A 55026-nucleotide genomic window follows, 5' to 3' on the forward strand; every position below is an offset into this window, starting at 1 on the left:
TTCCGGCTGATGGAGCGGGTGCGCAAGCGCTCGGCCAATCTGCAGGTGAGTTTTGTGGACTTCACTGATCTGGCGGCGGTGGAAGCAGCGATCCGTCCGGAGACAAAACTGCTCTGGGTTGAAACCCCGACCAATCCGCTCCTGCGCATCGTCGACCTCGAAGGCGTTGCGGCACTCGCCAGGCGCAAGGGCGTATTGACGGTCGCCGACAACACGTTCTGCAGCCCCTACATCCAGCGGCCGCTGGAACTCGGCATCGACATCGTCGTGCACTCGACGACGAAATATCTCAACGGCCATTCCGACATGGTCGGCGGCGTCGCCATCGTCGGCGACAACAAGGACCTCGCCGCCCAGCTGAAATTCCTGCAGAACGCCATCGGAGCCATCTCCGGTCCCTTCGACAGTTTTCTCGCGCTGCGCGGCATCAAGACACTGGCGCTCAGGATGGAGCGGCATTCCACGAACGGCCTGAAGATTGCGCAGTGGCTGGAGGCGCGAAAAGATGTGCGCCGCGTCGTCTATCCCGGCCTGGCCAGCCATCCGCAGCACGCCATCGCCGTCCAACAGATGCATGCCTTCGGCGGCATGATCTCGGTCGACCTCGACCGCGAACTCGCCGGCACCAAACGCTTCCTCGAACGGACGCAACTGTTCACGCTGGCTGAAAGCCTCGGCGGCGTCGAAAGCCTGATCGAACACCCGGCGCTGATGACGCACGGCTCGATCCCGGCGGAAAAGCGCGCGGAAATCGGCATTTCGGATTCGCTGGTGCGGTTGTCGGCGGGGATAGAGGATGGCGATGATCTGATCGCCGATCTGGAGCAGGCGTTGCGGGGGTAGGCGTACCGGATGCGTACCGATGACAATGAGGGGCGGCGCTGACCATCAAGATTAAATCCCAATCCGCCGCGCGTTAACACATTCAGCAGCCTTTGCTTAACCCTTCGCCGCTATGTCCCGCCTGGGGTGGCATGGCGAGAGTGAGTGTGATGGACAACAGCCCGGAAAAGCGCAGCGAATGGCGAGCCATCTTTTATGTGCAGGCCCGCGTGGCCATCCTGTTCGTCCCGGTCGTCGCCAGTCTTCTGATCATTGCCGCACTTGCCGGCAACGACCACAGTCCCGACGCCCTCGACCGCACGGTTACTGGCTCCATAAAATAAACAGGGCTTCTTGTGCAGAAGGACCTAGCCTCCCACAAGGGCGGGGCAATCGCGTAGGACAGCGCCTGCCCCCACTCCGTCCGCTTCGCGGCCACCTCTCCCCCCATGTCCATGGGGGATGAGGAAACCCAAGCCTTTCAGGCTGCGAGCTCGGTGGTTGACATTTCCTCTCCCCCACGAATGTGGGGGTAGAGGTGGCTCGGCGAAGCCGAGACGGAGTGGGGGCGCGCCCTATCCGATTGCCCTGACCTTCGGGCGGACGCCATACACGATCGCCTTTGGTGCGATAAGGGCACAGCTGCCAGCCTGGCTCGCCTCAGAAAAACTTCGGGATCGGGCCGTTCTGCGGCGTCACGTCGCCTTCGAGGTCGATGAACGCCTCGTCGACAAAGCACCAGGCCCAGCCTTCCGGCGGGTCGTAGCCTTCGATGATAGGGTGCTTGGTGGCGTGGAAATGCTTGGTGGCGTGGCGGTTGGGCGAGTCGTCGCAGCAGCCGACATGGCCGCAGGTACGGCACAGCCTGAGATGCACCCACATGGAGCCGCTCTTCAGGCACTCCTCGCACCGAGCGCGCTCGGCGTCACCGTCTTGATGTCGCGCGTGTGTTTGCATTCATCCATTATGCTCTCCTGGCCAGTTCGGGCGCTGCTGCGTCGGGTCGCGCGAGATAGGCGTGCAAGGCAGCCACCACCTGGGCGCCTTCGCCGACGGCGGCGGCGACCCGCTTGACCGAGCCGGAGCGCACGTCGCCGATGGCGAACACGCCGCTGCGGCTGGTCTCCATCTGGCCCGCCCCTATGTCGGCGCCGGTGCGCACGAAGCCCCTGGCGTCGAGCGCGATATCGCACCCAGCCAGCCAATCGGTGTTGGGGTCGGCGCCGATGAACAGGAAGAGATGCTGGATCGGCCGCGTCTCGACGCCGCCGGGGTTGCGCCAACGCAACTGGGTGAGATTGCCGCCTTCGCCTTCCAGCGCCTCGATCTCGGTCTCGCCAAGCACCTCGATGTTGGGTTGCGCCTCGATACGCTCGACCAGATAGCGCGACATGGTTTCCCTGAGGCCGCCGCGGCGCGCCAGCATCGTCACCTTGCGAACCTGGCTGGCGAGATAGACCGCCGCCTGCCCCGCCGAATTGCCGGCGCCGACCAGCGCCACTTCTTGCCCTGTGCATAGCCGCGCCTCGATCGGCGAGGCCCAGTAATGCACCGACGTGCCCTCGAACTCGGCCAGCTTGGCGACGTCGAGGCGGCGGTAGCGCGCGCCGCTGGCGATCACCACGGTGCGCGCGCGCAGGCTTTCACCGTCGCCGACGGTGAGCGTGTAGCCCTCGCCTGCTGCACCGAGCAGCTTGGCCTCGTCCGGGATGACTATTTCGACGCCGAATTTCTGCGCCTGGTTATAGGCGCGCGCCATCAGCGCCATGCCGGAAATGCCGGTGGGGAAACCCAGATAGTTCTCGATGCGCGCGGAGGCGCCGGCCTGGCCGCCGAAGGCGCGGCAATCGAGCACGATGGTCGACAGCCCTTCGGATGCCGCATAGACCGCGGCCGCCAGCCCCGCCGGCCCGGCGCCGACAATGGCGACGTCATAGACCATCTCGGGATCGATCGGCCGCAGCAGGCCGATGCAGCGGGCAAGTTCGGTTTCGCCGGGATTGTGCATCAGCTTGCCGTTGGGGCAGAGCACGATCGGCAGATGGTGCGGGTCAACATGAAAATGCTCAATCAGCGTCTTGGCGCACGGGTCGCTGTCGGAATCGAGCGCGCGGTGCGGCTGGCCGCTGCGGCGCAGAAATCCCTGCAGCCGCAGCGTGTCGCCATTGCCGGCCGGGCCGACGACGACCGGCCCGCTCGAGCCGCTTTCCAGAAGCCCGACGCGGCGCAGGATCAGCGCCCGCATGATCCGCTCGCCAAGGCTTGCCTCCTGCACCATCAGGTCGCGCAGCCGCTGCGAGGGGATGACGAAGGCCTCGACCGGCTCGGCCGCCTCCGCATTGACCAGCGACGGCCGGCTGGAAAGCTGCGCCAGCTCGCCGATGAAATTGCCGGGACCATGAGTGACGATGGTCTCGCGCCGGCCAGGCCTGACATCCTGGGTGATATCGACCGTGCCCGACAGGATGACGATCAGCCCCGGCGCCACGGTGCCGGCGGTGACGATATGCTCGCCGGCGGCATAGGAACTCGCCTCGCCGAACCGGCGCATGCGCTCGATATCGGCGTCGCCCAGGATGGGAAACATCTGGTCGCGGCGGGTGACGGTGATCGGCTGGGTGGGTGGTGCCATAGGTGCGAGCGTAGCGCCGAGACGGCCGGGTTTGAAGTGGTTTGTTAAGCGCCTGGCCGGGAGGGCAGGTTGGTTCCCGCACCAACTCGTGCGGATGCCTCACATGGCCCCGCGCTGCAAGGCAAACAGTGCGCCGACAAGTGCGACCTTTATAAGGGCGAGCCCGAGCAGTACCGCCAGCAGTCCTCGCTCACCAGTATGCTGCAAGAGCAGCGCGCCGACGGTCGGCGCCGGGCTATCGCGTTACGCCAAGCGCCTGAGGTGCGGTAGTATCCTCGGGCTCCCCGAAGGCAGATCCCGGCGAAAGCCCATTCGTCACATCTTTGTAGAGCGCTATCGGATGCGGGCGCCCCACCAGATATCCTTGGATTTCGGGACATCCTTCCCTCATCAGGAAGGCACGCTCGTCCTCTGTTTCGACACCCTCCGCGATGACAGGCAAGGCCAGCGCATTCCCCAGGCTGAGTATCGTGCGCACGATGGCGGCCGATTGGACATTCGAACCGACACCCGAAACAAAACTGCGATCGATCTTGATCTTGTCGAATGGAAACGCCTGCAGCGAGGACAGCGAGGCATACCCGGTGCCAAAATCATCCATCGAGACCCTGACGCCCAACGCCTTCAACCTCCGCAAAACCGACAAGGCAGTTGCCCGGTCGCGGATGAGAACCCCTTCCGTGATTTCCAGTTCCAGCCGCCCCGGAGCAAGGCCGGTCTCGTAGAGGATAGAATGAACGAGGCCTACCAGGTCCCCGAAACGGAACTGCACGGGAGAGAGGTTGACGGCGATCTGCAGCGGTGAGGGCCAGGAGGCCGCGTCTCTGCACGCCTGCCTGAGCGTCCATTCACCTATCTCAACGATCGTGCCATCCTGTTCGGCAAGCGAGACAAACGCGTTTGGGGAGATGAGCCCATGCTTTGGATGGTGCCATCGGGCGAGTGCCTCGAAGCCGAAGATTTCGCCGTCCATCCTGGCTTGCGGCTGATAATGAAGCACAAGTTCGCCATGGGCGACCGCAGAGCGCAAATCTCGCTGCAAGGCGTAGCGCTCTCTTAGCCGCTTATCCATCTCAGGATCGAAGAATTGCACCATTCGACGACCGTCCGCCTTGGCCCGGTACAGCGCTGCGTCGGCATTTGCCATCAGCGCCGCGGCATTCTCTCCGTCTTTCGGATAGATCGCCGCGCCGATGCTCACCCCGATAGAAATGTGCTGGCCTCGGATTTCGAATTTGCCTGCCGCCGATTCGAACAGACGGTCCGCAACGTCCTTGGCACTCGCGGACCGGTCATCCATGGCCAGGACAACCGTGAATTCGTCGCCGCCCATGCGCGCGATAAAGGCCTCAGGCGCCGCGGTTTGGAGACGCCGGGAAATGGTGCAAAGCAGATCGTCGCCGGCGGCGTGCCCGAAAACGTCGTTCGCCTCTTTAAAATGGTCAAGGTCGATGCTGAAGACGGCAAAGCTGGCGTGCGTTGCTTTTGCGCGCTCGAGCGCCGTGGCCAGGTGTGCTGCAAGCGCGGCTCGGTTCGCCAGGCCGGTAAGCGGATCGTGGTGCGCGAGATGCGCGATTTCCTCGTGCCGTGCCATCAGTTCGGTGCGCGCTACGTTCATGTTCTCGCGCGCGTCGTCCAGGCCGTGGGCGGCTTCCCTCACCTTGTCCTGGAGCAGGTTGAAGCTTTCGGCCATCTCTCCAAGTTCGTCACGAGAGTTTACCGTAACCGGCATGATATTCACGGAGGCATGCGCCGCAGCGAGGTCTCCCCGCCCCAGGGCGACCATGGCAAGAGAGAAATCCTTCAGCGTTCCGGATGTCAGACGCTTTGCCGCGTTGCTCACCTCTGTCGCCGAATGGGTGATCATTCCCGGCAAGATCAGGCCAACGCTGATGGTCAGCAGCGCGACAACGACAAAAATGTCCTCCAGCGCGGCGACCAATGAAGTGTCGCCTTGGGGAACGCTGCCGATCGCCAGGAAATAGCCGGCACCGTCAAGCACGAGCACAAAAAGCATGGCTCCGGTAAGCTTCAGGTGAAGCGTATGTGGCAGCAAGGGTAGACCGAGTGCGTATCGATCCTCCATCGTGCGCCAGGCGTAGAGCGCAGCACCCGAATATGCCAAAGCCAGACCGAACAGGACGGTAGGAAGGCCAAATTGCTGAAATCCCAGTATGGCGGTCAACAGCCATATTGCAGCCGCGCCTACGCCAAGGATGATCGTTCCCCTGGGAGCCCGGAAGGGTCGCTCGGCTTCGGGACTATCACGGCGCAAGAGCCAGACTGCGATGTTTGGCATGCAGATGCTGATCAGGTACGTAAAATTGGCCGCGGCGATCATCCAGAGTGGATACCCGCACAGCATGAAGCCGATTGCCGCGGCAGCTGTGAGCAGCGTTGCCGCCCAAGGACAATCTGTTGAGGTGCGCCTGGCCAGGAAGCTCGGCAGCAGGCCGTCTTCGCTCAGCTGCGCAAGGGTCCGCGCGGCGCCTGCCAATGGCTGCAACGTTCCATGGAACATGTTCAGCATGATGAGCCAGATGGCGGCCGCCTTGCCGAAACTCCCCAACAAGGGCGCAAAGGTGGGCCCGAGAGCTATGGCGAGGTCGGTGCCGAGCGGCTCCGGCCCGAGCACACCCAGCCAGACAACCGGCAGGACCAGGAAATAGACGCCGGCCATTGCGGCGCTGGCCCACATCGCCAGAGGAATGTTGCGGTTGGGATCGATGGTTTCGCCAACATGGCAGGCTGCAGCCTCAAATGCCGGTGCGGCAAACCCGATCAGGTACAGTCCCGCCATCACCGACGTGATATCGCCGAACAGGCCGGTAAACGGGCTGGTCAGGGCAAAATCCGTCGCCTGCCGCCAGTCGACCGAGCCACTGATGACCGGGACGAGGGATGAGAGAAACGCAAGCGTCGCGGAGGCCGTGGCGATCGGGATCGCCAGTTGGACCACCCACTTGATTCCACACAGGTTCACCGTCGTAAAGAATGCGATAAGCCCGCAGGCGACCGCCTCCACGGGGAGGCCCGGCAGGTACCATTGCTGGATTGCAGACGCTGAAAGAACCGCTGTCAGTCCGCAGGTCGGCACCCAACCCCACCAATAGCAGGTGCCCGTCAGAGCCGAGAGAACGGGACTGTAAGGTCGGAAAGCTTCGGCGCACGCTGCAGAGATACCGCCGACGCGGTTTGGCCACATGAGAACCAATTCGGTCCAAGCCGGCGCGGCGGCCCAGCTTAGAAGCAGACCAACAACTAGCAAAGGAACCGCGGCGCTTCCTTGACCGGGAATATTCCCCTGGCCGACAAAAAGGGCGGCAATCAGAAACAGGCTTTGATTGCTGCCACCCATGGCGAGCGCTGTCGTGCCCATCCATCCCAAGGTTCTCGGGTGCGGTCGTGAAGGCGTGAGGCCCGGCATTCAGAGACATCCATTCGAGTGCGGAGCGCTGTCTGACTGGCGAATGTAACCTGCGGAGATATGTCTGTCGAACGTCGCGCTCCCGAAGTCAAAGTTGGACCTTAGGTGAGACGTATTAAGACTTCGTACCAAACCAGATCCGCCCGATGATCGCTGTCAACTTGCGGTAGCTGCGGTTCAATCATGCTGATGCCGGCCCGAATGGATCGATCTCCTCCGATCTGGGATATCATATCAATTTTATCTAATCGCCCACTATCAGGGATAGTCGCGAATACAGCCTAATATCAATTATTATCGACAAATCTCGTGATTGCGGGGCGCCATCATTCGAAACGGAGGCTGAAGTCGACTGTAGATCGCTAAGCACATTGACCGCTTTTGACTTCGTACCTCGCCATCGTGGGGGCAAGCACCGAGACTTCACGCCGTGCCTCAAGTTGGAGCTAACTTGTGCGAGCACGCCGCATAGCCGCGCGTTGCAGGGTAAACAGCGCGCCGACCACGCTGGGCGCGGCGGTCGGCCTCGGCGCGCTGGTGGTCCTTCCCAGGCCGGCGCCCGTACGGTCGAGATGGCGATCGCCCGCTACCATCATCCGATCTGGACCAAACTGGCCTCGGTGACATTTGTGACCATAGGCGTGGCGACGCTCTGGACCGGCCTGCCGGTTCTGCCGGCCGCGCTGATACGGCGCCGGCATCGGCTCGCATGGCCGGGTATCTTCACATGCGGCGACATGGTGTTCTGGACGATGCTTGAGCGCGACGCGACCTCGCCAGCGGGCACGCCTTCGACGCCGGCCCGCAGCAGGAATGTGTTCAGCACCAGAACACTTGGGATCAGCGTTGCGGGAGCCTGCACACGTGAGTACTTCGCCCTTACAAGCCTTCCGGCTGGTCCTCGAGGACGAACGAAGCTGCAATCAGGTCATCGCCGCTGATGCGGCCACTGCCGCCAACCATGATGGATGCGACTTTCTGAAAGGTCTTCATGTCGGCCTCTGTTATGCGCGCATCGCGCATTCTCGCCCTGAGAGAACCCAGGCGGGCATCGAGGGCTGGCGATGTCTCGACGTCATCGATCATCTTCGATCATCCTGGAGCGCAATGTTAAATCCGCAGCCCGCCGCCATGGTCGGCGGCGGGCTGCAGCTATTCGATCAGTCGTAGACCTTCACAATTTTCCGGGTGCCGGGGTCGACCAGGACGGTGCGGTTGTCGACCACGACATAGCGGTATTTGACGTTNTTCAGACGTGTGCTCTTCCGATCTTCACAATTTTCCGGGTGCCGGGGTCGACCAGGACGGTGCGGTTGTCGACCACGACATAGCGGTATTTGACGTTGGGAACTTCGTGCAGCTCGACCGTATCAGGCAAGGCACTGCCGACGTTCAGCTCCACGCCCGGGATCTTCACCGAAGCCAGCGGCTGCTTTTTCACATACTCGCGGACGACCGTATCCTGCTCCGGTGTGATGACGACATCCTGAGCTGCGGCGGCGCCGACGACAGCCAAAAGCAACAAGCCTGCGGCGGCACTTGCAAAGTGGATTTTCATGGTTTTCTCCTCGCGTAATCCGGCGACGGCACCACGCCTGTTCGCCGAGGGACCGAACTTGAGATCAGCCAGATTGTTCCTGTGACTTCAGTCCGCGGCGAACCAGACCAAAGTCGGATATCAGCTAAGACCCAAGTCCCGAGGCGGAACGTTCAAGCGGGGCAGGCGTTTCCCAAATGCAACTAAATAAAACAGGAGAGGAACACATGGCAGACGGCCCAACTGTTGTTAATTCTGGGGGTAGCGGCGGCACTGCGATTGCTGTTGTTCTTGCACTTATTGCGGTCGTAGTGTTGCTTATTTTTACCGGCGTCATCAATATCCGCGGCGACGGCGGCAAGGATATCAACGTCAAGGTTGAAGCGCCAAAGGTGGAAGCTCCGGCTGCACCCGCAAAGCCTGCGGCACCTGCCCCAGCCCCTGCGAGTGGCGGCTGATCTGCTCGCATCCACACTTCCGAACTGACCTATGAAAAGGAAATTCCCATGACCAGATATTTCGTCAGCGCCGCCGGCGCCCTCGTCCTTATGGCGGGCATCGGCACCTCGTTTGCCGAGGACGTTATTGTTCTCAAGCCCGAACAACAGACGGTCGTTCGCGAATATATCCATAAGCAAAAGCTGGCATCAGTCAGTTTGCTCGGCGTCGAACTCAATGTCGGCACGGCACTTCCAGACACTGTCGAGCTCCACGCAATCGACGTTCCGGATGTCCGCTACAAGTATACGGTTGTCGGAGATCATGCGGTTCTCGTCGATCCCGACACGCGCAAGGTCGTGCAGATCATCGAATAACGCGCGAGCCCGCCGCTCCGGTCTGGAGCGGCGGGCTGTGGCTGCCCTGTGAAAGTCTACGGGCAGCCTTTTCTCAACGGGAGGATGTCTGATGTTTAGCGACAAGGAAACTTGGGTCCTGGAAGCTGCCTTACTCGCGGCAATTCCAATTTGCGTAGCCGTCACCGCACTCGTGGCATTTTTGACCGCGGCCTTGATATGAATCGCTTCCTGTTTGTGATGGGCGACTTTCTATCCCGGCCACCGGGCTTCTATGTCCTTCTTGTAGCCATGCTGCTCTGTACTGCGTTGGTGCCATTCGGCCTGACGAATGTGGTCACCTACGCATTGTCGGTAGCGGCCATCGTGATCACCGGCGTTGTACTGATCCAGGGTTACCGCGACACGGCCGCCATTCACGCCAAGCTTGATGAGATTATCGTTTCGCTGAATGAGACCAGAAACGATGTCGTCGGCTTGGAGCATGCCGAGCCGGAGGAGATTCGGGAGAAGCTCCAGACACTCGAAGAAGAAGCAATGAAAGCGGTTCGCCCGCCGCATTGACCCTCCGCCGGACTATCTGTCATCCATCAGCAAAAAAGCCCGGGAAACCGGGCTTTTTTGCTTCGCGTCTAAATCATTTCGGATTTATCCGAAACGGGAATTTGGTGCCCAGAAGAGGACTCGAACCTCCACTCCTTGCGGAACACGGACCTGAACCGTGCGCGTCTACCAATTCCGCCATCTGGGCTGGTGCGGGCTCATGTAAGCGGGCAAACGATATGTGTCAACGCGCTTTTTCGAGGGCCGCTGCCTGCCGGCTTAGTTTCCCGGGGGTCAGCGCCGCCCCTCACCTGCCTGCCGGCATCCTCTCCCCGTACGGTGACGGGGAGAGGGGCGCTCTCATCGATGAATTTTCGCCAGTCACCTGCGTCACAAGAAGAGCGCCGAGGCTGCGGCCAGCCCTTTCTCCCCGTCACTATACGGGGAGAAATGCCCGGCAGGGCAATGAGGGGCAGCGCCGACTTGGCGAATGCGCTGGCCGAAAACCTCACCCCTCCAGCACGTCCTTCGACGCCACAGTGGAATCGGCGTTGAGCTTGTAGATCACCGGCACGCCGGTGCCGAGCTCGAGCTTGACGATCTCCTCGCCGCTCTTGCCGTCCAGCGCCATGATCAGCGCGCGCAGCGAATTGCCATGCGCGGCGACCAGCACGGTGCCGCCTTTCAGAACATGCGACTGCATGTCGTGCAGGTAATAGGGCCAGACGCGGGCGCCGGTGTCCTTCAGGCTTTCGCCGCCGGGCGGCGGCACGTCGTAGGAGCGGCGCCAGATGTGCACCTGCTCCTCGCCCCACTTCTGGCGCGCGTCGTCCTTGTTGAGGCCGGAGAGATCGCCATAGTCGCGCTCGTTCAGCGCCTGGTCGCGGATCGTCTTCAAATCGCTCTGGCCGACCGCGTCGAGAATGTGCTGGCAGGTCTTCTGCGCCCGCATCAGCGCCGAGGTGAAGGCAATGTCGAATTTCAAGCCGCGTGCCTTGAGCTTCTGGCCGGCTTCCTTGGCCTCCTTGTGGCCCTGCTCGGTAAGGTCGACATCGCGCCAGCCGGTGAACAGGTTCTTCAGGTTCCATTCGCTCTGGCCGTGGCGCACGAGCACGAGAGTTCCCGACATGTTTGCTCCTTCAAAATTATGGATAGTTTAGCTCAAGCCGAGCACGTCCCGCATGGAATAAAGTCCAGGCTTTTTACCGCGCGCCCAGAGCGCGGCCTTGACCGCGCCGCGGGCAAAGATGGCGCGGTCCTCGGCATGGTGCGACAGCGTGATGCGCTCGCCGGTCCCGGCCAGGATGACGCTGTGGTCGCCGACCACCGAGCCACCGCGCAAGCTGGCAAAGCCGATCGTTCCTGGCTTGCGCACGCCGGTATGGCCATCGCGTGACCGCACATCGTTGCCGGCAAGGGAAATGCCGCGTCCCGCCGCCGCCGCTTCGCCGAGCAGCAAGGCGGTGCCCGAGGGCGCGTCGACCTTGTGCTTGTGATGCATTTCGAGGATCTCGATGTCGAAATCCTCTGGACCGAGCGCGCGCGCGGCCTGCTCGACCAGCACCGCCAGAAGATTGACGCCGAGGCTCATATTACCGGATTTGACGATCGTCGCGTGGCGCGCCGCCGCTTCGATCCTAGCGTCGTCTTCCGCCGAGCAGCCGGTGGTGCCGATGACATGGGCAATGCGTGCCTGCGCGGCATAGCCTGCGAATTCGACGGTGGCTGCCGGCATGGTGAAATCAAGCACGCCGTCGGCCTTGGCGAACACCGGCAGCGGATCGTCCCCGATCGTCACATTGATGATGCCGATGCCGGCAAGCTCGCCCGCATCCCTGCCGAGATAGGGCGATCCGGCTCGTTCGACCGCGCCGACGACGCGGGCGCCGGGGATCGAATGGATGGCGCGGATCAGCGTCTGGCCCATGCGGCCGGCCGCCCCCACCACCACCAGGCCCATTTCGCCGGATTCGCTCATGCTGTTCTCCCCACCGCCTTCTTGGCGCGGCTGCGCCGGACCGGAGTTTGGACGGGCTTGGAGTCGTCGACAAGCCCCAGTCCGTTCTTGCCTTGAATGCGGTGGAAGCGGGCGTAGACACTGTTTGGATCGGCCATCAGTGCGGCATGGGTGCCTTCCTCGACCAGGCGGCCCTCTTCAAGCACGATAATGTGGTCGGCGTTGACGACCGTCGACAGGCGGTGCGCTATCACGATGGTGGTGCGCCCTTCCATCACATGGGTCAGCGCCTCCTGGACGCGCGCCTCGGCCTCGTTGTCGAGCGCCGAGGTCGCTTCGTCGAGCAAAAGGATCGGCGCGTTGCGCACGATCGCCCGCGCAATCGAGACGCGCTGGCGCTGGCCGCCGGAAAGTGTCGAGCCGCCCTCGCCGACGGGCGTGTCGTAGCCCTGCGGCTGCTGACGGATGAACTCGTCGGCCGCCGCCAGCACCGCCGCCCGCTCGATCTCGGCGTCGGTCGCCGAAAGCCGGCCGAAACGGATGTTGTCGCGTATGCTGCCTTCGAACAGATAGGGCGCCTGCGAGACATAGGCGATCGAGCCGCGCAGCGAGTGCTTGGTGACTTTGGAAATGTCCTGGCCATCGATCTCGATCGAACCCTTGTCGACATCGTAGAAGCGCTGCAGCAGCGCCACGAGCGTCGTCTTGCCGGCGCCCGAGGCCCCGACCACCGCCGTAACCTTGCCGGCCGCGGCGGTGAAACTCAGGTTCCTGATCACCGGCATGTCGGCGCTGTAGCCGAACGTCACATTGTCGAAGCGAACCTCGCCGGTGGTGATCCTGGCTTCGACCGCGTCGGGCGCATCGCCCTGTTTAGGCTCCAGGTCGAGCAGCTCGTAAATCATCCGGGCGTTGACCAGGGCACGTTCCATACCGACCTGCGTACGAGCCAGGCGCCGTGCCGGATCGTAGGCCATGATCAGCGCGGTGATGAAGGAAAACACAGCGCCTGGTGGTTGTCCGAGCACCAGCGCCCGGTAGCCGGAATAGGCAAGGACAGAGGTAATGGCGAGACCGCCCAAAATCTCGGAAATCGGCGACAGCCGCTCCGCGACCCGGGCGATCTTGTTGTTACGTTGCTCGGCCTTATCGGCCATGATGCCGATCCGGCGCGCCAGCTCGGCTTCCAGGGTGAAGGCCTTGACGATGGCGATGCCTTGCGTGGCCTCCTGTACGGACCCGTTCAGCCGCGAGTTGATCAGCACCGATTCCCGGTTGATGCGCCGCAATCGGCGGGTGATGTAGACGACGGCCCAGATCAGCGGCGGCCCGATCAGCAGCGAGCTGAGCGACAACACCGGATCCTGGTAGATCATGACGCCAACGAGGGCGATCAGCGAGACCGCGTCGCGGCTGATGGAGGTCAGCGTCAGCGACAGCAGATCGCGAACGCCGCCGACATTCTCGTTGACCTGTGCCGCCAGCCGACCGGAACGCGTATCGTTGAAGAAGTCGACGCCGAGCTTCATCAGGTGGTCGAAGCTGCGCTTCTGGTAGCGGGCGACCAGATTGTTGCCGATCTTGGCCAACGCGACCGCCTGGCCGTAACCGGCGAAGCCGCGCAGCACGGAGGCGGCCATGAACCCGGCGCAGATCCAGACGATCATGTCGCCGCGTCGTTCGTAGAAGATCTCGTTGATCATCGGGGCCATGATCCACGCCGTGAAGGCGGTGGTGGCGGAAACAATCAGCAGGCAGCCGACGGCAACGACATAGGTCCAGCGATATTCACTACCGTTTTCGGCCAGGATGCGGCGCAGCACCGCAGTGACCTCAGCTGGCTGGACTTTCAGTTTGAGTGGACTTTGAGCGGTCAAATCGCGGGCGCTTCGTGGTTTGCTAGAGCATGATGCCGAGAAGTGTGAAGCGGTTTTCGGACGACATCATGCTCTATCTCTTTGATTTAGAGCCGGATGATTTCAGGTCGATTCGATCTGAAATCAACCGGCATCTAGGGATGCCAGGCTGGAATTCGGCCCCCTCTTAGCGCCCCGGCTACGGCTTGCCTATGGCGAAACTTCGTCGCGGCTCGAGGTCAGGGTCACGAAAGCGGCAGCCATTTCCAGGAACAGACCCATGTTCGGGACGAAATGGATTACGTGCGCCAGCGCCGCCCCGCGGTCTGGACGCCGAACAGCGACGGGTTGCGGGCATAGGCGGCAAGGCCCAGAAGCGCTGCCAGCGGGTGGGTGATGACATAGACCGGCATCGAGGCCATCAGCGCGCTGTGCGGCGCCTTGTCCTCGAAGGCGGCACGGAAATTGCCTTCCTTCAGTGCCGGAACGATCTTCTGCGCGATGCCGCCGGTCAAAAACACGCCGCCGCGGCTCATGAACACCAGCGCGAGGTCGCCGGCGGTGCGGCCGAGGCAGGTGACGAACAGCGCCAGCGCTTCCTCGGCAACCGGGTCGGTCTTGGCCAGCGCCGCCCCGGTGATTTCGGCCGGCGTGGTGAACGGCGCCGGCTTGCCGTCGGCCTTGGCGACCGCCCGGTAGACATTGACCAGACCGCGCCCGCACAGGATCTGCTCGCCCGAAATGCGGCCGTCCAGCTTTTCGATATGCGGGAACACCTCGAAATCGCGCGGCGTCCGCGGACCGATATCCATATGGCCGCCTTCGCCAGGCACCGGGATCCAGTGGTGGAGGGCATGAACCAACCCGGCGACGCCGAGGCCGGTGCCGGGGCCGAGCACGACGCGTCCGGCATTCTCCTCCGGCGTGCCGCCGCCGATCTTTTCCATATGCTCTTCGCCGAGCGCCACGACGGCCAGCGCCTGCGCCTCGAAATCGTTGAGCACGACGATGTCGCCCAGGCCCAGATTGGCAAACATCTGCTTCGGCTTCACCACCCAGGGACAGTTGGTAAGCGGGATCTCGTCGCCATCGACTGGTCCGGCGATCGCCAGCACTGCCGAATTCGGCCGGATGGACGACCGGTCGAGCACCGCCGCCTGGATCGCCTCGTCTATGGTGGCGAAATTGGCGGTTTGCACGATATGCGGCTCACCGGCTTCCGAATTTGCGTCGAGCACGATCGAAAAGCGCGCATTGGTGCCGCCGATGTCGCCGATCAGCACTGGAAACCGCAACGCGGTGTCGTCGTCGCCTGACATGCTCTTGCTCGTCCCCTTTGCGGCGCCGTTGCGACCGTTTCAATCGCCCGGTTTTTCAATCGCCCGGTGTTCAATCGCCCGGTGTTCAATCGCCCGGTGTTCAATCGCCCGGTGTTCAATCGCCCGGTGTTCAATCGATTGACTAGCGCATGGCCCCGGAAAGGGAAAGCGTCAGTTCGCCATCACTGTCCGACGTTTGCCGGCGGCCGTCGCCTCGGCAGGGGAATGCCGATCTCCGGCGTGGCGGTGAAGGCGTTGGCTGCGCCAGGCAAGCCGCCCGCATTGCCCGCAATAGGCGGAGGCGCGTCGGGTTCCGGCGCCCTGGCGGCGATCGGCACGCCGCCGCCGCGATAGGTGACGGCTTCGGCCGAGTCCGCGTCGGGCTGGTCGAGCACGAACTGGCATTGTTTCGGCAGGTTCGCCATCGTCATCAGGTCGCGCGCCTTGGGCGCATCCGGGTTCTTGTTGGGGCGCCACGGCTCCTCGGTAAACCACCAGGCCAGCGGCTTGCCGCAGCCGTCATCGTCGGGCGTCGCTTCCTGTCCCTTGCAGTTGGGCGAACCCGGCTGGCAGCCGATGCGGATGTGGAAATGATAGTCATGGCCCCAGAACGGCCGGATTTTTCTCAGCCAGGTACGGTCGCCGGTGACGGTGTCGCACAGCTTCTTCTTGATGCCTGGATTGACCAGGATGCGCTCGACTTCCGGATAGCTCGCGGCGCGCTTCAACAGCTTGGTATGTATCGGCTTCCACAGCCTGTCCTTCACCAGATGCGTCTTGTCGTCGACCATCAGCGTGGCGCTGATGTTTTCGCGCTCCTGGGTCGTAAGCTTGCGGTCGGGCATCGGCGTCAGCCAGATGTCGGCGTCGAGGCCGATCTGGTGCGAGGCGTGCCCGGTCAGCATCGGGCCGCCGCGCGGCTGCGAAATGTCGCCGATCAACAGCCCCGGCCAGCCGTCGGCGGCGGCATCGCGCGACAGCTTCTCGATCAGCGCGATCATCGTTGGATGACCCCAGCGCCGGTTGCGCGAGGGACGCATCACCTCCCAGTTCTGGCCGTCCATCGGAATGGCGACGCCGCCGGTGAAGCAGCCCTTTGAATAGAAGCCGAAGGATTGCGCCGCAGCCACCGCCGGCAGCTTCTTGGCGCCGAACAGGTCTTTTGCCCGTGGCTCGGCCGTGATTGCGCCCGCCACCAGCCCGGCCATCGCCACGATCGCCAGCGCCGCCGTCAGGAACGGCCGTCTGCCGGTCAAGGATCGCATCGAAATCGTCATGAACCCCACTGCAAAAGTCCGCAACACAATCGAATCATATCACCCTCGGGCTCGCGTTTCGATTATCTACCTTCATCGGGCTGCGCGGCTCGCCGTCGCGCCAGCTGCCGTCGGCCCACATCCGATCGAACGCCTGGCGGTAGTCCGGATAGCGGAACCGGTAGCCCGCTGCCTTGATCGCGGCGTTGGCGACGCGCTTGTTCTCGCCATAGAAGGACCGCGCCATGGGCGAAAGTTGGGCGGTCTCGAAAGGAATCTCCGGCGGCGGCTCGACGCCCATCAGCGAAGCGGCATAGGTGACGACATCCTGCGGCGGCGCCGGCTCGTCATCGGTGATGTTGAAAATGCCGCCTCTATTGCCACCGATGAGGTGCCAGAGCGCGCCGGCGATGTCGTCGCAATGGATGCGGTTGAACACCTGGTCGGGCTTGACCAGCCGCCTGGCCGTGCCGTTTTCCAGATTGACCAGCGCGTTGCGACCCGGCCCATAAATGCCGGAAAGCCGCAGGATGGCCACCGGCTTGCCGGTCTCGAGTCCAAGCTGCAGCCAGCCCCGCTCGGCCGCCACTCGCATCGACGAGCGTTTCGACACCGGCCGGCATTCGGCCGTTTCATCGACCCAGGCACCGTCATAATTGCCATAGACGCCGACGGTCGAGAGATAGCCGATCCAACGAAGCGCCGGCATCGCCTCGATCGCCTTGCGCGCGGCGAGAAGCACAGGGTCGCCGGCCTCCTCCGGGGCTACGGAGATGACAAGATGGGTGGTGGTCTCCAGCGTTTCGCCGATTTCAGGTGTCAGGGCGCCGTGAAACAGCAGCGGCGCGATGCCGGCCTGACGCAATGCCTCGAATTTCTCGGCCGAGCGCGTGGTGCCGAAGATCGTAATCGCCTCCGCATTGGCCCGTGCAAAGGCTTTGCCCGAATAGCCGGCGCCGAAGATAAAAACCTGTTTTTCGCTCATGCGTGCGCCTCAATTGGCAATGCGGACAGCCATTCGCCCCGCACTGTCGTGTCGGTTTCAGTGTTCGAGTAGATCGCCGCCTGCCTGTTGAATTCGGCGGCCGGCACCAGCCGCGCCAGCGCCCAGATCGCCGCGCCGCGCACCAGCGGCGAGGCGTCGCCGAGGAGGGCGCGAACAGGGTCAGCCAGCAAAGTATCGCCGGAATTGCCGGCGGCAACCAGCACATTGCGGACAAAGCGGTCGCGGCCGATGCGCTTGATCGGCGAGCCGGAGAAAAAGGTCCGGAACGCCGTGTCGTCCAGCTGCAACAGCTCGCCCAGCGGCGGCTCGCGCAGTTCGTCGCGGGCAGCAAGCTTGGCTTCCGAAGCGGCGCGGGCAAACTTGTTCCACGGGCAGGCGGCAAGGCAATCGTCGCAGCCATAGATGCGGTTGCCGATCTTTTCGCGGAATTCTTGCGGGATCGGCCCCTTGTTCTCGATGGTCAGGTAGGAGATGCAGCGCCTGGCATCGAGCCGGTAGGGCGCCGGAAAGGCATCGGTCGGGCAGGCGTCGAGGCAGGCGCGGCAGGAGCCGCAATGGTCTACCTCGGTCGCATCGGGCGTGAGCTCCGCCGTGGTGAAGATAGTTCCGAGAAACAGCCAGGAGCCGTGCTCGCGGCTGACCAGATTGGTGTGCTTGCCTTGCCAGCCGAGCCCGGCGGCCTCAGCCAGCGGCTTTTCCATAACCGGCGCCGTATCGACGAAAACCTTCACGTCGCCGCCGGCCCGCGCGACGATCTTGCCGGCGATCTCCTTCAGCCGGCCCTTCATCACCTCGTGATAGTCGCGGTTTTGCGCATAGACCGAGATCGCGCCGCGGTCGCGTCTTGCCTGCAGCGCACGCGGATCGTGGTCGGGGCCGTAATTCATTGCCAGCACGATGATCGAGCGCACCTCGGGCCACAGCGTCGAAGGCTCGCTGCGGCGTTGGAGCGTCTCCGCAATCCACGCCATCGAACCGTGAAAACCATCGGCGACGAATTCTGCCAATCTGGCCGGCGCCAGCGGGATCGCGTCAGGCGTGGTGACGGCAACTGCATCGAAGCCGGCGCGCCGCGCCTCGGCGTCGATCAGCGCGCGCAGGGTTTGGCTTCTAGAAGTCGAGGTCCGCATAATGCGAAACCGGCGACAGGCCGCGAACCCGGTCGGAGAGCAGCGGCCGGAACGACGGCCGCGATTTCACCCGCGTGTACCATTCGCGCGCCGCGGCATGCTCGCGCCAATCGATCTCGCCGAGATAATCCAGCACCGACAGCGTCGCCGCTGCCGCCAGGTCGGCATAGGTGACCTTGCTGCCGGCCAGCCAATGACGGGTGCCGGCCAGCCAGTTGGTGTACTTCATGTGCTGGCGAATGTTGGCGCGCGCCGCGCGGATCGCCGCCGAATCGGGGGAACCGCCGCCCGCCGTTTCCGGCATCACCGGCTTCAGCACGCGCTCGCGCACCAGATGCCGGGTCACTTCGCTCTCGGCCTTGTTGAGATACCAGTCGGTCAGGCGGCGGATTTCGGCGCGCTGCATCGGGTCTTCGGCAAACAGGCGCTTGTCGCGCTTCAGGACACCACGTGTTTCGTCGAGATATTCAGCGATCACCATGGCGCCGACGATCGGCACGTCGCCTTCGGCCAGCAGGATAGGCAAGGTGCCGGCGGGGTTCAGCGCCAGAAACTCCTTGCGCCGCGTCCACGGTTTTTCCTCGATCAGCGCCAGCTCCTCGCCATATTCGCCGAAGGCGAGGCGCACGAAGCGGCAGGTGGCGAACATCGGGTGATGGAAAAGCGTCAGCATGATTCCGCGATATTAAGGCGCACTGGCGAATCGCCGTCCGCACCGGTAAGTCTTGGCGGCCCGTCATGCGGCCGTCACGGTGCTGCGACCTATAGGGGGACTTCCGCGCCGTGACAAGCAAGCCCTTTTGCCAGCCGTTTCCTTCCGTCCCTTGAATGCCGAGGTTGCCATATGGATAGCCATACCATTGTCGAAGCCCTGCTGCTCGGCCTGCTGGAGGGGCTGACCGAGTTCATCCCGGTCTCCTCGACCGGCCATATCCTGCTCGCCGGCCATTTCCTCGGCTTCCATTCCACCGGCAAGGCCTTTGAGATCCTGATCCAGCTGGGCGCCATCCTGGCGATCCTCAGCGTCTATTTCCGCCGCCTGTGGCAGATGCTGCTCGACCTGCCGCATGATCGGCTGACGCGGCATTTCGTCATCGGCATCCTGATTGCCTTCCTGCCGGCCGCCATCATCGGCGCGCTGGCGCATGATTTCATCAAGACGGTGCTGTTCGAATCGCCAAGACTGATCTGCATCATGCTGATCGTCGGCGGCGTCGTGCTGTTGGTCGTCGACCGCATGAAGCTGCAGCCGGTCTATCGCGATGTCGAGCGCTTCCCGACAAGGCTTTATTTGCAGATCGGCCTGTTCCAGTGCCTGTCGCTGATCCCCGGCACGTCGCGCTCCGGTTCGACCATCGTCGGCGCGCTGCTGCTGGGCGTCGACAAGCGCGCGGCGGCGGAATTCTCCTTCTTCCTCGCCATCCCGACCATGGTCGGCGCCTTCGCCTTCGATCTGTTCAAGAACCGCAACGTGCTGAGCAGCGCCGACCTGCCGATCATCGCTATCGGCTTCATCGCCGCCTTCCTTACCGCGCTGATCGTCGTCCGCTTCCTGCTCGATTACGTCTCGCGCAACGGCTATTCGCTGTTCGGCTGGTGGCGCCTGGTGGTGGGAGCGGTTGGGTTGGTGGCGCTTTTCATTTGGGGGTGAGCTTTACCCTCCCCCTTGTGGGGGTCCGAAGGACGGGCGAGACAGGCGGCTCGCCCCGGTCAGTCGATCTGCAAAGCGGATCGGGGTGGGGGCGCCACGCCCCCGCCCCGTTTCGCCAACGACGCTTCGGGTCGCTTGCTCACCGACCCTCCCCACAAGGGGGAGGGTAAAGGCCGCTAACTCCTCCCAAAAAACGCGTTCTCGACATGCACCGGCCAGCGCCAGGGCAGCACCGCGATCATGTCGAAGCGCATCGACAATCTGCCGTAGTCCGGCTGCCGCGACAGCCAGATGTCGGCGGCGCCCTCGATGCGGCGCTCCGATTCGTGGCCGATCGCCTCCATCGCTTCCATCAGCGTGCGCCGCGCCTTGACCTCGACGAACAGCACCAGGTCGCCGCGCCTGGCGATCAGGTCGATCTCGCCGAAGCGGGTGCGATGCCGGCGGGCGAGGATGCGATAACCTTTCAGCATCAGCGCCGCTGCCGCCAGCCACTCGCCGCGATGGCCGCGCCGATAGGCTTTTTGGCGGCTGGCGGCCGGGCGCTCAGCCACCTTCGCCTTCTCCAACCGCATCCCTGAGTTCCAGCAGCCGCCGGTAAAGCGCCTGCTTCTGCCCGCCGGTCATCTTCGCCGCCTCCGCCGCCGCCTTGGACGCCGGCATTTCGGCGGCCAGCGACAGCAGCAGCCTGTCGATGTCGGCGGGTTGGTCGGCCTTGATCTCGGCGGGCCCGACGCAGATGACGATTTCGCCCTTCGGCGTATCGGCCGCCGCATAATGATCGGCCAGCGCCTGCAGCGTTCCCGTCCGCATCTCTTCGAAAGTCTTGGTCAGCTCGCGGCCGATGGCGGCCTTGCGCGCGCCGCCCAACGCCTCGACCATGGCGACCAGCGTTTCGGCCAGCCGGCGTGGCGACTCGAAGAAGATCAGCGTTGCCGGCACCGCCCTGAACGTTTCCAGCTTTGTCATCCGCTGCCCTGATTTCACCGGCAGAAACCCGGCAAACAGGAAGGCGTCGGACGGCAGGCCCGACGCCGTCAGCGCCGCCAGCGGCGCCGATGGGCCGGGGATCGGCACCACGCGCAGGCCGCGCTCCAGCGCTTCGCCGACCAGCCGGTAGCCTGGGTCGGAGATCAGCGGCGTGCCGGCATCCGAAATCAGCGCCACGCTCTGCCCGGCCTCGAGTGCCGCGATCAGCTTCGGCCCGGCCTCGCCGGCGTTGTGCTCGTGATAAGCGGTGGTGCGCCGCCGGATGCCGTAGCGATCGAGCAACACGCGCGAGACGCGAGTGTCCTCGCAGGCGACGATGTCGGCGGCGGCGAGCGTCTCCAGCGCGCGCAGCGTGATGTCGGAGAGGTTGCCGATCGGCGTCGCCACCAGATACAGCGCCGGCGCCAGCGACCGGACCGCGATCTCGGTCTGCCCGATCACATAGCTGCGCTTCTCGCCGGTCACCGGGGTCTCTCCATTTCGCCCTGTTTGGCACGGCGCGCGCCGGGTTGCAAAACTCCCGAACATCGAGCCAAACCTGACGCCGATGTAACCCGGCGGCCATGTCTTTGCCACAGTGGGGAACGAAAGCGTGGCTGGCGGATTGAATACCTGAGTCTCTTGAGGAGGAGGACAGGATGGACAGCCTGGAATTGCAGGACGTTTTCGAGCCCTATTATGCCGAGCGCAAGCGCTTCACTGCGCGAAAGGGCAAGCGTGCGCTCGCCGAAAGCGACACCGGCCTGGCCAGTCGGGCGGCCACCGCCTTGCCGACGAATGTCAGGCTTTCGGACAACAAACCGGACAGCACGACGGAGCACTGACCGTACGATGCCCAATCGTTTCGATATCTTCATCACCCGTCTTGAAACGAAGAGCGCCCGCGAAGGCGCGCCGCCGCATCCGATGAACGACCAGAACAGCGTCCGCCGGGACAAGAGCGACGCCAAGCCGGCCCGGACCGGAGAGGCGCATGCCGAGAAACACCGCAGCAAGCGCCGCTTCAAGCACGACGCTTAGTTTGTCGATCGGTGCAACATCGTCATCCTAGGGCGAAGCAAGGAGCGAAGTGACGCGGCGCAGACCCTATGATCCATTCCGTGACCTCTGCCGAAGGATGCAGCGGCGCAGAATTCTGAACCGCTGCAGCGCCTTAACCTCGCGGCAAATCCCGGGTGAAGCCCGAGGATGGCGAACGCGGGCGTGGAACGCCCCAACCACATCAGTCAGCCCAGGTATCGCGTCACCCTCACCTCCAGCAATCGCACCAACTCCGGATCCATGAATCCGTAATCATCCGGGATGTCGAGGCAGATGACGCGGGCCTTCTTCAGGCTCTCCTTGAATTTCTTCTGCAGCTTGGTGCGGTGCGCCTTTTCCATCACGAAGACGATGTCGGCCCAGGCGACCAGCTCATGCGTCAGCGGCGTATGGGCGTCGTGGTTGGTGCCGGCCGACGCGACCTCGATATCCCTACGTTTGGAGAACACCTGCTCGGCGGTCGGGCTGCGCAAGCGGTTCTGGCTGCAGACGAACAGCACGTTCTTCATCGCGATCTACCGCGCCAAATCCGCCACCACGGCATCGAGCACGATCATGCCGGCTGGCGTGGCGCGTAGCCTGGCATTGCCGATCGGCGCCACCAGCCCCTCATCCTGCAGCACGGTCAGCCGGGCGCTCGACAGGCCGCGCCCGGAAAACGCCTCGTAGCGGGAAAGGTCGATGCCTTCGGCCAACCTCAGCCCCATCAGCAGGAACTCGTCGGCCTCTTCGGAGCGCGTCAGGATCTCGCCGCCGGTGACGCCATGGCTCCTGGCCTCCACCAGATTGGCCCAGGTCTCCGGCATCCGCTCGGCGATCGTCACGATGCGCTGGCCGTTTTCGATGAAGCGGCCATGCGCGCCCGGTCCGACGCCGACATATTCGCCATACCGCCAATAGGTCAGATTGTGCCGGCTCTCGGCGCCCGGCCTGGCGTGGTTGGAAATCTCATAGGCCGGCAGGCCATGCGCTGCGGTGATCTCCTGAGTCAGCGCATAGAGATCGGCGGCCCGGTCATTGTCGGGAATGGTAAACTTGTGCGCCGCATGCAGCGCATGGAACGGCGTGCCTTCCTCGATGGTCAGCTGGTAGAGCGACAGATGGTCGGCGGCATGGCCGATCGCCTGTTCGAGCTCCGCCTGCCAGTCGTCCAGCGTCTGGCCGGGGCGGGCGTAGATCAGGTCGAAGGAGAGGCGCGGAAAGATTTCGCGTGCCAGCCCGATGGCATGCAGCGCCTCGTCGACATTGTGCAGTCGGCCGAGAAAGCGCAGATCCTTGTCGTTCAGCGCCTGCACGCCGAGCGAGACGCGGTTGACGCCGGCGGCGCGGTAGCCGCGAAATCGCTCGGCCTCGACCGAGGACGGATTGGCTTCCAGCGTCACCTCGATGCCGTCGGGCACCGTCCAGTTCTTCGCCACGGCGTCCAGCACCGCCGCCACCGTCTGCGGCTGCATCAGCGACGGTGTGCCGCCGCCGAGAAAGATACTGGTCACTTCGCGCGGCCCGGTCCGCTCGCTCATGGTCTTCAGCTCGTTCTCGAAGGCGCGGGCAAAGCGCTCCTGGTCGACCGGCTGGTGACGGACATGGCTGTTGAAGTCGCAATACGGGCATTTGGCGGCGCAGAACGGCCAATGGATGTAGACCCCGAAGCCCGGGCTGCGGTCCAGCGACATTAAGCTGAGCCTAACCTGGCGCGGGCGAATTTCTGGAAGGCGCGGGCGCGGTGCGACAGCGCCGTCGGCTGACCGGGCTTCCAGCCGTGTTTTTCCTCAGCGCTCATCTCGCCGAACGTCTTGTCGAAACCGTCGGGCAAAAACACCGGGTCGTAGCCGAAGCCCAGTTCGCCGCGCGGCGGCCACACCAGCGTTCCCTCAGCTTCGCCGCGATAATATTCAGCCTCGCCATTGGGGAAGGCCAGGCAGATGACGGCGACGAACCGCCCCTTGCGCTGCGCTGGCTTGGCGGCGCCGACCTCCTGCAAGGCCACTTCGGTGCGCTGCATGGCCATCCCGAAGTCGCGGCTGCCATCGGGAGCTTCGGCCCAATTGGCGGTGTAGACGCCGGGGGCGCCGTCGAGCGCGTCGACGCACAGGCCCGAATCGTCCGACAGCGCCGGCAGGCCGGTCGCCTTAGCCGCGGCGAAGGCCTTGATGTAGGCGTTTTCCTCGAAGGTGGTGCCGGTCTCCTCCGGTTCCGGCAGGCCGTAGTCCTTGGCCGACTTCGCCTCGAAGCCGAACGGACCCATCAAATCGGCGAATTCGCGCAGCTTGCCTTCATTGTGGCTGGCAACGACGATCTTCTTTCCATCGAGAGAATGCATCAAAGGCCCCAGATCCTTGGCTCGGCGAATTCGATCGAATTGCCCGAGGGGTCGCGTATGTAGATCGAGCGCCCGCCCTGCGGCCATTCGAATTCGCTTTCGATGGCGATGTTTTTCGCCTCAAGTTGCGCCTTCCACTGTGCGAGTTCATCCTCACTTGCGGCAAAGCAGAGATGGCCCTCGCCGACCGTGCCATGCGGCGGCACTTTCAGCCGCGCATCGGGCGCCGGCGGGATTTTGGTGGCTTCGGCGTTGAAGATGAGCAGCACGCCCGGGCCGCAGCGGAAGAAGAGATGGCGGCCGTCGACCTTGCCGAGGAGAGGGAGGCCGAGGACGTTGGAGTAGAAGGCTTCGGCAGCGGCGAGATCCGTGACGTAAAGCGCTGACTCAAGAATAGCGGAGGGTTGCATCAGGCACCCCCCTCTGCCCTGCCGGGCATCCCCCCCGCAAGGGGGGAGATTGGCAGTTCCGCTGGCGGCGTCTCAACGTTGATGGTTGGCGAAAACGGTAGCGACCTCTGATCTCCCCCCTTGCGGGGGAGATGGCCGGCAGGCCAGAGGGGGGTGTGAAGGATCGCCGACGTCATCACGTTAAATTCAATCAAGCCACAGCCATCTGCTGCAAGCTCACCAGCCGCTGAATGCCCTTCTTGGCAAGGCCCATCAGCTCCGCGAACTGCCCTTCCGAGAAAGGCTCGCCCTCGGCGGTGCCCTGGATCTCGACGATGCCGCCCTTGCCGGTCATGACGAAGTTGGCGTCGGTGCCGGCAGATGAATCCTCGATGTAGTCGAGGTCGATGACCGGCTGGCCGTCATGGATGCCGCAGGAAATTGCCGCGACATGGTCCTTCAGCACCTTGGCAACACTGGCCATCTGCCGCGCTTCCATCCAGCGCAGGCAATCGTAGAGCGCCACCCAGCCGCCGGTGATCGAGGCCGTGCGGGTGCCGCCATCGGCCTGGATGACGTCGCAGTCGACGGTGATCTGCTGTTCGCCCAGTGCCTGCAGGTCGACAACGGCGCGCAAGGAGCGGCCGATCAGCCGCTGGATTTCCAGCGTGCGGCCGCCTTGCTTGCCGGCCGAGGCTTCACGGCGCATGCGCTCGCCGGTCGAACGCGGCAGCATGCCGTATTCCGCCGTCACCCAGCCCTTGCCGGAATTGCGCATCCAGCCCGGCACCTTTTCCTCCAGGCTCGCCGTGCACAACACATGCGTGTCGCCGAATTTCACCAGGCACGAGCCCTCGGCGTGTTTGGAGACGCCGCGCTCGAAGGAGATGGCGCGCATTTCGTCGGCTTGGCGTTTGGAAGGGCGCATCGAGGCCTCTTTCTGTTCTTTTTACGGTTGCGTCGGCGGCTTGTAGACGCATGCAGCCCATGGCGCAAAGGAAAAGGCCCCATATAGACGCCGGGTTGCGCGGGAGCGATGGAAGTCTATATCCTTGGGCCGGAGGTTTTTGGCTCGAATGACCAAGGCAGTCACCGAACCCAGTCTGCTGGCGCCCGCGCTGCAATCGCTCGACATGCGTTCGCGCGACATTTTTAGGCGCATCGTCGAATCCTATTTGAAGGACGGTGAGCCTGTGGGATCGCGCAGCCTGTCGCGCATCCTGCCGTCGTCGCTGTCGCCGGCCACCATCCGCAACGTGATGAGCGACCTCGAGCATCTCGGCCTGATCTATGCCCCGCACATCTCGGCCGGGCGCCTGCCGACTCAGACCGGCCTGCGATTCTTCGTCGATGCCTTCATGGAGCTTGGCGATCTCTCCGACGAGGAACGCCGGGTCATCGAGGCGCAGGTGCGCGCCTCCGGCTCGGGCGCGACGCTGGAACACATGCTGACCGAGGCCAGCCAGATGCTGTCGGGCATGTCGCGCGGCGCCGGCCTGGTGCTCGCCACCAAGAACGAGGTGGCGCTGAAGCACATCGAGTTCATCCAGCTCGAGCCGACCAAGGCGCTGGCGGTGATGGTGTCGCAGAATGGCGATGTCGAGAACCGCGTCGTCGACCTGCCGGCCGGCATCACCGTGTCGCAGCTGCACGAGGCCTCCAACTTCCTCAACGCCAATATCAGGGGCCGCACGCTCGCCGAGGCGCGCATCGAGATCGCCCGTATCAAGGACGAGACCCGGGCAGCGCTGGACACGTTGTCGCAGGACCTGGTCGAGAAAGGCCTGGCGGTGTGGGCCGGCGCCGACAGCGGCCTGCCGGCGCGCCTTATCGTGCGCGGCCGCGCCAATTTGCTCGAAAACGTCACCGCCCAGGCCGATATCGAATTGCTGCGCCACCTGTTCGAGGATCTGGAGACGCAGGACGGGCTGATCCAGCTGCTCGACCTCGCCGAGGACGGCCCCGGCGTGCGGATCTTCATCGGCTCGGAAAACAAGCTGTTCTCGCTCTCCGGCTCGTCGCTGGTCGTGGCACCTTACCGCGACAAGGACGCCCGCGTCGTCGGCGCGCTCGGCGTCATCGGCCCGACCAGGCTGAATTATGCCCGCATCGTGCCGATGGTCGACTACACGGCCCAATTGATTACCCGGATGTTAAGATAATTCCGAAGCCGGGATCACCGTAAAGGAGGGCGCAGAATGGCGCTTGAATCGTTCAAGGCCCAGATCAGCATGCTGCTCGAAGAAATGGTCAACCAGCCGGAGGACGAGCACGAAATCCAGGAGCAGCTGCGCGAAAAACTGCGCGAAATGCGCGCCATGGGCTTGCCGCTGCCGGAAGATCTCGTCGCATTGGAAAAGCGTCTCGACGACGATCTGGACGTCGAAGAGGAAAGTTGAGCGGTTCTCTCGTCGAATCTGCGCGCGCACGCTTCTCTTTTGCGGCGGCCGCACAATATCTCCCTTGTCGTGACGCGCCGACCGGCGCGAGTTCGAGGAGAACAGCATGATCCGGATTGCCGGCTTGGCAGGCCTTGCCCTGCTTCTGGCCACCAGCGCCTTCGCCCAGCAGGCTGATCAACTGCTGCTGACCGGCAAGGACGCTTTCGGCGACTGGAAGGCCGACAAGCCAGGTGTGCGCCGGCTGATTAGGCCGGATGATCTGAAAAGACCCAACATCACCGGATCCGCCTCCAACAGCGCCGGCCTCGGCGATCGGCCCGAGGGCGCGAAGCCCGTCCTGCCGCCTGGGTTTTCGGCCGAACTGGTTGCTTCCGGCATTTCCAATCCGCGGGTCGTGCGCGTGGCGCCGAACGGCGACCTGTTCGTCGCCGACAGTGACGCCAACCAGATCCGCGTCTATCGGCTGGCCAAGGGTAGCGCGAAGCCGGCCGAAGAGGGCATTTTTGCCGACAATCTAAACCAGCCCTATGGCATCGCCTTCTACCCGCCTGGCGACAAGCCGCAATGGGTCTACGTCGCCAACAACGACAGCGTGGTCCGCTACGCCTATCGCGACGGCGACCTTAAAGCCTCCGGCGAACCGGAGACGATTGTCTCCGACATCCCTACCGGCGGCCACTGGACCCGCGATATCGCCTTCTCGCCGGACGGGAAGACGCTGTATCTCTCGGTCGGCTCCGGATCGAACGTCGCGGAGGGCATGCAGAAGGCACCGAAGGGCGGCCTTGACGCCTGGGCAAAATCACAGCCACTCGGCGCCACCTGGGGTTCCGAGGATGGCCGTGCCGACGTGCTGGCCTTCGGCCCCGACGGCAAGAATGGCCGCATCCTCGCTACCGGCCTGCGCAATTGTTCGGGCATGACCGTGCAACCGGCCACCGGCGCGCTGTGGTGTGTCGTCAACGAGCGCGACGGTCTCGGCGACGATGTGCCGTTCGAATATGCCACCTCAGTCAAGGACGGCGCCTTCTATGGCTGGCCCTGGTATTATATCGGCGCCAACGAGGACCCGCGTCACGAGGGCGCGCGCCCAGACCTCGCCGGCTCGGTCACCGTGCCCGACGTGCTGATGCAGGCGCATTCGGCGCCGCTCAACATCGCCTTCTATGACGGCGGCAATTTCCCGGCAGAGTACAAGGATGACGCCTTCGTCGCCCTGCACGGCTCCTGGAACCGTGGTATGAGGACCGGCTACAAGGTGGTGCGGCTGAGATTCAGCGACGGCAAGCCGACCGGCGAGTACCAGGATTTCATCACCGGCTTCGTCCTCTCCGACGACGCCGTCTGGGGCCGGCCGGTCGGCGTCGCGGTGGCCAAGGACGGCGCGCTTATCGTCACCGAGGATGGCAACGGCACCATCTGGCGCATCACCCATGTCGACGGCCCGTCCTGAGCCGGCGAACTGCGCAACCGGCCCTAATGTACGTCCCGATGGATCACCTTGGGATAGGTATGGATCACCTCGGCCGATGAGACACGGTCATCGAAACCGGTATCCCTGAGATTGAAGAGGCCGACCGAGCCGAAGGACTTCTTCGCCCCTTGCGCGAAGCGGCCGTCGCTGAAATCGTGTTCGTAAAGCGTCACCGTGACGTGGCCGGCATTGAGCTTCGGCACGTAAACACTGCTGATCGTGTCGTTGGCGACGCCAAGCTGGTTGACGTTGAAGCGATAGAGGTCCTGCACCATGCGCCGGGCCGCATTGCCATTGATCATCCAGTATTCGCGGCGCGATGCGCGGTTCGGGTCGATGAGTTTGAGCGGCGCCTTGCGGCCAAGCCCGAGCCAGTGCTCGAACACCATCACATTGGCGCCCCAGGGATAGGGATAGTTGGACTTGTCGATGATGCGTGGCGGGCCATCCTCGGCAATCTCGGCGGTATCTACATAGTCCAGCCATTGCAGCTGGAACGACGCTTCCACGTTGAGGTCGGTGTTGCGCGGATCGGCAGCGATGATGCGCCAGTCGGAGACCGGCGGATATTTGGTGTCGAGGTCGATGTAGAATTCGCCTTTGGCGGTGTCGTCGGGGTCTATCTTTTGCGGTCCGTCACGCTCGATCGCCACCAGTCGCACCTTGAACCGGTTGTTGACGACCAGCGGATAGATCATCGGACGAATGGGGTGAGCGCCAGGGTCCCGGCTGTCGGTAAAATATCCAGTCTGCGGAACGACATCGCTATCGCCCTTGTCGAACAGGCTGAAAGCCTGACGCCCCTCGAACCACAGATACCATTCCAGCTCGTGGACGTGACCGCGTGCTTCGGAATAGTTGTTGGGCATCCACTTCATGAGCTGGATGTGAAGTCTTTTGGCTAACATGGGTGCTCCTGCCGTTCGGAGCCATGCGAGATAGCCGACCGCCTTCGGGGCGTAAGTGAACCATCTCTCGCTTTCAGGTGATGACGACCGGCTTTCATGTCCTGCTTGGCGCAATCGAATCCTTTTTGCCGTTGCAGGCTTTCATGGCATCAGAGTCGTTTCACGAGGTGCGACCGTCATGACCCTCACCGGCTTCCTTGCCTACAGTGCTGCGCTGGGCATCGCCGCCGCCATTCCCGGTCCCGGCGTCACCGCGCTTGTGGCGCGGGCGCTCGGATCCGGCTTCCGCTCGTCGCTGGCGATGTCGTTCGGCCTGATGCTCGGCGACCTTATTTATCTCACCGCGGTGGTGCTCGGCCTTGCCTTTGTCGCGCAAAGCTTCGGCATGGTGTTTCTCGCCATCAAATGGCTGGGCGTCGCCTATCTCGCCTTCCTCGGCTGGCGTTTCTGGACGGCCGGGATCACGCCAGAGACTGTCGAGGCCAGGAAAGGCAAGGGCGGCCTGGTATCGAGCTTCCTTGCCGGCCTCACCGTCACGCTGGGCAACCCGAAGACGATGATCTTCTATCTCGCCATCACGCCGACCATCGTCGACCTGAAGACCATCACGCTCGCCGACTACGGCATCCTGGTCGCGCTCACCGTTATCGTGCTCTTTGTGGTGCTGGTGCCCTATCTTGCGCTGGCCGCCAAGGCGCGCTGGTTCCTGAAATCGCCACGAGCGCTGAAGGCGCTGAACCGCACCGCCGCCGGCTTCATGGTGGGCGCGGCCGCAGCTATTGCCGCACGTCAGTAGATCGGTTCAGGCCCATCCATTCCGCCGATCGGTCCATCCGGAAAATGCGGCTTGAGGGGACAAGCGTTTTCAGCAAGCGGCCCACTCGATATTTTCGGCCGGCAGCCTATCTTGCGCGGGCGAAAGCCTTATTCTGTCCGCCGACGCCAATTGCCTGATCTGATTTGGGAGCGAAACCAATGAACAAGCCTTCCGCGCGCGTGCCCGGCCGCGGCCGTGTCTACAACTCGATCACCGAGACGATCGGCGACACGCCGCTGGTGCGGCTCGACAAGTTCGCCAAGGAGAAGGGCGTCGTTGCCAACCTTCTTGCCAAGCTCGAATTCTTCAATCCGATCGCCTCGGTCAAGGACCGCATCGGCGTTTCGATGATCGAGGCGCTGGAAGCGTCGGGCCGGATCAAACCCGGCAAGACGACGCTGATCGAGCCGACCTCCGGGAATACCGGTATCGCGCTCGCCTTCGCCGCTGCCGCCAAGGGCTACAAGCTGATCCTGACCATGCCCGAAACCATGTCGGTGGAGCGCCGCAAGATGCTGGCGCTGCTCGGCGCCGAACTGGTGCTGACGGAAGGGCCGAAAGGCATGAAGGGCGCCATCGCCAAGGCCGACGAATTGGCCGCCACCCTGCCTGACGCCGTCATCCCGCAGCAGTTCGAAAACCCGGCCAACCCGGAGATCCACCGCCGCACCACCGCCGAGGAGATCTGGAACGACACTGATGGCGGGGTCGACATCTTCGTCGCCGGCATCGGTACCGGCGGCACGATCACCGGCGTCGGCCAGGTGCTGAAGCAACGCAAGCCCTCGGTGCATGTCGTCGCCGTCGAGCCGGAGGCCTCGCCGGTGCTGTCGGGCGGCCAGCCCGGCCCGCACAAGATCCAGGGCATCGGCGCCGGCTTTGCGCCCAAGATCCTCGACACCTCGATCTATGACGAGATCGTCAAGGTCTCCAACGAGGATTCGGTCGCCAACGCCCGCCTCGTCGCCCGCCTTGAAGGCGTGCCGGTCGGCATCTCGTCGGGCGCTGCCCTGCAGGCCGCCATCGTCGTCGGGTCGCGGCCGGAGAACAAGGGCAAGAACCTGGTGGTGATCATCCCGTCCTTCGCCGAGCGCTATCTGTCGACGATCCTGTTCGACGGGCTGGGGGCTTAACGTCTTAACTGGATAGGCGGCGATCCTTCGCACCCCCCTCTGCCCTGCCGGGCATCGGGGGGTGCTGTCCCTCCGACATCGGAAGTCTCATGGCTGGACCGCAGAAAACCCGGCCGTGGCGTCCGCCACCGGCTTGAGCGGGAGGCGGCTTCAGGGTCAAATCGCCCCGGCCTGCTTCGCGCGGGCAGGGGGAGAATCACATGTACAAGCTTTACACGCGCCCAGGCAGCGGCGGTTTTGTCGTCGAGGCCGCATTGGCGCTGGCAAACGCGCAATTCGACCAGATCGATGTGCCCAAGAAGGATCCGCCGGACCCGGCTTTCCTCGACATCAGCCCGTTGAACCAGGTTCCGGTGCTGACCTTGCCCAACGGTCAATCGATAACCGAATCGGCGGCGATCTGCATCCTGCTTGCCGAGCGCCATCCGGAGGCGGGTCTGGCGCCGGCCGCCGGATCGCCGGATCGCGCCGGTTTCCTGCGCTGGATGGCGTTCATGTCATCGGTGCTCTACCCCGCCATCCTGCGCCTCTACTATGCCCATCGCTACACCACCGATGCCGACGGCAAGAAAGCCGTCAAGCAGGCAGCCATTGCCGAGATGGACCGCGGCTTCGCCATTGTCGATGCAGCCCTCGAGGGGCGCGGCTGGCTGGTCGGCGACGCGATGTCGCTGGCCGACATCTACCTCGTCATGCTGGTGGCCTGGCACCCCGATATGGACAAGGCGCGAGCCGACTGGCCGAACATCGAACGCTTATGGTCGGCGCTGCGCGCGCATCCGCTGATGAAACGGCTCAACACCACGCATGAGATGTGGCCGGCCTGAACGGACGCTTCAATTTCGCAGGATCGCCCGTTTCGCCTGCAGGAAGCGGCGCACGGCGGGGTCGCGTTCAAGGCCAATCGCCCGGTCATAGGCTTCGACCGCTTGCGCCGCATTGCCGAGCCTGGCCAGCAGGCCGGCGCGAGCGGCCCAATAGGGCTGATAGTCGTTGAGCCGCTTGTCGTCGCCCAGCACGTAGAGCGCCGCCAGTCCTGCCGCCGCCCCATCGGCCTCGGCAATCGCCACGGCGCGGTTGATCGAAATCACCGGCGAGCCTGATATCGCCGACAGCGCATCGTAGAAGTTACGGATCGCCGCCCAATCGGTTTGGCCGGTCCGTCGCCGCGTCGCATGCACCGATTGTACCGCCGCTTCGAGCTGATAGCGGCCGATGACGCCCATGTCGGCGGCGCGGCCCAGCAGCGCCTCGGCTTCGTCGATCAGCGCGTGATCCCAAAGACGGCAATCCTGGTCGGCGAGCGGCACATAATCTCCAGCCGCATCGCGCCGCGCCGGGCGCCGCGCCTCGGCAAACAGCATCAGCGCCAGCAGGCCGAGCGCTTCCGGTTCGTCCGGCATCAGTGACGCCACCAGCCGCCCGAGCCAGATGCCTTCGGTCGCCAGATTGCGCGCTCTCGTCTCGGTCCCTGCCGGGTCGGTCCAGCCTTCGGCGAAAGCCGCGTAGATCGCTTCCAGCACCGTTTCCAGCCGCTCGCCGAGTTCGGCCCGATCCGGCACGCGGAACGGAATGCCGATCTCGCGGATGCGGCTCTTGGCACGCACCAGACGCTGGCCCATCGTCGCCGGCGAAACCAGGAAGGCCGAGGCGATCGTCGCCGCGTCGAAACCCAGAACCGTCTGCAGGATCAGCGGCGCCCGCACGCTGGCTTCGATCGCCGGATGCGCACAGGCAAACATCAGCCTGAGACGTTCGTCGGGCAGGTCTTCGTCTTCCATGCTCGCCTCCATCTCCTCGGCCATCAGCTTGAGATGGTCGCGGCTCGCCTCGCTGGTCAGCCGACGGCGCACCGCATCGACGCCACGGCGGCGCGCGACGGCCAGCAGCCATGCCTCAGGCTTCTGAGGCACGCCGGTCTGTGGCCAGCGCTCAAGCGCCGCGGCAAAGGCCTCGGCCAGCGCGTCCTCGGCGCCGGCCACGTCGCGGGTGCGCGCCGCTAGCCAGGCGACCAGCTTGCCGTAACTCTGCCGGGCGGCCGCTTCGGCCGCCGCCCGCGCGATCTCCGGGCGATTGTCCATCACGGTTTCATTTCTTGGGCATGTAGTCGGCCATTTCCCAGATCGGCCGCAACTCGACCGTGCCGGCGCTCGCCGCCGGACAGCGCGCCGCCCAGTCGATGGCGGTATCGATATCGGCCGCCTCGATCATGTAGAAGCCGGCAAGCTGCTCCTTGGTGTCGGCATAGGGGCCGTCGATCACGTTGGTCTTGCCGTCTGTGATCCGCACCGAAGTGGTCGCCTGGGTCGGGCGCAACCGTTCGCCGGCGAGCCATGCGCCGGATTTCTTCAACGCTTCGGTATAGGCGGCATATGCTGCGCTCATCTGCTGAGCCTTCTCGATTGGCGTGTTCGCCTGCGCGGCTTCGTCGCTGTTGATCAAAAGCATGTATCGCATGGGTCTTCTCCCGTGGTTTCGAAGGCCGCGTTCTAGCGTGGCCAGACGTATGTCGCGCGGCGGCGGCCGATTTCGACGGGCTTCAGAAAAAACTTTCGCCTCCGCCAGGAGATTTCGCAAGGACCAGATGTTCCTCCGTCTGCTGGCGGATGACCGGCAGCGGACTGGCCGTGGCTCCGCACAGCACTATCCTCTGTCGTTGGCGGGCACGTCACACGAGGCATGGGAGAAGAGAATGGAACTCGTGACCCACAAGAAATTCAAGAACGGCCGGTTGATGCCATGGGGCAAAGGCACGGTCGTCAGCGGTGCGAAAGGCACCGTCTATCTCTGCGGCAACACCGCGACATCGGCTGACTACGATCCGGCCGGCAAGAAGGGTGGCGGCTTCGCCGGCGATGCCGCGGCGCAGTGGCGGGAAGTTCTCGGCAACATCAAATCGGATCTGGAAGAACTTGGCAGCGGGCTCGACCATCTCATCAGGCTGACCTTTTTCGTCAAAGGGCCATTTCCCGACGGCGGCGTCCTCAGCTCGCCTAATTTTCGTCTCGACGTGCTGGACGCGTTTTTCGCCGAGCATTGTCCGAAGCATTGCAGCGACAACAATCCGCCGCCTTCGGAGGTAATCGGCGTCGCAGCGCTTGCCCAGGCAGACATCGTCATCGAGATCGTCGCCGTCGCGGCGCTGCCGGACTGAGGCGCGAACGAACAGGCCGGCCTTGCGCGAGGTCGCCGTTGCGATCGAAGCGCGCCGGCACGAGCTGCGCCGCCGCGCCGGTGCCGGCGTTGCACAAGGCCTCGGCTTTGGCCAGTGAGCGCCCGGCGACGAGCAGGATCAGGCGTGGCTCGCTCTCCAGCAATTGCACGATGCGGCCGCCGAAAATGCCATAGCCGCCAACGACCAGAAGCCTTATCGCGCCGCTCTTTTTGCGTATGTCGTTTTCCCAGAACGGAGGTCATTTTTGGGTGACATGCGATTAGCCGATCACGCGCGCACGTATCGCGGCGGACAGGATCTCGCAACTATCCTTGCGGCCGAACATGGCGTAGCGGTTTTTGGCGATGCGTTCGTAGAGCCAGTCACGCAAGGGGCGCGGGATGAGCAGCAGGGCCTTCGCCACCCGCCACGGCCAGCCGAGTTCGGCCATCACCGCGATGAAACTGTCCAGCCGGATGAAGGGAGCGCCGCCGACAAGGACCAGATTGGTCTCGTAGCTGTCGGTGCGCAGCCCGTATCTCTGGAACAGCGCCTCGCCGAAGGGCGACTGCGCCGTGGCGAAGCGGAAGCGGTTTTTGCGGTCGAGCCTGACCACCGTGCGCACGAAGCCCGAGCACAGCACGCAGACGCCGTCGAAAACGATCAATGGCTGGCTGGCATCGAAGGGTTCAGGAGAAGAAGTCACGGGAGTCCGGCAGCTTGTGCCTTCAGACACTAAGCCCGCCGGCAGCGGGATCAAAGTCGCGGCGTTGTCGCACGGCTTCTCGCGGCCAGCGCGGGGCGCTCGGCGCGATAGGTGGTTGCGCGGGGATCGGCCTCCGGTCTGCAGATCCGGCTGTCGTGACGCGTTTCGAATGTCATGATCAATGCGCGCCGAGCGAGCTGCCGCGACGGGCGCAGGCCGGACCCGGGCCGCGCATGTAGTAGCGCTCCGGCCGATAGGTCGGCGCGATGAACTCACGGATGGCGGCGGCATAGCCGGCGATGTGGCCCCAGAATTTCATTTTACTCAAGTCCCTGTCCCGATTTTCGGATGTCCCGTCCGATTGCGGGGATCATAGCGTCCAGGCGTGAATAGTCGGTGAACACGATGTTAATCTTTGGTCGAAAACCCCATGCTTCGTGGCCGGAATGCGGCTGTTTGGGGGTCTTTCGGTGTGGTTCGTCGCCATTTCCGGCATTGTGACTTTTGCATCACATATGTTTCGTCTGGATGTCGCTTGAGCGCGGTTCTGTTTCAGATTTGGCGAGCCTCTCGAAATTTCCATGCTCGCTGCCGAAATGCCCCTGGTTGCGCGCCCGGAACCGGAACGGGCCTTGCCCGTTCTCGCTTGAACCGCATCGCGCAGGAGTTCGCCATGGCACCTCGCCCCGCCTGGAAGGGCTATCTGAAACTGTCGCTGGTCACCTGCGCCGTCGAACTGACCAACGTCGTCACCCACGCCGAAAAAGTTTCGTTCCGGGTGCTCAACCGCAAGACCGGCAACACGGTCAAGCGCATCTATGTCGATTCTGAAACCGGCAAGCCGCTGGGCGATGGCGACGAGATCAGGGGCTATGAGGTGAGCCCCGGTGAGTTCGTCCATATCGAGGACGAAGAGATCGAAGCGGTGCAGATCGAGTCCTCGCACACGATGGCGCTGGACGGCTTCGTCGACAAAGCCTCGATAGAGCAGATCTATCTCGACACGCCCTATTATGTCACGCCCGCCGACAAGGTGTCGGAGGAGGCCTTTGCCGTCATCCGCGATGCCATGGCGGACAAGAAGATGGCCGGGCTGGCGCGCGTCGTGCTTTATAGCCGCGAGCGGCCCGTGGTCATCGAGCCGCGCGGCAAAGGCATGGTGCTGACCACCTTGCGCTACGGCAACACGGTGCGGGAGCCGGAGAGCATCTTCGGCGACATCAAGGCGGTGAAGACCGACCAGGAGATGACCGATATGGCCGAACGCATCATCGACAAGAAAAAGGGGAAGTTCGATCCGTCGACATTCGAGGACAAGTATGAGGACGCGCTGCTCGAACTGATCCGCGCCAAGAAGGCCGGCACGAAGGCGCCGAAAGCGCAGGCCGCGCCCAAGCCGTCCAATGTCGTCAATCTGTTCGACGCGCTGAAGAAGAGCCTGTCCGATGGCGGCCAGGCGGAAGGCCCGGCGAAGAAGGCCAAGCCGGCGGCAAAAAGCGGCAAGGCGAAAGCTTCTGCGCCCAAGCGCAAGTCGGCTTGAGGGTCGGCGCCGTGGCCAGCCTCGAACAATATCAGTCCAAACGCGATTTCAAGAAGACGGCCGAGCCGGCGGGCAAGGTCGCGCGCGGCAAGCAGCCCGGCGGCATCTTCGTCGTCCAGAAGCACGACGCGACCAGGCTGCACTATGATTTCCGCCTCGAGCATGAGGGCGTGTTGTGGAGCTGGGCGGTGACGCGGGGCCCGAGCCTCGACCCGCACGAGAAGCGGCTGGCCGTGCATGTCGAGGACCACCCGATCGACTATGCCGGCTTCGAGGGCACCATTCCCAAGGGCGAGTATGGCGGCGGCACCGTCATCGTCTGGGACGAAGGCACATGGACGCCAGAGATCGACCCGGCCAAGGCGATGAAGAAGGGCCATATCGACTTCGAACTCAACGGCCAGAAGCTGAATGGGCGGTGGCATCTGGTCAGGTTAAGACCCCGCCCGGGCGAAAAGCGCGACAACTGGCTGCTGATCAAATCCGACGATGCCGCCGCCCGCCCCGGCGAGGATATCCTGAAGGACGCACCGAAATCGGTGAAGTCCGGCCTGACCATCGAAGAGGTCGCGGAAGGCAAGACCGCCGACGGCAAGAAGCCGAAGGTCTGGCACTCCAACAAGCCCGCGGCATCCAGCAAGGCGAAAGCCGGCAAGCGCCTCGACTTCGTCGAGCCGCAGCTGGCGACGCTGGAGCGCGAGGCGCCGCCCGGCGAGGACTGGCTGCATGAGGTGAAGTTCGACGGGTACCGCATGCAGGCGCAGATCGCCGGCACGGAGGTGCGGCTGCTGACCCGCACCGGCCTCGACTGGACGGGGAAATTCGGCCCCGAGATCGTCGCGGAACTCGCCCAGCTGAAATGCAGCGACGCCATCATCGATGGCGAGATCGTCGTGCTCGCCGACAGCGGCGTTTCGTCCTTCTCGCTGCTGCAGCAGGATCTCTCCGCCAATCGAACCGACCGCTTCACCTACTATGTGTTCGACCTGATGCGGCTTGACGGCAAGGATTTGCGCCGCGAGCCGCTGGTCGAGCGCAAGCAGGCGCTGCAGGAGTTGCTCGGCGAGACGGCCGAAAATGCCGCCGTCCGCTTCAGCGACCATTTCGCTGAGCCCGGCAAGATCATGCTGCAGCACGCCTGCCGCATGGGCCTCGAAGGCATCGTCTCCAAGCGCGCCGATGCGCCCTACCGCAGCGGCCGTGGCCCAAGCTGGGTGAAATCGAAATGCACGGCCCGCCAGGAATTCGTCATCGGCGGGTATCTGCCCTCGGACAAGACCGGCCGCGGCCTGCGTTCGCTGCTGCTCGGCTACCACGAGGGCGGCAAGCTCCACTATGCCGGCCGCGTCGGCACGGGCTTCACAGCCAGGAGCGCCACCGATCTGAAGAAAAAACTCGATGCGCTGAAGGCAGACGCCTCGCCCTTTGCCGCCGCCGTGCCGAAGGGCAAGGGTTTGGTCTGGGTCAGGCCCGAACTTGTCGGCGAAGTGGAGTTCCGCAGCTGGACGTCGGACCGTATAATACGCCACGCGTCGTTCCAGGGACTGCGCGAGGACAAGCCGGCGGAGGAAGTCGTGCAGGAAAAGCCATCGAAGGCGGCGAACAAGGCAAAGCCTGCGGCAAGCGGCGCCGGCAAGGCCGCCGGGGCTAAGGCGCCCGCGACGATCACGACCAGGGTAAAACTATCCCATCCCGACAAGCTGCTGTGGCCCGAGGAAAAAATATCCAAACAGGCTTTGCTCGAACACTACGCGCTGGTCTGGCCGCGCATGGAGCAGTTCATCATCAACCGGCCGCTCAGCCTGGTCAGGGCGCCGGATGGCATCGGCGGTCCGCGCTTCTTCCAGAAACATGCTTCGGCCGGCATGAGCGACAAGATTGCCCGCATGAAGGACCCGACCGATGGCGAGGAAATCCTGTTCATCCGCGATTTCGACGGCCTTGCCGCTCTGGTCCAGTACGGCGTGGTCGAGGTCCACATCTGGGGCTGCAAGATCGATGAGCTGGAAAAGCCGGATCAGATCATCTTCGATCTCGATCCCGATGAAGGCGTCGACGTCAAGGCGGTGCGCGAGGCCGCGCTCGACATCAGGGGCAAGCTTGACGATCTGTCGCTGCCGAATTTCGTCAAGCCGTCAGGCGGCAAGGGCTATCACGTGCTCGTGCCGCTGAAGCCGTCGGCGGATTGGGAGGCGGTCAAAACCTTCTCGCATGATTTCGCCAAGGCGCTAGAGCAGGCCGCGCCCGACCGCTACACGGCGACGCTGTCGAAAAAGGCGCGCACTGGAAAAATCTTCGTCGACTATCTGCGCAACGGCAGGGGCTCGACCACGGTCGCGCCCTACTCTTCCCGCGCCAAGAAGGGCGCGACGGTGTCGGTGCCGGTAACGTGGGCGGAGGTTGAAAAGGGGCTGGCGCCGAATTCCTTCCCGATCGGCGACAAGACGACGCTGAAGGAGTTGGAGAAGGCCGATCCGTGGGCGGATTTCTTCGAGCAGGCGAAGGTGCTGAAGCGGGGGTGAGCGTCGCGCGCCTCACCTGCTACGCAAGCGTTCCGTCACACCCCCCTCTGTCCTCAAGGGGGGAGATTAGCAGTTTCGCCGTTCCTGCCTTACAGCGTTGATGGTTGGCGAAAGCGACCAGGCGTACAATCTCCCCCCTTGAGGGGGAGATGGCCGGAAGGCCAGAGGGGGGTGCTGTCCCACCAGCGTCGCCCAATTAGCGCCTGCAAACTAACCCAAAAACACCCGCTCGAACGCCTGCTTCCCCGGCGGTGAAAACACCACCGCGCGGCTGTCCTTCTCCCGCCTTGCCCATTTCTCCGACAGGATCTTGTCCAGAATAGCCGCGCCGAGCGTTCCCGCGAGGTGCGAGCGGCGCACGCTCCAGTCGAGACAGGCTCGGCAGACCGGCCGGCGCGGCTTGGCGCCGACATCGATGCCGATGGCGGAAAAATGCGATGCTGCCGACGGCCCGAGCCTGATCTCCCCCGGCCGGATCTGCCCCGGCCGGATCTCCCCGAGCCTGATCTCATTGTCGTCGCGCAACAGGATGCCGCGCGCGACGAGGCGGTCGAGCATCGCCACCGCATGTTCGCCGGCGAGGTGGTCGTAGCAGACACGGGCGACGCGCATGGCGCCGTCGCGCGGGCCGGGCCGCACCCGCTTGGGGCCGACCGCTTCGGCCACCCCGGTGATCGCCTCGATCATGCCTGCCACCTGCGGCCCTGCGAGGCCGTAATAGCGATGCCGGCCCTGGCTGGCCAAAGTTAAAAGCCCGCCCTCCATCAGTTTCGACAGATGCGAGGACGCCGTCGGCAGCGACACGCCGGCCTCCAGCGCCAGTTCGCTAGCCGTCAAAGCCGTGCCGCCCATCAGCGCGTTCAGCATGTTTGCCCGCGCCGGATCGCCGACCAGGCTGGCGATGCGGGCAATGTCGGGTCCTTCACGCATAGTTAGGTCTCCATCGAAGCATTCTCGTCAGATAAGCATTATTGTCGGGCGGGATCAAGGAGAACGCCGATGCCAACCGCTTCCGCCCCACTCGCCAGCCGCCGGCGGTTTCCATTCGTCACCTGGCTGCAACGGCGGCTGCTCGCCCGCTGGTACGACCGCCATCTGCAGCGGCTCGACCTCGCGGAGGTCGACGACCATCTGCTGCGCGATCTCGGCCTGACCCGTGAGGATGTGCGCCGCGAATGCGCGAAATCCTTCTGGCAGGCCTGACCGCCAGTGCTTTCGCTTAGCAGACCCTGCGGCACAACGTTTCGACGCCGCTCGAACTATCCACGCGAACCCAAGGAGATCACGATGACCATCACCTGCTTCATCCGCTATGAGATCGACCCGTTCGGCAAGCCGGCCTTCGAGCAATATGCCAAGGCCTGGGGCCAGGCGATCCCGCGCTGCGGCGCCGATCTGATCGGCTACTACGCCCCGCATGAGGGCTCGGCCACCACCGCCTACGCCGCCTATAACATCGACAGCCTCGCCGCCTACGAAGCATATCGCGCCCGCCTCGCCGCGGATCCGGCGGGCAAGGCCAATTACGAATTCGCCCGCCGCGAAAAGTTCATCTTGAAAGAGGACCGCATCTTCCTGAAGCTGGTGTCGGGGCCGCATGGACCGCGGCAGCTGTTCCAGACCGCGGTCAAGGAGGAGATATGATCGCTGTCATCTTCGAGGTGCAACCGGCGCAGGGAAAGCGCGATGCCTATCTCGGCATCGCCGCGGAACTCAGGCCGCTGCTCGACGGCATAGACGGTTTCATCTCGATCGAGCGCTTCCAAAGCTTGGTCCACCCGAACCGCGTCCTGTCGCTGTCCTTCTGGCGCGACGAGGAAGCGGTCGAGGCATGGCGCAACACGGAAGAGCACCGGCAGGCGCAAAAGGCCGGCCGTGGCGGAATCTTTGCCGGCTACCGGCTGCGCATTGCGCATGTGCTGCGGGACTATGGGCTGACGGAGCGGGATGAAGCGCCGGCGGACAGCAGGGCGGTGAATGGGTGACTAGGTATCGGCGTCGCGCCAGGCCTCCTCATCCGGCCGCTTCGCGGCCACCTTCTCCCCGCTGGCGAGAAGAGACTGGCGCAGGCGTCGAAAATCTCCTCTCCCCTCGGGGAGAGGTCAGCCGAGCGAAGCGGAGGCTGGGTGAGGGGGCGCTTGGCGCTCACGCATTCCCGATCAGCACCCCGGCCGCAAACACCAGCGCCCCACCCAGCACCACCTGAAACGCCGCGCGCAGGAACGGGGTTTGCATGTAGCGGTTCTGCACGAAGGCGATCGCCCACAATTCGAAGAACACCACGACGGCCGCCACCGCCGTCGCCGTCCAGAAATGCGGGATCATGTAAGGCAGCGCGTGGCCCAGCCCACCCAGCGTCGTCATGATGCCGACGGTCAGTCCGCGCTTGATCGGCGAGCCACGCCCCGACAGCTTGCCGTCGTCCGAAGCGACTTCGGTAAAGCCCATCGAGATGCCGGCGCCGATCGAGGCGGCGAGGCCAACCAGCAGCGTCTGCCAGGTGTCGTGCGTGGCAAACGCCGCGGCAAAGATCGGCGCCAATGTCGAAACCGAGCCGTCCATCAGCCCGGCCAGTCCCGGCTGCACATAGGTCAGGATGAACTGGCGTTGCTCGGCGCTGGCTTCCTCGTCCTTCACCTCGCCAGGCACAAGTTTCTGCTCCAGCCGGTGCGCCGAATTCTCATGGCTTTGCTCGGCCGCGGCCAGGTCGCCGAGCAGTTTCCGCGTCGAGGCATCGCTGGTGCGCTTGGCCGCCTCGACATAGAAGCGATAGGCCTGCTGCTCCATCGCTTCGGCTTGACGCCGCACATGCTCGATGCCGAGCGGCCGCACCAGCCAGTCGGGCTTGCGCTCGTAATAGCCTTTCACGTGCTCGCGGCGCAGCAGCGGAATGCGCTCGCCGAAACGCTTGCGGTAGAGCTCGATCAGGGAATCACGATGGCCGTCCTCCTCCTCCGCCATCGCCTCGAACACTTTCGCCGATTGCGGAAAACTGTCCGCCAGCCCGTCGGCATAGGCGCGGTAGATGCGCCCGTCATCCTCTTCGGATGAAATTGCCAGGGCCAGGATCTCCTGTTCCGACAGCGTTTCGAAAGGACGGCGGCCGAAACCGAAGACACGGGAAAGCATGAGAAATTCACCCCAGTTTAGAACAATTCTAAACTAGGCGCTGCGGTCTCTCCGGTCAATCACCAGTCAAGAAATGTTGAAGCGCCGAATTGCAGCGCGCCCTTCATTATCGGCAAATGTTCGCCTATATCGGTCGCGACACGCAAGCGAAAGGCATGAGCAAGATGACGGCAAAGCCGCACGACCACTTCGATCCGAAACCCGTCCTCGATCTCATCGCCAGCATCGAGGCCGATTTGCAGCGGCTGAAAGGCCTGGTCGAACAGCAGGTCGAGAAATTCGACCCCGCCAATCCGCACAACAAGGCGCCCGACGGCAAGCTGACCGAGGAGGGCGTCGAGTGCTGCTACCGCCTGTTCGACGAAGGCAAGTCGCGCTACTCGGTCGCCCAGCAGATGAAGATCTCGTTTGCCGCCGCCACGCACCGGTTCAACTCCTGGCGCAAGGCAGGCGGGCCGAAGCGGCAGAGGGCATTGCTGGGATAATTGGCGAAAGCCAAGGCGAAACCCGATCTCCCCCCTCGTGGGGGAGATGGCCGGCAGGCCAGAGGGGGGCGTTGTCCCGCCGACCTTTCCCTGCCTAAAGCCCAGCACCGGCACCGTTCAGGATGCGCCGCCAAGCCCAGCCGCAATCACAATATGCTGGCAGACATTATCGACGTCGCGGATGACGTCGTCATTCCAGAACCGCAGGACGGTCCAGCCATCTTGTTCGAGGTGCGATGTCCGCGTTTCATCACCGGCAGCCGCGCCCGCGTCCGCATGCTGGGAGCCATCGACTTCGATGACCAGCTTCTTCTCCGGGCAAGCGAAATCGACGATGTAGGCGGCAATCGGAAATTGTCGCCGGAAGCCAAGCCCCATCAGCCGGTGGGCACGAAGTTCGTTCCAGAGCTTGAGTTCGGCTGGCGTCAGGACTTTGCGCATCGATCTGGCGTTTGCGCGATGTCGAGGCGATAGAGGCGTGTGCGGCATTACGATGCTGGGTGGTTGCCGAGGCTTGCGCTCTATGGCGCCCCCCTCTGTCCTGCCGGACATCTCCCCCACTTGGGGGGAGATTGGCTGTACTTCCTACGGCGTCAGTTCAATTTCCTCCGTCTCGCCGCCATTGCAGGTGTAGCAGCAATCCTCGCATCTTTCCTTGTTGTTGGGGCCGACGCCCCAGTAGGTCCCTTCGTCGCCGTCGACCCAGGCGCCGTAGCAGATGGACTCGCCTTCGTCGCACGAGACCGGGATCTGTTTGGTCTCGCCATCGTCGAGATAAAAATCCTTGTCGTTGCCCGGCCAGACATAGTCGCGGTCCTGGCTGTAGAGCTCGAGGCGCATGGCGTTGGGATGGCTGTTCTTGACGGCGAAGGTGATGTCGGCGGCATGAGCGGCCGGCGCAAACAGCGCGGCAAGCGACAGTGCGACGACGACGCGGCGCAGACAAGTGAAAGACATGGTGTTCCCCCGAGGCAAATCGGCCCCCCGGCCGAGGGGGCCAGCATCGCATGATGGCGGCTGACATTGAAGGGGAGCGGCTGACTGATTTTGGGGTGATTGGTGGAGGGCGGAACGGCTGATCTCCCCCCTCGTGGGGGAGATGCCTGGCAAGGCAGAGGGGGNCGATCCTTCGCGCCCCCCTCTGTCCTGCCGGACATCTCCCCCACGAGGGGGGAGATCAGCAGCTTCGGCGCCCCGCCCCTCACTCCACCAGATCGATCGTCTCGGTCGTCTTCTCCACGCAGATGAAGCAGCATGTATCGCACGGCTGGTCATTATCCGGCCCGACCCCGGCGGAGACCGCATCATTGCCGTTCACCCAGGCGCCATAGCAGATATTCTCGCCCGAGTTGCACGAGATCGGCACCGATTTCTGCGAGCTCGGCTCGATCAGAAACACCTGGTCGCCGCCCGGCCACGACATCTTGCGGTCATGGCTGAACAGTTCCACCGCCACCGCCTGGCTGCGCAGGTTCTTGACGAAGAACGCCATATCGGCGGCATGCGCCGGGGTGGCGAGGAGGAGAGCGGCAAGGGTGAGGCGGAGCATGATGGGCGGTCCCGAATCGGAGATGCGAGGGTCGCACGCCGCGAGGGCCGGGCCTAGAGCCACGGCTAGGCAAGTCCCCCTCACCCGGATTGCCAGCCGAATTGCGAAAGGCAATTCGGGGCAATCCGACCTCTCCCCGAGGGGAGAGGAGCTCGCTCGGCGCTGGTGCTCGCCTCTTCTCCCCAGCCGGGAGAAGGTGGCCGCGAAGCGGCCGGATGAGGGGGCGGCCTCGTGATACCCTACGCCCCCTACTGCCCCACTTCACATGCGGCGCCAGCCGCCAGATCGCGTCAATCACCTCGGCGTCTTCAGCAACGTCCAAATCCAGCCGGCAAAAGTCAGAACCAGGAACGGATAGCCGGCGGCGGGGCAGCGGCGCCGAGGTGGGCAGCAACGGCGCCCCACAGCACCATGGCACGGTCACGACAAACAGGATGGCGCGCCGGTGAGCCGCATCCACAGCGCAAAGGTTGTTCGACGCGCCTATCAAGACGAGCGTCGCTGCTCACAGCGAGATGCCGCCGACATAGCAAGGCACGCTGGCCTCCAGCCCCGCCGCATTGCCGGCCATGAGCAAGCTCTCGCCGGCAAGAAAGGGGAGGAATCCGGCCGCGACGCAGTCATTGCCCAGCCCTTGGTATTCATGGTCAGCAGCGCGGCCACCACTACGAGCGGCCACGCCGTCGATCTCCATAGTGTTTCACGCAGTGGGGCGCTGGCGACGAAGGTGCCGGCGAGGCCGAAGGCGCCACCGATGGCGAGACCGATTGCGGCGACGGTGTCGAGAGTGGTGCGCATGTGATGTTTCCCCCGAGCTGGCGAGAAAGATACTCTGGGATGGGGTGTTTTAAAATGTGGCTTCTCCAACGAGGAGCGCAGGATAGCGTCAAAGCGGAGAGCGTCGGACAATCATCGGGCCTGTAGAACTACCAAGCCCTGTCTCAAGAAGCGTCAGATCGCCGACACGCCGAATGCGTCGCCGAAAGCGCGGGCGATCTGGAAGGTCATGCTTGATGCGGACGTAGGGCGAAGTGAGCCCAAACGGAGGGTGGTGTCGGAGCGTGCAGTTGGCTACCGCGCTCTCAGCCGACGACCTTTGTCGTCAGGCGTCGTAGTGATCTAGGACAGCAGGAAAGTCCGATGCATGAGAGTAGTATCTCGGGCTTTCAAAATCATCCAAGCCATATTGCTTGTACTTCTTTCTCGCGGCCCTCCAAGCCATCACAAAGCTAGGCAGTCCGAGTTCCAACTCCAACTTCGATGGGCCATCGTACCAATCGCCCGAGATCAACGCCCCTTGACTCGGGACTTTCTTCGAAAGCGGACTTTTACCGGACTTCTTCAGTAAGGCGTCAACCAACCGATATCTCTCAGCGAGAGCCCTTCTCATAACATTAACAAGCCAACCATCAAGTTCTTGGAACCGCTCGATTGAATCCATAAGCGGACAAAAGCCAATGAACCCCCGCATCTTTCCCAATTTGCTATTGCCACTAAGGAATCCGGCAAGCTCACTTTGGGTAATCCCCCATAAATGAATTTGCGTATTTCATTGACACACGTCACCAAATCCCAGTCGAAATGTTTCCCTATGACGCGCGATACATCCATCGTCCCGAGAGATTTCAAACTGTACAACAGATGTATATACAAAATCTTGCTTATCCGCCTTTTCGTTCTTTTAAATCCTCTCGTGGAGATTTCCACCTTATTGTTTGAAAACTTGTGCCCGATGCAATCGAAATCGCTGAGGATCATAATGTCATCGCCATCACCGTCGTTCACAAAAAACGATCTGCGCTCCGAACGTATATCTGACGACATCAGCGAGATCCCTGGAGACTTTTGGTGATTAATTGTGATGCCGGAATATCTACAGTGTTCCTCAAAGGCCTTTAAAATTTTGAGTGCGTCATCGTGGTTGTTAGTAACCGCAACGATGTCGTCAGCAAATCTCACAAATTGGCCGTTGGTCGCCTCAAGGCGCCGATCCAACTCGTGGCCTGCTAGATTCGCGAGAAAAAGAGACAGTGAGGAGCCTTGGGGGACACCTATCTGCCGAATCTCCGGCGGACCAGCCGCGTAGTGTTTCGCATCATGGATAGGATGTTGCAAAAATGCTCTAAGTACGTATTTTTCGGTGTCTGAAATGTTAAAATTCAAAACGCTGAACAGGTGTTCAATATATTTATGATCTATACTATCGAAATATTTTGCAAAGTCGAATTGAATAATGTATTTGGTTGACCCGGTCAAATATGAGTTCAGCTGAATAACGGCATCGAAAAGACCTCGGTCTTTCATATACGCATAGCTAAACGGGGAAAATAGATTTCTGTTTTTATCCCGAAGTTTCCTGTAGAAGAGGTTCGCGATGGCTGCGTCTGGGATGGCGAAAACCATTATCTCGCGGAAGCCACCAGAATCCTTAGCGATCTTGTATCTGACGGCTGGTTGCGGCTGATATGTCCGCTCTCGAATCTTCAGCCAGATAACACGAGCCAGAAATTTTGAATGAGCTAAGCAATATTTAGGATTGAAATGCGGAGCCACGCCCCAGATTCGCGGCTCGCGGTATACCCCTGTTTGTCCAGGAGTGCCAGTTCTTAGCTTATGTTTTCGCTGATACTTCCTATCCGCAAAGCGGCTTCGCTCTTCTTTCTTTAGCAATTTCTTGGATTGAAATTCGATTGCACGTCTTATTGCATCTTCCATCTTTTAAACCCTTGCGGGGTTGGGCCGCGCTAAGTCAGGGTCTCCCTAGGGAGACGGCGTTTGCGAGGGGCGACGATGCTTGCGACATCAACTGCATGGTGAAGCTTCGCGGCTCAACTAGCACGACACGTGCTTGACTCGCTTATTACAGTATTTACAGCGAATGGGAAGAGAGTTGGTGGCCGTTTGCTGCATGCTCTAACTAGAGCGCAACCCAAATTGCTTGCGCAGCGCGCTCTGTTCGTCCCATCGGCTGATATTCGCACGTTTCGATGGGATCGAGAAAATTACTGCAATTTCGAAAGAAGAATCGTCGCAGCGCCGGAAGCCATACCGCGCCGCTGCCCGGAAAGTATCTCACCGCGCAGCTTCAGTGTCGCGCTGGCGGGGGGCCCGCTGCCTCCGGCAGCTCCCCCGCTTTCGAAGCCTGTCATCGATTCACTGGATCGATGACTTGGCGGGCTTTGCGCGCCAACCGGCTTCTCAATCCCCCATCTTCAAGGCCTGGATAAACGCCTCCTGCGGAATATCCACCTTGCCGAACTGCCGCATCCGCTTCTTGCCCTCTTTCTGCTTGTCCAGCAGCTTGCGCTTGCGGCTCACGTCGCCGCCGTAGCACTTCGCGGTCACGTCCTTGCGCAGCGCCGAGATGGTTTCGCGGGCGATGACCTTGCCGCCGATGGCGGCCTGGATCGGGATCTTGAAGAGGTGGTTCGGGATCAGCTCCTTCAGCTTCTCGCACATCTGGCGGCCGCGCTTTTCCGCCGCGGTGCGGTGGACCAGCATGGACAGCGCGTCGACCGGCTCCTCATTGACCAGGATCGACATTTTCACCAGGTCGCCTTCCTTGTAGTCGGTCAGATGATAGTCGAAGGAGGCGTAGCCCTTGGAGATCGACTTCAGCCGGTCATAGAAGTCGAAGACGACCTCGTTGAGCGGCAGGTCGTAGATCAGCATGGCGCGCTTGCCGACATAGGACAGGTCGGCCTGGATGCCGCGCCGGTCCTGGCAGAGTTTTAGAATGCCGCCGAGATAGTCGTCGGGGGTCAGGATAGTGGCGCGGATCCACGGCTCCTCGATGGCCGAAATCTTCACGACGTCGGGCATGTCGGCGGGGTTGTGCAATTCCTTAACCGAGCCGTCATTGAGCAGCAGCCGGTAGACGACGCTCGGCGCGGTGGCAATCAGGTCGAGGTTGAACTCGCGCTCCAGCCGCTCCTGGATGATTTCGAGATGCAGCAGGCCAAGGAAGCCGCAGCGGTAGCCGAAACCGAGCGCGGCACTGGTTTCCATTTCATAGGAGAAGCTGGCGTCGTTGAGGCGCAATTTGCCGACGGCGGCGCGCAGATCCTCGAAATCGGCGGCGTCGACCGGGAACAGGCCGCAGAACACCACCGGCTGCGCCGGCTTGAAGCCGGGCAGCGCATGCGCCGTCTGGCGCTTGTCCTCGGTGATGGTGTCGCCGACGCGGGTGTCGGCCACTTCCTTGATCGAGCCGGTGAAGAAGCCGAACTCGCCGGGGCCAAGCTCGTCGACATTGATGCGGGCCGGCGTGAACACGCCGGTGCGCTCCACCAGATGCTTGGCGCCAGTGCCCATCATGCGGATGGTCGCGCCCTTTTTCAGCACCCCATCGATGATGCGCACCAGCACGATGACGCCGAGATAGGCGTCGTACCAGCTGTCGACCAGCATGGCTTTGAGCGGTGCTGAGGCATCGCCCTCGCGCGGCGGCGGCAATTGGTGGACGATGGCTTCTAGCACATCGGGAATGCCAAGGCCGGTCTTGGCCGAGATCAGCACGGCGTTGGAGGCGTCGATGCCGATGACCTCCTCGACCTGCTCGCGGATGCGCTCGGGCTCGGCGGCCGGCAGGTCGACCTTGTTCAGCACCACGACGATCTCGTGGTTGTTGTCGATGGCCTGGTAGACATTGGCCAGCGTCTGCGCCTCGACGCCTTGCGAGGCGTCGACGACCAGCAGCGAACCTTCGCAGGCGGCGAGCGACCGCGACACTTCATAGGCGAAGTCGACATGGCCGGGCGTGTCGATGAGGTTGAGGATATAGTCCTCGCCATTGTTGGCGCGGTATTTCAGCCGCACGGTCTGCGCCTTGATGGTGATGCCGCGCTCGCGCTCGATGTCCATCGAGTCCAGCACCTGCTCCTTCATGTCTCGCAGCTCCAGCCCACCGGTCGACTGGATCAGCCGGTCGGCAAGCGTGGATTTGCCATGGTCGATATGGGCGACGATGGAGAAATTGCGGATGTGGTCGAGAGGCGTGCTCATGATGGGGCGGCTTTAGCAGGGGCGGGTTGCAGGGGCAAGCGGGGTGGCGGTGCCCTTGCCTTCTCCCCTTGTGGGAGAAGGTGGATCGGCGCGCAGCGCCGAGACGGATGAGGGGTGTTCCAGCTTGACGCCGGCGTTCTTTCACCGCCATGGCTGCAAACTGACATCCCTTACATAAGCGATTATCGTGGTGCAGACGCTGTCCATGTCTTTCAGGACATCGTCGTTCCAAAAGCGCAACACACGAAAGCCTCTCGCCTCCAGTTCCGTTCTACGGGCCTGGTCTGACTCTGAGTCCGCATGCTGACTCCCATCGATCTCGATGATGAGGAGTGATTCAAGACAAGCGAAATCGGCGACGTATTTTCCAACAGGAACTTGGCACCGAAATTTGATCCGATCGAGCCTGCGGTCACGTAGTTCGTGCCACAGTTTGTCTTCCGCCTCCGTCATTTCACGTCGGAGCGAACGGGCAAAGTTTCGTTTGGCAGGAGCGACGGGCTGATGTGGCATGACGTTAGATTAACCAACGTCTCACTCCGCTGGAACACCCCTCATCCGTCTCGGCGCTTCGCGCCGATCCACCTTCTCCCACAAGAGGAGAAGGCAACGACGCGTCCGCCCCCAATCACGAAGCGGTGAACCATGTAACGAAGCCTCTGGCAGCGGCGAAGTGTGGGAAGAACCCGCCGCAACGGAGACCCCCAATGACTGGATCCAACCCAAAACGCGCCGGCATGCTGGCTGCCGTAGGCGCCGCGCTGATGATGCTTGGCGGCACCGCCTTCGCCCAGCCGCTCACCGTGGTCGAATTGTTCACCAGCCAGGGCTGTTCGTCTTGCCCGCCGGCCAATGCCAACCTGATCAAGGTCAAGGACGAGCCGGGTGTTCTGGCGCTGTCGTTCAACGTCACCTACTGGGACTATCTCGGCTGGAAGGACATTTTCGGCCGCGAGGAATTCACCCAGCGCCAGGTGCGCTATGAGCCGTCGCTCGGCCGTTCCGGCCCGTTCACGCCGCAGGTGGTGGTCAATGGCGGTGCCGATGCGGTGGGCGCGGCATCAGGCGAGATCGAGCAGCTGATTTCCGCGAGCGGTCACACGAACGGGCCGACGCTGTCGCTCGACGGCGGCAAGATCAGCATCGGCGTCGGTTCCGCGCCGGCCGGCCGCGCTGATGTCTGGCTGGTCCGCTACAACAAGGGCGTCGTCGAAGTGCCGGTGGCGCGCGGCGAGAATACCGGGCGCACGCTGCCGCATGCCAATGTCGTGCACTCGCTGGAGAAACTCGGCAGCTGGAGCGGCGACGCCACCACACTGCCGCTGCCGGCGGCAAGCGGCGGGCTGAGCACCGCGGTGCTGGTGCAGTCGCCGGGTGGTGGGCCGATCCTGGCTGCAGCCGCCGACTGATTCTTTTTCTACGCAACGCCGCTAGCGCGGCATAACCGGGCTCGCATCCGCGCGCCCTCTTCAAGGAGGAAATACCATCATGACCAAGACCCTGACCGCGCTCGCTTTTGCGCTTTCGATGACCGCCTTCGCCTCCGGCGCCCGCGGGGACGAAGCGACCAGCGCCATGAAGCCGGCGATGGCAACCGATGCGATGAAGCCCGCGACCGATGCCATGGCGCCGGCGACCGATGCCATGAAGCCAGCCGATCCGATGGCGACGAATGCAATGAAACCCGCCACCGACGCCATGAAGCCGGCCGATGCCATGAAACCCGCAACGGATGCGATGAAGCCGGCGGACGCCATGGCGCCCGCGCAATAAGGCTGGGTTCCATGGCCCGGCCGCACAGTGGCCGGGCCGGCGCACGGCAATTTGAGAAACCAGGCGGGACGTTCTGTCGTATAGTCTTCGCCACCATCAAGGAGATCAGACATGACCGGGATTGCAAGGACGAGAACGCCGATCTTCAAGAGCGCGCTTGCCGCGCTCATCGTCGCCGCCGCGGCGGCTGCCTTCTGGCAGAGCCCGGCGCGCTCGGCCGAGGACGCGGTGGTGATCCCGCCGCCGGCAGTGGACGAGAAGGCCGCCAGCGGCAGCGAGAAGGCTATCTTCGCCGGCGGCTGCTTCTGGGGCGTGCAGGGCGTGTTCCAGCACGTCAAGGGCGTGACCAAGGCCGTCTCCGGCTACACCGGCGGCGCCAAGGATGACGCCGTCTACGAAACGGTCGGCAGCGGCCGCACCGGCCACGCCGAATCGGTCGAGATCACCTACGATCCGTCCAAGGTGACCTACGGCCAGCTGCTGCAGGTCTATTTCTCGGTCGCCCACAACCCGACGCAGCTGAACTATCAAGGGCCGGACTCGGGCACCCAGTACCGCTCGACCATCTTTGCCGAGAATGGCGAGCAGCAGAAGATCGCCCAGAGCTACATCGCCCAGCTCGACCAGGCCAAGGTGTTTTCAAAACCCATCGTCACCACGCTGGAGACGGGCAAAACCTTCTATCCGGCCGAGGAATATCACCAGGACTTTCTGACGCTGAACCCGACCTACCCCTACATCGTCTACAACGACCTGCCCAAGGTGGCGAATTTGAAGGCGCTGTTCCCGGGGTTGTATAGCGAGAAGCCGGTGCTCGTGCTGGCGGGGAAGAGCTGAGCACCTAATCTCCCCCCTCGAGGGGGAGATGTCGCCGGAGGCGACAGAGGGGGTCGGTCCGACCGGACGCGACCTCCTGCGGCAGAAGAAGGTTAGCGCTCCACGCGCGGCGACCCCCTCTGGCCTGCCGGCCATCTCCCCCTCAAGGGGGGAGATCAGCTCCCCTTCAATCATACGTCAGATCCGTCGCCTTGCCCCCAAACACCCGATACGCATAGAACGAATAGAAGATGATCACCGGCAGCACGACCACCGTGCCGGCGAGGATGATGGCCAGGCTTTCCGTCGCCGACGCCGCCTGCCAGATGGTCAGCCTCTCGGGCACCACGAAGGGGTAGAACGACCAGGCAAGCCCGGCAAAGCCGAGCGCGAAGATGGCGGCGAGCGTCAGGAACGGCCGCAGCGCATGGCGGTCGTCGGGCTTGGGCAGGTGGAAGGTCTGCCGCCACAGCCACAGGAACAGCAGCGCCGACAGGATCGGCAGCGGCGACAGAAAGAGCATTTCGGGCCAGACGAACCATTTGGCGAAGATGCGCGGGCTGGCGAATGGGGTCGCCAGCGACACCGCCGCCATGCCGAGCGCGGTCAGCACCAGGGCTGTCCGCAGCCAGGCCACCGCCTTCCTCTGCAATTCGCCCTCGGTCTTGTAGATGACCCAGGCAGCGCCCATCGCTGCATAGGCCGCCGACAGGCAGAGCGCCACCAGCGCCCCGAAAGCGATGCCGCCAAAGCCGACATCGAGGCCAAGCACATAGACGCCGAGCATATAGCCTTGCGCCAGCGAGGCGATGACGGAACCGAGGAAGAAAATGCGGTTCCAGCGATGCTTCTTGCCGGCGGGCACCTTGGCGCGGAAATCGAAGGCGACGCCGCGCAGGATGAGGCCGACCAAAAGCACGAAGACCGGAATGTAGAGCGCGGTGAGGATGACGCCATGCGCCAGCGGGAAGGCGACCAGGAGCAGGCCGACGGCCAGCACCAGCCAGGTCTCGTTGGCATCCCAGAACGGGCCTATTGCCGCGATCATGGTGTCCTGCTCGGCATCTTCGGCGACCGAGAACAGGATGCCGATGCCGAGATCGAAACCGTCGAGAATGACGTAGATCAGGATGGCGAGGCCCATCAGGCCGGCGAAGATCAGGGGCAGCGCGGTTGGCCAGTCGAAGCTCATCGGTCTGTCATCCCTCTCATCAACGGTTCTGCCCTTCGCTATGGCTCCGGGCGTTCGTCATTCGGAAAGCCAAATCGTTGGCTTTTCGTCCGCTACGCGGACCATTCCTCACTCCGCTGCGGCCGGTTGCGACATCGCCGTCTTCATGACGCCCGGCAGCGGCGAGGTATCGCCGTCCTTGGCGGCCTTCAGCGCCAGGTGCACCAGCACGCCAAGATAGGCGATCAGCAGCAGCACATAGAGGATGAGATAGATGGCGAGCGTCAGCGCGACATGGCTGCCGGCGACCGGGCCGATAGCGTCGGCGGTTTTCAGCACGCCGGTGACCAGCCAGGGCTGGCGGCCGATTTCGGTGGTGTACCAGCCGGCCAGCGTCGCCAGCCAGCCCGACAGCGCCATCGGCACCATCAGCATGGCCAGCGGCCTCGGCAGGCTGTGGCGGCGCTTGAGGAAGAAGGTCGCCGACCACGAGACGATGAGCATCAAAATGCCGGTGCCGACCATGATGCGGAAGCCCCAGAACACTGGGAACACCGGCGGGTGCAGGCCGGGGTAGTCGTTGAGCCCCGGAACGATACCGCTGGTGGCGTGGCGCAGCACCAGGCTGGCGCCGTCGGGAATGGCGATCTCGAATTTGTTTTCCTTCGCCGCCTCGTCGGGCAGCGCAAACAGCACCAGCGGCACGTTGGGGCCGGTGTTCCAGTTCGCCTCCATGGCGGCGATCTTCTGCGGCTGGTGCTCCAGCGTATTCAGCCCGTGCTGGTCGCCGGCAAAGATCTGGATCGGGATCAGGATGGCGGCGGTGAAGACGCCGGTGCGCAGCGCCTTCCACATCGATTCCGACCGGTCGCCGGTGAGGTAGCGCAGCGCCGACAGGCCGGCGATCAGGAACGACACCGTCAGGCCGGAGGCAAGCAGCATATGCGTCAGACGGTAGGGCATGGACGGGTTGAAGACGATCGCCCACCAGTCGACGGGATGCGCCTTGCCGTCGATCATCTCGAAGCCGGCCGGCGTCTGCATCCAGGAGTTCAGCGCAATGATCCAGAAGGCCGACAGCGTGGTGCCGCCGGCGACCAACACCGTCGCCAGCGTGTGGACGCGGTTGGAGACGCGGCGGAAGCCGAACAGCATGATGCCGAGGAAGGCCGCTTCGAGGAAGAAGGCGGTGAGGATCTCGTAGGCAAGCAGCGGCCCGGCGATGTTGCCTACATGCTCCATATAGCCCGGCCAGTTGGTGCCGAACTGGAAGCTCATGGTGACGCCCGAGACCACGCCCATGGCGAAGGACAGCGCGAACACCTTTACCCAGGTGAAATAGGCGCGCATCCAGGCGGAATCGCCGGTGGCGTTGTAGCGGAGCTTGAAGAACAGCAGCACCCAGCCAAGCGCAATCGTGATGGTCGGAAACAGGATGTGGAACGAGATATTCGCCCCGAACTGCATTCGCGACAGGATGAGCGGGTCCATGCGGGCTCCGGCTGCTGTTTGTTGGCGCAGAATAGGCGGCGGATGCGGTTCGGTCAAAGCGGCTTGGCGTCACGCGGGGCGCGTTGTCGCAGCAGATCGTATCAAACCGTCAGCGCCCGACACCCCCATGACGAAACGGCAAAAGGGGAACGTTTGTCCACAATTGTCAGCAGCGGCATTGACTTCCGAGCCTGCACACCGACATTCAGCGCAATAATAATCCCCGCCTCTTTCAAACAGTCGTTTTCGGCCTCATGTCTTCCACGAATTTGCCTTCCATCA

60 protein-coding genes, 1 tRNA gene and 3 pseudogenes (2 of these 64 cut by a window edge) are annotated in these 55026 nt (G+C 63.3%); 24 read left to right on the plus strand and 40 right to left on the minus strand.

The window, feature by feature from the left end; all coding sequences use genetic code 11:
• Both X727_RS146875 and X727_RS1000000166635 read left to right on the plus strand, forming a co-directional pair.
• On the plus strand, positions 1-843 hold the 3' portion of the coding sequence (locus tag X727_RS146875) for a PLP-dependent aspartate aminotransferase family protein (protein WP_023834547.1). It extends 339 nt beyond the left edge of the window; only the last 843 of its 1182 coding nucleotides appear in the window; its start codon lies off the left edge, out of view; it ends in the stop codon at positions 841-843.
• Between the two features lie 149 nt (positions 844-992).
• Positions 993-1166, plus strand: a complete 174-nt coding sequence (locus tag X727_RS1000000166635; protein WP_023752815.1) for a hypothetical protein — start codon at positions 993-995, stop codon at positions 1164-1166.
• Between the two features lie 316 nt (positions 1167-1482).
• Here X727_RS1000000166635 and X727_RS01000000164815 read toward each other — a convergent pair.
• The 7 genes and pseudogenes from X727_RS01000000164815 to X727_RS146855 form a co-directional block, all read right to left on the minus strand.
• A pseudogene (locus tag X727_RS01000000164815) lies at positions 1483-1787 on the minus strand (UBP-type zinc finger domain-containing protein).
• Positions 1787-3454 carry an FAD-dependent oxidoreductase gene (locus X727_RS146870; protein ID WP_023834548.1) on the minus strand — a complete coding sequence of 556 codons (1668 nt, stop codon included), beginning with the start codon at positions 3452-3454 and terminating at the stop codon, positions 1787-1789. The pseudogene X727_RS01000000164815 and the gene X727_RS146870 overlap by 1 nt, the downstream one beginning before the upstream one ends.
• Positions 3455-3689: 235 nt before the next feature.
• Complete coding sequence (locus X727_RS1000000168580) at positions 3690-6833, minus strand: amino acid permease (RefSeq protein ID WP_210163669.1); 3144 nt, start codon at positions 6831-6833, stop codon at positions 3690-3692.
• Positions 6834-7473: 640 nt separating this feature from the next.
• Positions 7474-7743: a hypothetical protein gene (locus tag X727_RS1000000168010; protein WP_031196666.1), complete on the minus strand. Its 270-nt coding sequence runs from the start codon at positions 7741-7743 to the stop codon at positions 7474-7476.
• A gap of 17 nt (positions 7744-7760) precedes the next feature.
• On the minus strand, positions 7761-7967 hold the full coding sequence (locus tag X727_RS146860; RefSeq protein ID WP_023698078.1) for a hypothetical protein: 207 nt from the start codon (positions 7965-7967) through the stop codon (positions 7761-7763).
• Positions 7968-8041: 74 nt separating this feature from the next.
• Positions 8042-8134 (minus strand): annotated as a pseudogene (locus X727_RS1000000168015) (DUF1236 domain-containing protein); the annotation flags it as partial.
• Positions 8131-8439, minus strand: coding sequence for a DUF1236 domain-containing protein (locus tag X727_RS146855; protein WP_023834550.1), 309 nt, complete (start codon positions 8437-8439; stop codon positions 8131-8133). The gene X727_RS146855 and the pseudogene X727_RS1000000168015, both read right to left, overlap by 4 nt.
• Before the next feature lie 206 nt (positions 8440-8645).
• Between X727_RS146855 and X727_RS1000000166650 the strand changes: the two genes are divergently transcribed.
• The 3 genes from X727_RS1000000166650 (at position 8646) to X727_RS146845 (ending at position 9776) form a co-directional block, all read left to right on the plus strand.
• Positions 8646-8876 (plus strand): hypothetical protein, encoded by a 231-nt coding sequence (locus tag X727_RS1000000166650; protein WP_081726152.1) that lies wholly within the window; start codon positions 8646-8648, stop codon positions 8874-8876.
• A 48-nt stretch (positions 8877-8924) separates the two neighbouring features.
• Positions 8925-9233 carry a DUF1236 domain-containing protein gene (locus X727_RS146850; protein WP_023672071.1) on the plus strand — a complete coding sequence of 103 codons (309 nt, stop codon included), beginning with the start codon at positions 8925-8927 and terminating at the stop codon, positions 9231-9233.
• 198 nt (positions 9234-9431) lie between these two features.
• The gene (locus X727_RS146845) at positions 9432-9776 is read left to right on the plus strand and encodes a low affinity iron permease family protein (protein WP_023672069.1); all 345 of its coding nucleotides are present in this window, start codon (positions 9432-9434) and stop codon (positions 9774-9776) included.
• A 102-nt stretch (positions 9777-9878) separates the two neighbouring features.
• Here the strand turns inward: X727_RS146845 and X727_RS146840 are convergent.
• The 9 genes from X727_RS146840 to X727_RS146800 form a co-directional block, all read right to left on the minus strand.
• Positions 9879-9963, minus strand: a tRNA-Leu gene (locus X727_RS146840).
• Positions 9964-10263: 300 nt separating this feature from the next.
• Entirely contained in the window at positions 10264-10884 is a 621-nt protein-coding gene (locus X727_RS146835; protein ID WP_023834551.1) for a 2,3-bisphosphoglycerate-dependent phosphoglycerate mutase, read from the minus strand.
• Positions 10885-10911: 27 nt separating this feature from the next.
• Positions 10912-11733: a 4-hydroxy-tetrahydrodipicolinate reductase gene (gene dapB, locus X727_RS146830; protein WP_023698074.1), complete on the minus strand. Its 822-nt coding sequence runs from the start codon at positions 11731-11733 to the stop codon at positions 10912-10914.
• The gene (locus X727_RS146825; protein ID WP_023755929.1) at positions 11730-13589 is read right to left on the minus strand and encodes an ABC transporter ATP-binding protein; all 1860 of its coding nucleotides are present in this window, start codon (positions 13587-13589) and stop codon (positions 11730-11732) included. Before X727_RS146825 ends, dapB begins: the two co-directional genes overlap by 4 nt.
• Before the next feature lie 278 nt (positions 13590-13867).
• On the minus strand, positions 13868-14887 hold the full coding sequence (locus X727_RS146820) for a glucokinase (protein WP_023834552.1): 1020 nt from the start codon (positions 14885-14887) through the stop codon (positions 13868-13870).
• 182 nt (positions 14888-15069) lie between these two features.
• Positions 15070-16164, minus strand: coding sequence for a penicillin-insensitive murein endopeptidase (gene mepA / locus X727_RS146815; protein ID WP_023834553.1), 1095 nt, complete (start codon positions 16162-16164; stop codon positions 15070-15072).
• 34 nt (positions 16165-16198) lie between these two features.
• Positions 16199-17128 (minus strand): SDR family oxidoreductase, encoded by a 930-nt coding sequence (locus X727_RS146810; RefSeq protein WP_023710340.1) that lies wholly within the window; start codon positions 17126-17128, stop codon positions 16199-16201.
• Positions 17125-18279, minus strand: a complete 1155-nt coding sequence (gene queG, locus X727_RS146805) for a tRNA epoxyqueuosine(34) reductase QueG (RefSeq protein ID WP_023834554.1) — start codon at positions 18277-18279, stop codon at positions 17125-17127. The genes X727_RS146810 and queG overlap by 4 nt, the downstream gene beginning before the upstream one ends.
• Positions 18260-18952 (minus strand): glutathione S-transferase family protein, encoded by a 693-nt coding sequence (locus X727_RS146800; RefSeq protein ID WP_023672063.1) that lies wholly within the window; start codon positions 18950-18952, stop codon positions 18260-18262. The genes queG and X727_RS146800 overlap by 20 nt, the downstream gene beginning before the upstream one ends.
• 171 nt (positions 18953-19123) lie before the next feature.
• Here X727_RS146800 and X727_RS146795 point away from each other — a divergent pair, with 171 nt between their 5' ends.
• Positions 19124-19930, plus strand: coding sequence for an undecaprenyl-diphosphate phosphatase (locus tag X727_RS146795; RefSeq protein WP_023834555.1), 807 nt, complete (start codon positions 19124-19126; stop codon positions 19928-19930).
• 176 nt (positions 19931-20106) lie between these two features.
• On the opposite strand, the gene X727_RS146790 is transcribed toward X727_RS146795, so the two are convergent.
• Positions 20107-20484 carry a YraN family protein gene (locus X727_RS146790; protein WP_023698068.1) on the minus strand — a complete coding sequence of 126 codons (378 nt, stop codon included), beginning with the start codon at positions 20482-20484 and terminating at the stop codon, positions 20107-20109.
• Complete coding sequence (gene rsmI / locus X727_RS146785; protein ID WP_023752806.1) at positions 20477-21385, minus strand: 16S rRNA (cytidine(1402)-2'-O)-methyltransferase; 909 nt, start codon at positions 21383-21385, stop codon at positions 20477-20479. Before rsmI ends, X727_RS146790 begins: the two co-directional genes overlap by 8 nt.
• Positions 21386-21558: 173 nt before the next feature.
• Here rsmI and X727_RS146780 point away from each other — a divergent pair, with 173 nt between their 5' ends.
• Positions 21559-21744: a hypothetical protein gene (locus X727_RS146780; RefSeq protein WP_023687558.1), complete on the plus strand. Its 186-nt coding sequence runs from the start codon at positions 21559-21561 to the stop codon at positions 21742-21744.
• A 79-nt stretch (positions 21745-21823) separates the two neighbouring features.
• Here X727_RS146780 and X727_RS1000000169080 read toward each other — a convergent pair.
• The 6 genes and pseudogenes from X727_RS1000000169080 to rph all read right to left on the minus strand — a co-directional run.
• Positions 21824-21958, minus strand: a pseudogene (locus X727_RS1000000169080) (transporter); the annotation flags it as partial.
• Between the two features lie 188 nt (positions 21959-22146).
• Complete coding sequence (locus tag X727_RS146770; RefSeq protein ID WP_023702417.1) at positions 22147-22470, minus strand: low molecular weight protein tyrosine phosphatase family protein; 324 nt, start codon at positions 22468-22470, stop codon at positions 22147-22149.
• Between the two features lie 6 nt (positions 22471-22476).
• Positions 22477-23634 (minus strand): radical SAM family heme chaperone HemW, encoded by a 1158-nt coding sequence (gene hemW, locus X727_RS146765; protein WP_023834557.1) that lies wholly within the window; start codon positions 23632-23634, stop codon positions 22477-22479.
• Complete coding sequence (gene rdgB / locus X727_RS146760; protein ID WP_023692946.1) at positions 23634-24281, minus strand: RdgB/HAM1 family non-canonical purine NTP pyrophosphatase; 648 nt, start codon at positions 24279-24281, stop codon at positions 23634-23636. Before rdgB ends, hemW begins: the two co-directional genes overlap by 1 nt.
• Positions 24281-24691, minus strand: a complete 411-nt coding sequence (locus X727_RS146755) for a VOC family protein (protein WP_023692947.1) — start codon at positions 24689-24691, stop codon at positions 24281-24283. Before X727_RS146755 ends, rdgB begins: the two co-directional genes overlap by 1 nt.
• A gap of 190 nt (positions 24692-24881) precedes the next feature.
• Positions 24882-25598: a ribonuclease PH gene (gene rph, locus X727_RS146750; protein WP_023672052.1), complete on the minus strand. Its 717-nt coding sequence runs from the start codon at positions 25596-25598 to the stop codon at positions 24882-24884.
• 148 nt (positions 25599-25746) lie between these two features.
• Between rph and hrcA the strand changes: the two genes are divergently transcribed.
• The 3 genes from hrcA (at position 25747) to X727_RS146735 (ending at position 28525) form a co-directional block, all read left to right on the plus strand.
• Entirely contained in the window at positions 25747-26832 is a 1086-nt protein-coding gene (hrcA, locus tag X727_RS146745) for a heat-inducible transcriptional repressor HrcA (RefSeq protein ID WP_023805846.1), read from the plus strand.
• A gap of 36 nt (positions 26833-26868) precedes the next feature.
• Positions 26869-27069, plus strand: coding sequence for a hypothetical protein (locus X727_RS146740; RefSeq protein WP_023672050.1), 201 nt, complete (start codon positions 26869-26871; stop codon positions 27067-27069).
• A gap of 106 nt (positions 27070-27175) precedes the next feature.
• Complete coding sequence (locus X727_RS146735; protein WP_023834558.1) at positions 27176-28525, plus strand: sorbosone dehydrogenase family protein; 1350 nt, start codon at positions 27176-27178, stop codon at positions 28523-28525.
• 23 nt (positions 28526-28548) lie between these two features.
• On the opposite strand, the gene X727_RS146730 is transcribed toward X727_RS146735, so the two are convergent.
• On the minus strand, positions 28549-29454 hold the full coding sequence (locus X727_RS146730; protein ID WP_155923587.1) for a hypothetical protein: 906 nt from the start codon (positions 29452-29454) through the stop codon (positions 28549-28551).
• A 178-nt stretch (positions 29455-29632) separates the two neighbouring features.
• On the opposite strand from X727_RS146730, the gene X727_RS146725 reads away from it, so the two are divergent.
• The 3 genes from X727_RS146725 to X727_RS146715 all read left to right on the plus strand — a co-directional run bounded on the left by X727_RS146725 (position 29633) and on the right by X727_RS146715 (position 32231).
• Positions 29633-30250, plus strand: a complete 618-nt coding sequence (locus X727_RS146725) for a LysE family translocator (RefSeq protein ID WP_023698059.1) — start codon at positions 29633-29635, stop codon at positions 30248-30250.
• A 179-nt stretch (positions 30251-30429) separates the two neighbouring features.
• Positions 30430-31404 (plus strand): cysteine synthase A, encoded by a 975-nt coding sequence (cysK, locus tag X727_RS146720; RefSeq protein WP_023692952.1) that lies wholly within the window; start codon positions 30430-30432, stop codon positions 31402-31404.
• Between the two features lie 200 nt (positions 31405-31604).
• Complete coding sequence (locus X727_RS146715) at positions 31605-32231, plus strand: glutathione S-transferase family protein (protein WP_023706962.1); 627 nt, start codon at positions 31605-31607, stop codon at positions 32229-32231.
• 9 nt (positions 32232-32240) lie between these two features.
• Here X727_RS146715 and X727_RS146710 read toward each other — a convergent pair whose 3' ends face one another.
• Both X727_RS146710 and X727_RS146705 read right to left on the minus strand, forming a co-directional pair.
• Entirely contained in the window at positions 32241-33485 is a 1245-nt protein-coding gene (locus X727_RS146710) for an RNA polymerase sigma factor (protein WP_023834560.1), read from the minus strand.
• 7 nt (positions 33486-33492) lie between these two features.
• Positions 33493-33861: a YciI family protein gene (locus X727_RS146705; RefSeq protein ID WP_023681239.1), complete on the minus strand. Its 369-nt coding sequence runs from the start codon at positions 33859-33861 to the stop codon at positions 33493-33495.
• A gap of 235 nt (positions 33862-34096) precedes the next feature.
• Here X727_RS146705 and X727_RS146700 point away from each other — a divergent pair, with 235 nt between their 5' ends.
• Positions 34097-34558: a RidA family protein gene (locus X727_RS146700; RefSeq protein ID WP_023687546.1), complete on the plus strand. Its 462-nt coding sequence runs from the start codon at positions 34097-34099 to the stop codon at positions 34556-34558.
• 280 nt (positions 34559-34838) lie between these two features.
• Here X727_RS146700 and X727_RS146695 read toward each other — a convergent pair whose 3' ends face one another.
• Positions 34839-35264 (minus strand): DCC1-like thiol-disulfide oxidoreductase family protein, encoded by a 426-nt coding sequence (locus X727_RS146695; protein ID WP_031204399.1) that lies wholly within the window; start codon positions 35262-35264, stop codon positions 34839-34841.
• 178 nt (positions 35265-35442) lie between these two features.
• Positions 35443-35592 (minus strand): hypothetical protein, encoded by a 150-nt coding sequence (locus X727_RS1000000166675; protein ID WP_196813601.1) that lies wholly within the window; start codon positions 35590-35592, stop codon positions 35443-35445.
• 345 nt (positions 35593-35937) lie between these two features.
• On the opposite strand from X727_RS1000000166675, the gene X727_RS146690 reads away from it, so the two are divergent.
• Together X727_RS146690 and ligD are read left to right on the plus strand one after the other, a co-directional pair.
• Positions 35938-36804: a Ku protein gene (locus tag X727_RS146690; RefSeq protein ID WP_023825849.1), complete on the plus strand. Its 867-nt coding sequence runs from the start codon at positions 35938-35940 to the stop codon at positions 36802-36804.
• Between the two features lie 11 nt (positions 36805-36815).
• Entirely contained in the window at positions 36816-39326 is a 2511-nt protein-coding gene (gene ligD / locus X727_RS146685; protein ID WP_023834563.1) for a DNA ligase D, read from the plus strand.
• A gap of 210 nt (positions 39327-39536) precedes the next feature.
• Here ligD and X727_RS146680 read toward each other — a convergent pair whose 3' ends face one another.
• Positions 39537-40256 carry a winged helix-turn-helix domain-containing protein gene (locus X727_RS146680; protein ID WP_023752377.1) on the minus strand — a complete coding sequence of 240 codons (720 nt, stop codon included), beginning with the start codon at positions 40254-40256 and terminating at the stop codon, positions 39537-39539.
• 69 nt (positions 40257-40325) lie between these two features.
• Here X727_RS146680 and X727_RS146675 point away from each other — a divergent pair, with 69 nt between their 5' ends.
• The 3 genes from X727_RS146675 to X727_RS146665 all read left to right on the plus strand — a co-directional run bounded on the left by X727_RS146675 (position 40326) and on the right by X727_RS146665 (position 41311).
• Entirely contained in the window at positions 40326-40529 is a 204-nt protein-coding gene (locus tag X727_RS146675; protein ID WP_023834564.1) for a DUF1127 domain-containing protein, read from the plus strand.
• Positions 40530-40613: 84 nt separating this feature from the next.
• On the plus strand, positions 40614-40970 hold the full coding sequence (locus X727_RS146670) for an NIPSNAP family protein (RefSeq protein WP_023673248.1): 357 nt from the start codon (positions 40614-40616) through the stop codon (positions 40968-40970).
• A complete protein-coding gene (locus X727_RS146665) occupies positions 40967-41311 on the plus strand; it encodes an antibiotic biosynthesis monooxygenase (RefSeq protein WP_023834565.1) in 345 nt (114 codons plus the stop codon). The genes X727_RS146670 and X727_RS146665 overlap by 4 nt, the downstream gene beginning before the upstream one ends.
• Positions 41312-41471: 160 nt before the next feature.
• Here X727_RS146665 and mbfA read toward each other — a convergent pair whose 3' ends face one another.
• Entirely contained in the window at positions 41472-42455 is a 984-nt protein-coding gene (mbfA, locus tag X727_RS146660) for an iron exporter MbfA (protein WP_023834566.1), read from the minus strand.
• 164 nt (positions 42456-42619) lie between these two features.
• On the opposite strand from mbfA, the gene X727_RS146655 reads away from it, so the two are divergent.
• Positions 42620-42940 carry a hypothetical protein gene (locus X727_RS146655; RefSeq protein WP_023681249.1) on the plus strand — a complete coding sequence of 107 codons (321 nt, stop codon included), beginning with the start codon at positions 42620-42622 and terminating at the stop codon, positions 42938-42940.
• Positions 42941-43057: 117 nt separating this feature from the next.
• Here X727_RS146655 and X727_RS146650 read toward each other — a convergent pair whose 3' ends face one another.
• From X727_RS146650 to X727_RS146615, 7 genes are all read right to left on the minus strand, one after another.
• Positions 43058-43429, minus strand: coding sequence for an endonuclease domain-containing protein (locus X727_RS146650; RefSeq protein WP_023834567.1), 372 nt, complete (start codon positions 43427-43429; stop codon positions 43058-43060).
• 96 nt (positions 43430-43525) lie between these two features.
• Positions 43526-43897, minus strand: coding sequence for a hypothetical protein (locus X727_RS146645; protein ID WP_023681251.1), 372 nt, complete (start codon positions 43895-43897; stop codon positions 43526-43528).
• 244 nt (positions 43898-44141) lie between these two features.
• Entirely contained in the window at positions 44142-44489 is a 348-nt protein-coding gene (locus X727_RS146640) for a hypothetical protein (protein ID WP_023732797.1), read from the minus strand.
• A gap of 505 nt (positions 44490-44994) precedes the next feature.
• On the minus strand, positions 44995-45183 hold the full coding sequence (locus tag X727_RS1000000169085) for a hypothetical protein (RefSeq protein ID WP_023732796.1): 189 nt from the start codon (positions 45181-45183) through the stop codon (positions 44995-44997).
• 692 nt (positions 45184-45875) lie between these two features.
• Positions 45876-47204, minus strand: coding sequence for a reverse transcriptase domain-containing protein (locus X727_RS146625; RefSeq protein WP_081726156.1), 1329 nt, complete (start codon positions 47202-47204; stop codon positions 45876-45878).
• Between the two features lie 483 nt (positions 47205-47687).
• The gene (gene lepA, locus X727_RS146620) at positions 47688-49493 is read right to left on the minus strand and encodes a translation elongation factor 4 (protein WP_023673259.1); all 1806 of its coding nucleotides are present in this window, start codon (positions 49491-49493) and stop codon (positions 47688-47690) included.
• 141 nt (positions 49494-49634) lie between these two features.
• A complete protein-coding gene (locus X727_RS146615; protein WP_023834571.1) occupies positions 49635-50006 on the minus strand; it encodes a DUF559 domain-containing protein in 372 nt (123 codons plus the stop codon).
• 194 nt (positions 50007-50200) lie between these two features.
• Between X727_RS146615 and X727_RS146610 the strand changes: the two genes are divergently transcribed.
• The 3 genes from X727_RS146610 (at position 50201) to msrA (ending at position 52103) form a co-directional block, all read left to right on the plus strand.
• Entirely contained in the window at positions 50201-50902 is a 702-nt protein-coding gene (locus X727_RS146610) for a DUF1223 domain-containing protein (protein ID WP_023732794.1), read from the plus strand.
• 79 nt (positions 50903-50981) lie between these two features.
• Entirely contained in the window at positions 50982-51266 is a 285-nt protein-coding gene (locus tag X727_RS146605) for a hypothetical protein (protein WP_023732793.1), read from the plus strand.
• A gap of 111 nt (positions 51267-51377) precedes the next feature.
• Entirely contained in the window at positions 51378-52103 is a 726-nt protein-coding gene (gene msrA, locus X727_RS146600) for a peptide-methionine (S)-S-oxide reductase MsrA (protein ID WP_023703867.1), read from the plus strand.
• A gap of 166 nt (positions 52104-52269) precedes the next feature.
• Here msrA and X727_RS146595 read toward each other — a convergent pair whose 3' ends face one another.
• Together X727_RS146595 and X727_RS146590 are read right to left on the minus strand one after the other, a co-directional pair.
• Positions 52270-53274, minus strand: coding sequence for a cytochrome d ubiquinol oxidase subunit II (locus X727_RS146595; protein WP_023687526.1), 1005 nt, complete (start codon positions 53272-53274; stop codon positions 52270-52272).
• Positions 53275-53382: 108 nt separating this feature from the next.
• Entirely contained in the window at positions 53383-54744 is a 1362-nt protein-coding gene (locus tag X727_RS146590) for a cytochrome ubiquinol oxidase subunit I (RefSeq protein ID WP_023673265.1), read from the minus strand.
• Positions 54745-55013: 269 nt separating this feature from the next.
• Here X727_RS146590 and X727_RS146585 point away from each other — a divergent pair, with 269 nt between their 5' ends.
• On the plus strand, positions 55014-55026 hold the start of the coding sequence (locus X727_RS146585) for an ABC transporter ATP-binding protein (protein WP_023834572.1). 914 nt of this gene lie beyond the right edge of the window; 13 of the gene's 927 nt are visible here — the first part of the coding sequence; its start codon is at positions 55014-55016; the stop codon falls past the right edge of the window.

This window comes from Mesorhizobium sp. L103C105A0 (assembly GCF_000502215.1).
GTDB lineage: Bacteria > Pseudomonadota > Alphaproteobacteria > Rhizobiales > Rhizobiaceae > Mesorhizobium.

Coding starts and splice junctions, on each gene's coding strand:
- X727_RS1000000166650 (WP_081726152.1), top strand. CDS start 8,646: ATGGCAGACGGCCCAACTGTTGTTAATTCTGGGGGTAGCGGCGGCACT.
- X727_RS1000000169085 (WP_023732796.1), bottom strand. CDS start 45,183: ATGGAGATCGACGGCGTGGCCGCTCGTAGTGGTGGCCGCGCTGCTGAC.
- lepA (WP_023673259.1), bottom strand. CDS start 49,493: ATGAGCACGCCTCTCGACCACATCCGCAATTTCTCCATCGTCGCCCAT.
- X727_RS146795 (WP_023834555.1), top strand. CDS start 19,124: ATGGATAGCCATACCATTGTCGAAGCCCTGCTGCTCGGCCTGCTGGAG.
- X727_RS146665 (WP_023834565.1), top strand. CDS start 40,967: ATGATCGCTGTCATCTTCGAGGTGCAACCGGCGCAGGGAAAGCGCGAT.
- msrA (WP_023703867.1), top strand. CDS start 51,378: ATGACCGGGATTGCAAGGACGAGAACGCCGATCTTCAAGAGCGCGCTT.
- X727_RS1000000166635 (WP_023752815.1), top strand. CDS start 993: ATGGACAACAGCCCGGAAAAGCGCAGCGAATGGCGAGCCATCTTTTAT.
- X727_RS146740 (WP_023672050.1), top strand. CDS start 26,869: ATGGCGCTTGAATCGTTCAAGGCCCAGATCAGCATGCTGCTCGAAGAA.
- X727_RS146690 (WP_023825849.1), top strand. CDS start 35,938: ATGGCACCTCGCCCCGCCTGGAAGGGCTATCTGAAACTGTCGCTGGTC.
- X727_RS146700 (WP_023687546.1), top strand. CDS start 34,097: ATGGAACTCGTGACCCACAAGAAATTCAAGAACGGCCGGTTGATGCCA.
- X727_RS146855 (WP_023834550.1), bottom strand. CDS start 8,439: ATGAAAATCCACTTTGCAAGTGCCGCCGCAGGCTTGTTGCTTTTGGCT.
- X727_RS146730 (WP_155923587.1), bottom strand. CDS start 29,454: ATGTTAGCCAAAAGACTTCACATCCAGCTCATGAAGTGGATGCCCAAC.
- cysK (WP_023692952.1), top strand. CDS start 30,430: ATGAACAAGCCTTCCGCGCGCGTGCCCGGCCGCGGCCGTGTCTACAAC.
- X727_RS146860 (WP_023698078.1), bottom strand. CDS start 7,967: ATGATCGATGACGTCGAGACATCGCCAGCCCTCGATGCCCGCCTGGGT.
- rph (WP_023672052.1), bottom strand. CDS start 25,598: ATGCGCCCTTCCAAACGCCAAGCCGACGAAATGCGCGCCATCTCCTTC.
- X727_RS146710 (WP_023834560.1), bottom strand. CDS start 33,485: ATGGACAATCGCCCGGAGATCGCGCGGGCGGCGGCCGAAGCGGCCGCC.
- X727_RS146810 (WP_023710340.1), bottom strand. CDS start 17,128: ATGAGCGAAAAACAGGTTTTTATCTTCGGCGCCGGCTATTCGGGCAAA.
- X727_RS146735 (WP_023834558.1), top strand. CDS start 27,176: ATGATCCGGATTGCCGGCTTGGCAGGCCTTGCCCTGCTTCTGGCCACC.
- X727_RS146615 (WP_023834571.1), bottom strand. CDS start 50,006: ATGCCACATCAGCCCGTCGCTCCTGCCAAACGAAACTTTGCCCGTTCG.
- X727_RS146800 (WP_023672063.1), bottom strand. CDS start 18,952: ATGCTGACGCTTTTCCATCACCCGATGTTCGCCACCTGCCGCTTCGTG.
- X727_RS146845 (WP_023672069.1), top strand. CDS start 9,432: ATGAATCGCTTCCTGTTTGTGATGGGCGACTTTCTATCCCGGCCACCG.
- X727_RS146640 (WP_023732797.1), bottom strand. CDS start 44,489: ATGCTCCGCCTCACCCTTGCCGCTCTCCTCCTCGCCACCCCGGCGCAT.
- X727_RS146680 (WP_023752377.1), bottom strand. CDS start 40,256: ATGCGTGAAGGACCCGACATTGCCCGCATCGCCAGCCTGGTCGGCGAT.
- X727_RS146870 (WP_023834548.1), bottom strand. CDS start 3,454: ATGGCACCACCCACCCAGCCGATCACCGTCACCCGCCGCGACCAGATG.
- X727_RS146755 (WP_023692947.1), bottom strand. CDS start 24,691: ATGCAACCCTCCGCTATTCTTGAGTCAGCGCTTTACGTCACGGATCTC.
- X727_RS146780 (WP_023687558.1), top strand. CDS start 21,559: ATGGACAGCCTGGAATTGCAGGACGTTTTCGAGCCCTATTATGCCGAG.
- hrcA (WP_023805846.1), top strand. CDS start 25,747: ATGACCAAGGCAGTCACCGAACCCAGTCTGCTGGCGCCCGCGCTGCAA.
- X727_RS146670 (WP_023673248.1), top strand. CDS start 40,614: ATGACCATCACCTGCTTCATCCGCTATGAGATCGACCCGTTCGGCAAG.
- X727_RS146610 (WP_023732794.1), top strand. CDS start 50,201: ATGACTGGATCCAACCCAAAACGCGCCGGCATGCTGGCTGCCGTAGGC.
- X727_RS146770 (WP_023702417.1), bottom strand. CDS start 22,470: ATGAAGAACGTGCTGTTCGTCTGCAGCCAGAACCGCTTGCGCAGCCCG.
- rdgB (WP_023692946.1), bottom strand. CDS start 24,281: ATGCATTCTCTCGATGGAAAGAAGATCGTCGTTGCCAGCCACAATGAA.
- X727_RS146605 (WP_023732793.1), top strand. CDS start 50,982: ATGACCAAGACCCTGACCGCGCTCGCTTTTGCGCTTTCGATGACCGCC.
- queG (WP_023834554.1), bottom strand. CDS start 18,279: ATGCGGACCTCGACTTCTAGAAGCCAAACCCTGCGCGCGCTGATCGAC.
- hemW (WP_023834557.1), bottom strand. CDS start 23,634: ATGTCGCTGGACCGCAGCCCGGGCTTCGGGGTCTACATCCATTGGCCG.
- X727_RS146625 (WP_081726156.1), bottom strand. CDS start 47,204: ATGGAAGATGCAATAAGACGTGCAATCGAATTTCAATCCAAGAAATTG.
- X727_RS146820 (WP_023834552.1), bottom strand. CDS start 14,887: ATGTCAGGCGACGACGACACCGCGTTGCGGTTTCCAGTGCTGATCGGC.
- mbfA (WP_023834566.1), bottom strand. CDS start 42,455: ATGCTTTCCCGTGTCTTCGGTTTCGGCCGCCGTCCTTTCGAAACGCTG.
- mepA (WP_023834553.1), bottom strand. CDS start 16,164: ATGACGATTTCGATGCGATCCTTGACCGGCAGACGGCCGTTCCTGACG.
- X727_RS146650 (WP_023834567.1), bottom strand. CDS start 43,429: ATGCCGCACACGCCTCTATCGCCTCGACATCGCGCAAACGCCAGATCG.
- X727_RS146850 (WP_023672071.1), top strand. CDS start 8,925: ATGACCAGATATTTCGTCAGCGCCGCCGGCGCCCTCGTCCTTATGGCG.
- X727_RS146705 (WP_023681239.1), bottom strand. CDS start 33,861: ATGCGATACATGCTTTTGATCAACAGCGACGAAGCCGCGCAGGCGAAC.
- X727_RS1000000168580 (WP_210163669.1), bottom strand. CDS start 6,833: ATGGGCACGACAGCGCTCGCCATGGGTGGCAGCAATCAAAGCCTGTTT.
- X727_RS146725 (WP_023698059.1), top strand. CDS start 29,633: ATGACCCTCACCGGCTTCCTTGCCTACAGTGCTGCGCTGGGCATCGCC.
- X727_RS146595 (WP_023687526.1), bottom strand. CDS start 53,274: ATGAGCTTCGACTGGCCAACCGCGCTGCCCCTGATCTTCGCCGGCCTG.
- X727_RS146715 (WP_023706962.1), top strand. CDS start 31,605: ATGTACAAGCTTTACACGCGCCCAGGCAGCGGCGGTTTTGTCGTCGAG.
- X727_RS146675 (WP_023834564.1), top strand. CDS start 40,326: ATGCCAACCGCTTCCGCCCCACTCGCCAGCCGCCGGCGGTTTCCATTC.
- X727_RS146835 (WP_023834551.1), bottom strand. CDS start 10,884: ATGTCGGGAACTCTCGTGCTCGTGCGCCACGGCCAGAGCGAATGGAAC.
- X727_RS146590 (WP_023673265.1), bottom strand. CDS start 54,744: ATGGACCCGCTCATCCTGTCGCGAATGCAGTTCGGGGCGAATATCTCG.
- X727_RS146645 (WP_023681251.1), bottom strand. CDS start 43,897: ATGTCTTTCACTTGTCTGCGCCGCGTCGTCGTCGCACTGTCGCTTGCC.
- X727_RS146655 (WP_023681249.1), top strand. CDS start 42,620: ATGACGGCAAAGCCGCACGACCACTTCGATCCGAAACCCGTCCTCGAT.
- dapB (WP_023698074.1), bottom strand. CDS start 11,733: ATGAGCGAATCCGGCGAAATGGGCCTGGTGGTGGTGGGGGCGGCCGGC.